General features: G+C 69.4%; 41 protein-coding genes. 18 read left to right on the forward strand and 23 right to left on the reverse strand.

Annotated features, from left to right (window positions below):
* Window positions 1-41: 41 nt before the first annotated feature.
* Both AC1DTW_RS01615 and AC1DTW_RS01620 read left to right on the forward strand, forming a co-directional pair.
* Complete coding sequence (locus AC1DTW_RS01615) at window positions 42-305, forward strand: hypothetical protein (protein ID WP_477978423.1); 264 nt, start codon at window positions 42-44, stop codon at window positions 303-305.
* A 269-nt stretch (window positions 306-574) separates the two neighbouring features.
* Window positions 575-805 (forward strand): hypothetical protein, encoded by a 231-nt coding sequence (locus tag AC1DTW_RS01620; protein ID WP_477978425.1) that lies wholly within the window; start codon window positions 575-577, stop codon window positions 803-805.
* 66 nt (window positions 806-871) lie between these two features.
* On the opposite strand, the gene AC1DTW_RS01625 is transcribed toward AC1DTW_RS01620, so the two are convergent.
* The 5 genes from AC1DTW_RS01625 to AC1DTW_RS01645 all read right to left on the reverse strand — a co-directional run bounded on the left by AC1DTW_RS01625 (window position 872) and on the right by AC1DTW_RS01645 (window position 11,597).
* Window positions 872-4,342, reverse strand: coding sequence for an ATP-binding protein (locus AC1DTW_RS01625; protein WP_477978427.1), 3,471 nt, complete (start codon window positions 4,340-4,342; stop codon window positions 872-874).
* Window positions 4,343-4,597: 255 nt separating this feature from the next.
* Window positions 4,598-5,866, reverse strand: a complete 1,269-nt coding sequence (locus AC1DTW_RS01630) for a serine hydrolase domain-containing protein (RefSeq protein ID WP_477978429.1) — start codon at window positions 5,864-5,866, stop codon at window positions 4,598-4,600.
* A gap of 102 nt (window positions 5,867-5,968) precedes the next feature.
* Complete coding sequence (locus AC1DTW_RS01635) at window positions 5,969-6,958, reverse strand: hypothetical protein (protein WP_477978431.1); 990 nt, start codon at window positions 6,956-6,958, stop codon at window positions 5,969-5,971.
* Between the two features lie 138 nt (window positions 6,959-7,096).
* Complete coding sequence (locus AC1DTW_RS01640) at window positions 7,097-10,813, reverse strand: LGFP repeat-containing protein (RefSeq protein WP_477978433.1); 3,717 nt, start codon at window positions 10,811-10,813, stop codon at window positions 7,097-7,099.
* A gap of 235 nt (window positions 10,814-11,048) precedes the next feature.
* Window positions 11,049-11,597 (reverse strand): GNAT family N-acetyltransferase, encoded by a 549-nt coding sequence (locus tag AC1DTW_RS01645; protein WP_477978435.1) that lies wholly within the window; start codon window positions 11,595-11,597, stop codon window positions 11,049-11,051.
* 243 nt (window positions 11,598-11,840) lie between these two features.
* Here AC1DTW_RS01645 and AC1DTW_RS01650 point away from each other — a divergent pair, with 243 nt between their 5' ends.
* Together AC1DTW_RS01650 and AC1DTW_RS01655 are read left to right on the forward strand one after the other, a co-directional pair.
* The gene (locus AC1DTW_RS01650; protein WP_477978437.1) at window positions 11,841-12,209 is read left to right on the forward strand and encodes a YciI family protein; all 369 of its coding nucleotides are present in this window, start codon (window positions 11,841-11,843) and stop codon (window positions 12,207-12,209) included.
* A gap of 107 nt (window positions 12,210-12,316) precedes the next feature.
* Window positions 12,317-13,549 (forward strand): MFS transporter, encoded by a 1,233-nt coding sequence (locus AC1DTW_RS01655; protein ID WP_477978439.1) that lies wholly within the window; start codon window positions 12,317-12,319, stop codon window positions 13,547-13,549.
* Window positions 13,550-13,578: 29 nt separating this feature from the next.
* On the opposite strand, the gene AC1DTW_RS01660 is transcribed toward AC1DTW_RS01655, so the two are convergent.
* Genes AC1DTW_RS01660 through AC1DTW_RS01675 form a run of 4 tightly spaced genes read right to left on the reverse strand, consistent with a single transcriptional unit; the run spans window position 13,579 to window position 16,608 of the window.
* Entirely contained in the window at window positions 13,579-14,358 is a 780-nt protein-coding gene (locus AC1DTW_RS01660; protein ID WP_477978441.1) for an ABC transporter ATP-binding protein, read from the reverse strand.
* A gap of 14 nt (window positions 14,359-14,372) precedes the next feature.
* Window positions 14,373-15,074: an ABC transporter permease gene (locus AC1DTW_RS01665; protein WP_477978443.1), complete on the reverse strand. Its 702-nt coding sequence runs from the start codon at window positions 15,072-15,074 to the stop codon at window positions 14,373-14,375.
* 55 nt (window positions 15,075-15,129) lie between these two features.
* On the reverse strand, window positions 15,130-15,816 hold the full coding sequence (locus AC1DTW_RS01670; RefSeq protein ID WP_477978445.1) for an ABC transporter permease: 687 nt from the start codon (window positions 15,814-15,816) through the stop codon (window positions 15,130-15,132).
* Between the two features lie 15 nt (window positions 15,817-15,831).
* Entirely contained in the window at window positions 15,832-16,608 is a 777-nt protein-coding gene (locus AC1DTW_RS01675) for an ABC transporter substrate-binding protein (RefSeq protein ID WP_477978447.1), read from the reverse strand.
* 139 nt (window positions 16,609-16,747) lie between these two features.
* On the opposite strand from AC1DTW_RS01675, the gene AC1DTW_RS01680 reads away from it, so the two are divergent.
* From AC1DTW_RS01680 to AC1DTW_RS01690, 3 genes are all read left to right on the forward strand, one after another.
* Window positions 16,748-18,571 (forward strand): OPT/YSL family transporter, encoded by a 1,824-nt coding sequence (locus AC1DTW_RS01680; protein WP_477978449.1) that lies wholly within the window; start codon window positions 16,748-16,750, stop codon window positions 18,569-18,571.
* 112 nt (window positions 18,572-18,683) lie between these two features.
* Complete coding sequence (locus tag AC1DTW_RS01685; RefSeq protein WP_477978511.1) at window positions 18,684-19,544, forward strand: HpcH/HpaI aldolase/citrate lyase family protein; 861 nt, start codon at window positions 18,684-18,686, stop codon at window positions 19,542-19,544.
* 23 nt (window positions 19,545-19,567) lie between these two features.
* On the forward strand, window positions 19,568-22,021 hold the full coding sequence (locus tag AC1DTW_RS01690; protein WP_477978451.1) for a sodium:solute symporter family protein: 2,454 nt from the start codon (window positions 19,568-19,570) through the stop codon (window positions 22,019-22,021).
* Here the strand turns inward: AC1DTW_RS01690 and AC1DTW_RS01695 are convergent.
* Complete coding sequence (locus AC1DTW_RS01695; protein WP_477978453.1) at window positions 21,958-22,749, reverse strand: phytanoyl-CoA dioxygenase family protein; 792 nt, start codon at window positions 22,747-22,749, stop codon at window positions 21,958-21,960. The genes AC1DTW_RS01690 and AC1DTW_RS01695 overlap by 64 nt on opposite strands.
* Before the next feature lie 113 nt (window positions 22,750-22,862).
* On the opposite strand from AC1DTW_RS01695, the gene AC1DTW_RS01700 reads away from it, so the two are divergent.
* The 8 genes from AC1DTW_RS01700 to AC1DTW_RS01735 all read left to right on the forward strand — a co-directional run bounded on the left by AC1DTW_RS01700 (window position 22,863) and on the right by AC1DTW_RS01735 (window position 34,339).
* Window positions 22,863-23,747, forward strand: a complete 885-nt coding sequence (locus tag AC1DTW_RS01700; RefSeq protein ID WP_477978455.1) for a LysR family transcriptional regulator — start codon at window positions 22,863-22,865, stop codon at window positions 23,745-23,747.
* Window positions 23,748-23,756: 9 nt separating this feature from the next.
* Window positions 23,757-24,404 (forward strand): hypothetical protein, encoded by a 648-nt coding sequence (locus AC1DTW_RS01705; RefSeq protein WP_477978457.1) that lies wholly within the window; start codon window positions 23,757-23,759, stop codon window positions 24,402-24,404.
* Between the two features lie 172 nt (window positions 24,405-24,576).
* The gene (locus tag AC1DTW_RS01710; protein ID WP_477978459.1) at window positions 24,577-26,718 is read left to right on the forward strand and encodes a TonB-dependent receptor; all 2,142 of its coding nucleotides are present in this window, start codon (window positions 24,577-24,579) and stop codon (window positions 26,716-26,718) included.
* 58 nt (window positions 26,719-26,776) lie between these two features.
* Window positions 26,777-28,066, forward strand: coding sequence for a serine hydrolase domain-containing protein (locus tag AC1DTW_RS01715; protein WP_477978461.1), 1,290 nt, complete (start codon window positions 26,777-26,779; stop codon window positions 28,064-28,066).
* A 28-nt stretch (window positions 28,067-28,094) separates the two neighbouring features.
* Window positions 28,095-28,988, forward strand: a complete 894-nt coding sequence (locus AC1DTW_RS01720) for a ribokinase (RefSeq protein ID WP_477978463.1) — start codon at window positions 28,095-28,097, stop codon at window positions 28,986-28,988.
* Complete coding sequence (locus AC1DTW_RS01725) at window positions 28,985-31,111, forward strand: SUMF1/EgtB/PvdO family nonheme iron enzyme (protein WP_477978465.1); 2,127 nt, start codon at window positions 28,985-28,987, stop codon at window positions 31,109-31,111. The genes AC1DTW_RS01720 and AC1DTW_RS01725 overlap by 4 nt, the downstream gene beginning before the upstream one ends.
* 79 nt (window positions 31,112-31,190) lie before the next feature.
* Window positions 31,191-33,038, forward strand: coding sequence for a glycoside hydrolase family 127 protein (locus tag AC1DTW_RS01730; RefSeq protein WP_477978467.1), 1,848 nt, complete (start codon window positions 31,191-31,193; stop codon window positions 33,036-33,038).
* A 92-nt stretch (window positions 33,039-33,130) separates the two neighbouring features.
* Window positions 33,131-34,339, forward strand: coding sequence for a CaiB/BaiF CoA transferase family protein (locus AC1DTW_RS01735; protein ID WP_477978469.1), 1,209 nt, complete (start codon window positions 33,131-33,133; stop codon window positions 34,337-34,339).
* Window positions 34,340-34,371: 32 nt separating this feature from the next.
* Here the strand turns inward: AC1DTW_RS01735 and rpoD are convergent, their stop codons facing one another.
* The 13 genes from rpoD to AC1DTW_RS01800 form a co-directional block, all read right to left on the reverse strand.
* On the reverse strand, window positions 34,372-36,393 hold the full coding sequence (rpoD, locus tag AC1DTW_RS01740) for an RNA polymerase sigma factor RpoD (RefSeq protein ID WP_477978471.1): 2,022 nt from the start codon (window positions 36,391-36,393) through the stop codon (window positions 34,372-34,374).
* A gap of 259 nt (window positions 36,394-36,652) precedes the next feature.
* A complete protein-coding gene (locus AC1DTW_RS01745) occupies window positions 36,653-37,309 on the reverse strand; it encodes a dienelactone hydrolase family protein (protein ID WP_477978513.1) in 657 nt (218 codons plus the stop codon).
* A 26-nt stretch (window positions 37,310-37,335) separates the two neighbouring features.
* Window positions 37,336-38,688 carry an erythromycin esterase family protein gene (locus AC1DTW_RS01750; protein WP_477978473.1) on the reverse strand — a complete coding sequence of 451 codons (1,353 nt, stop codon included), beginning with the start codon at window positions 38,686-38,688 and terminating at the stop codon, window positions 37,336-37,338.
* Window positions 38,685-39,386: a phosphoribosyltransferase gene (locus AC1DTW_RS01755; protein ID WP_477978475.1), complete on the reverse strand. Its 702-nt coding sequence runs from the start codon at window positions 39,384-39,386 to the stop codon at window positions 38,685-38,687. Before AC1DTW_RS01755 ends, AC1DTW_RS01750 begins: the two co-directional genes overlap by 4 nt.
* A gap of 343 nt (window positions 39,387-39,729) precedes the next feature.
* Entirely contained in the window at window positions 39,730-40,212 is a 483-nt protein-coding gene (locus AC1DTW_RS01760; RefSeq protein ID WP_477978477.1) for a MarR family winged helix-turn-helix transcriptional regulator, read from the reverse strand.
* A gap of 7 nt (window positions 40,213-40,219) precedes the next feature.
* Window positions 40,220-40,960, reverse strand: a complete 741-nt coding sequence (locus tag AC1DTW_RS01765) for an ABC transporter ATP-binding protein (protein ID WP_477978479.1) — start codon at window positions 40,958-40,960, stop codon at window positions 40,220-40,222.
* A 2-nt stretch (window positions 40,961-40,962) separates the two neighbouring features.
* Window positions 40,963-42,729: a branched-chain amino acid ABC transporter ATP-binding protein/permease gene (locus tag AC1DTW_RS01770; RefSeq protein ID WP_477978515.1), complete on the reverse strand. Its 1,767-nt coding sequence runs from the start codon at window positions 42,727-42,729 to the stop codon at window positions 40,963-40,965.
* Window positions 42,730-42,812: 83 nt separating this feature from the next.
* Entirely contained in the window at window positions 42,813-43,853 is a 1,041-nt protein-coding gene (locus AC1DTW_RS01775) for a branched-chain amino acid ABC transporter permease (protein WP_477978481.1), read from the reverse strand.
* Between the two features lie 125 nt (window positions 43,854-43,978).
* A complete protein-coding gene (locus tag AC1DTW_RS01780; RefSeq protein ID WP_477978483.1) occupies window positions 43,979-45,118 on the reverse strand; it encodes an ABC transporter substrate-binding protein in 1,140 nt (379 codons plus the stop codon).
* 46 nt (window positions 45,119-45,164) lie between these two features.
* Window positions 45,165-45,599, reverse strand: a complete 435-nt coding sequence (locus AC1DTW_RS01785) for an acyl-CoA thioesterase (protein ID WP_477978485.1) — start codon at window positions 45,597-45,599, stop codon at window positions 45,165-45,167.
* A 19-nt stretch (window positions 45,600-45,618) separates the two neighbouring features.
* Window positions 45,619-46,401, reverse strand: coding sequence for an SDR family NAD(P)-dependent oxidoreductase (locus AC1DTW_RS01790; protein ID WP_477978487.1), 783 nt, complete (start codon window positions 46,399-46,401; stop codon window positions 45,619-45,621).
* A 21-nt stretch (window positions 46,402-46,422) separates the two neighbouring features.
* Window positions 46,423-48,273: a feruloyl-CoA synthase gene (locus AC1DTW_RS01795; RefSeq protein WP_477978489.1), complete on the reverse strand. Its 1,851-nt coding sequence runs from the start codon at window positions 48,271-48,273 to the stop codon at window positions 46,423-46,425.
* The gene (locus tag AC1DTW_RS01800; RefSeq protein ID WP_477978491.1) at window positions 48,270-49,079 is read right to left on the reverse strand and encodes a crotonase/enoyl-CoA hydratase family protein; all 810 of its coding nucleotides are present in this window, start codon (window positions 49,077-49,079) and stop codon (window positions 48,270-48,272) included. Before AC1DTW_RS01800 ends, AC1DTW_RS01795 begins: the two co-directional genes overlap by 4 nt.
* Before the next feature lie 203 nt (window positions 49,080-49,282).
* Between AC1DTW_RS01800 and AC1DTW_RS01805 the strand changes: the two genes are divergently transcribed.
* From AC1DTW_RS01805 to AC1DTW_RS01815, 3 genes are all read left to right on the forward strand, one after another.
* Window positions 49,283-50,983 carry a tannase/feruloyl esterase family alpha/beta hydrolase gene (locus AC1DTW_RS01805; protein ID WP_477978493.1) on the forward strand — a complete coding sequence of 567 codons (1,701 nt, stop codon included), beginning with the start codon at window positions 49,283-49,285 and terminating at the stop codon, window positions 50,981-50,983.
* Window positions 50,984-51,005: 22 nt separating this feature from the next.
* Entirely contained in the window at window positions 51,006-51,869 is an 864-nt protein-coding gene (locus tag AC1DTW_RS01810; RefSeq protein WP_477978495.1) for an amidohydrolase family protein, read from the forward strand.
* A gap of 70 nt (window positions 51,870-51,939) precedes the next feature.
* The coding region (locus AC1DTW_RS01815; RefSeq protein WP_477978517.1) for a redoxin domain-containing protein at window positions 51,940-52,077 on the forward strand (138 nt) is incomplete at its 3' end.

Below are 52,077 nucleotides of genomic sequence, written 5' to 3' on the forward strand. Positions count from 1 at the left end.
GCACCGATCGGCCATCGCCGATCGATGAAGGAGATCGGGTCATGGGCAACTCAAGGCGCCTGAGGGCTTCTGCCGCCATCGCTGTGGCCGCCATGGCGGCGCTGACGGCCGTCTGGCTCACCGTGCGGTCGGCCCCGACGCCGCCGCTGGCCACGGTCCACGCGATCTCCCTCCATGCAGCGAGCGAGCTGCCGACACCGACCGGCGCCGTCACGGGCACCGACACCGGCACGAGCGTCCCGGATGCGAGCGCGGCCTTGCAAGGCCGCGAGGGCGCGCCGGTGCAGGCGTCCCCGACCTTCTGATCGCGTGTCTCGCACGCGAGTCGTTCCGCTCGCGCCTTTCAACACCGAGCCATGGACACCCACATGACAACCCTGTTCTGCGGCCGAGCACCCGGATGGCGTTGAGAGCGACGCAGCGACCTGTTCACTATTGAACCGGGTGCGCTCCGCAGCCGCTATCGACACGACCATGCGTGCAGCGCTCGGGCATGGCCAATCGTGCTGTCCCGCAGCGTCATCGTTTGAAGCCAAACCGACAGGTGCGACTCGCACCGTTCAAGGAGTTCATCATGATCACGAGCCCCATTCTCCCGACCGACGCGGCTGATGCGCCCGGCCTCTCCGCGCAGGGTGCTTTCCAGCGTGCCGTTGCAGAACTCGCACGGCGCTGCTCGACCGGCACGGCCGACGCAAGGGAACGCTATCTCTCGCAAGCGGTGGATCATGAAGATCTGGAAAATCGCATCCGGACATGGGACGCGCACGAAGCACGTCTGCGGAGCCTTCCACCGGTTCTATGAGGCCACGCCGGACATTGGCGGGGCGCTGGCAAGTGGTGTTCTTCCTCGCAGGCGACTGAATGCGGTCTAACCACCGCGGCCCGCCTCCCAGGCCTCGGTGATCTCGCGTCGCCCCGAGACATTGCGCAAGAAGGCCTCGGGCGGCACGACGTCGGCAAAGCGTCCGGCGAGTGTGTGGAGCAGCTTATGGGCCGCGGCCAGCAGGTCGTTCGCCCGGCTGTCGCCCAGGGGCGCCAGCACATGGTGCAGGTACATGGGGCCGTCGAGGCAATCACCCCACCCCCCCTGGGCGGCCACCTCGCCCAGAAGCGCCTCGGCTTCGCTCAGCGCTTGCGCCGCTTCCCCCATTTCGTAGCGGATGCGCACCGCCGCCGCCCACTCGGTCCACACGAGATCCTGCCGACGCGCGTCGCTGAACGCCGCGCTGGCGGCACGGGCCTGCGCCAGCGCCTCGGGCATCCGGCCCATCGCTCGCGCGCACAGTTGCGCGCCCCGGTGCGCGATGGCCTGCGCCATCCGGTCGCCGATGGGTTGCGCAATGCGCAGACCTTCCAGCGCGGCGTCGTAGCCCGCCTGGCTCTCGCCCAGCTCGAACAGCACGTTCGACAGATGTGCGTGGCCGATCGCTTCCATGGCAGGGTAACCGCCGACCAGTCGGCACTCCTCGATCACGCTGAGAAACTGGTCCCGCGCCTCAACCTGCAAGCCCGCATAGTGAAGAATCGTGGCCAGGTTGTTGCAGACCATGGCGACCCCCTGGCGGTTGCCGGCCGCCTGGTAGGCCTGCTGCGCCGCGCCGAGGTGTGCTCTTGCCGGCGCCAGCCGTTCGTCGAGCATGTACACGGTGCCGATGTTGTTGTGGATCACCGCCTCGATCAGCTTGTCACCGGCAGCGCGCGCCCGTTCCAGCCCACGCTGGCCGTGCACCAGGCCCAGTTCGAAGCGTGGCAGCCGCATGCAGGCGGCGATAACGTTGGCGTGCACGCGCGCAGCCTCCAGCGCAGACGTGTCGCCCACCTGCTCGAGAAGGCGTTCGCCGAGTTCGATGGCCTCTTCGTAGCGCGTGTGGAGGTACAAACTCCAGACCTGTTGGTTGCCGAGCCGCAGTCGCAGCGCGTCATCATCGATGTCGTCGGTGAGACGCTGCAGGATCTCCAGATCACGCAGGTGTCCCGGCGCATCCCCGCGCCGCATCGTGGCACTGGCGTGCAGGTGGTGCAGGCGCCACAGGCGCCGCGGTTCGGTGCCGTCTTCCAGCGCCAGGGCGCGCTCCAGATGGGCCAGCACGATGCTGTCGCTCTGGCGCCTGCTCGCACTCTCCGCGGCACGCAGCCAGTAGTCGATGGCTTGCCCGTTCTGCCCTGCACGTTCGAAGTGCTCGGCGATCTGGTGCGCGAGTTCGTTGTCGCGACCGGGGCTGCGTGCCTGCAACCACAGCGCCGTATGCCGGTGCCCTTCCCGCCTGTCGGGCCGCAGCACGGTGTCGTAGGTCACCTGGTGCAGCAGGTGGTGGCGAAAGTGGTACTCGCGAGTGGCCTCGAACGCACTCTGAGCTTGCGGCAAGGTCAGTTCGCGCAGGCTCAGCGCCAGCAGTTCGTCGGGCGCACGCGGGTCGATGGTGGCCAGCGCCTCGTCCCAGAATTGCGCGCCGACGATGCTGGCCTGCTGCATGCTGCGCCGCTCGTCGGCGCTCAGGGCGTCCAGCGTGGCCTGGAGCACACCCACCAGCGTGGGCGGAACCTTCAGGCTGTGCAACTGAGCTTCCTGCACCTGCCAATGTTCGCCGGCCGTCTGGACGACGCCGCTGTCCACCAGCATCTGCAGCAAGGCTTCCATGTAGTACGGGTTGCCCGCGGTCTGCTCGGCCAGCAGGCTTTGCAGTGCGGGCACCGGCTCGGCGAAGCGGGACTGCAGCGCGTGCGCCAGCGCATCGCGCGCTGAATCATCCAGCGGCTGGAGGTCCAGCCGCTGGTGTGCCGGCGCATCGCCACACCACTGCGGACGCCGCTGCAGCAGTTCGGGCCGCGCGGCACACAGCAGCAAGAGCGGCAGCGCCAGGCTGTCGCGTGCCAGCTGCTCGATCGCATCCAACGAAGCATCGTCGGCCCATTGCAGGTCGTCCAGCACCAGCACCAGGGGCTGCAGGGCAGACTGCAGGCGCAGGTATTGCTGCCAGGCGTGCAGGCCGCGGCTGCGCAGTTGCGCACCATCGCGCAGGATGCCGCCGACGAAGGGGCTGCCGCTGTAGTCCAGGCCGATCAGGTGGCCCAGCAGCGCCGTCTGCTCGTCGGCCGCGGCACCGAAGATCGGTGCCAGCGCGGCGGCGAAGGTCTGCTGCGCCTGCGCCTGGCTGTGGCTGTCGCGCACGCCGTGGTGCCAGAACAGCAGGTCACGCAGCAGGCCGTAGGGCTGGTGCCGGGCTTGCGGGTGGCTGCTGGCGCGCCACAGCGCGCCGGCCCGCACGTCCAGCGGCAATCCGGCCTCGAACTCGGCCAGCAGCCGGCTCTTGCCAAGCCCGGTCTCGCCGATCACGGTGGCAGCGTTCAGCGTGCCACCGGGTGCAAAGACTGCGGCCGTGACGCGCCGCAGGCACGCCAGTTCATGGTCACGCCCCAACAGCCGGCTGGCGACGCCGTCCGCCCCGTGCCGCAAGCCACGCAGGCGCCGGTCGCGCGGGGCCAGCACCTGGAAGCTGCGCATCGGTTCGGGCAGGCCCTTCACCTGCAGCGCCGGCTGCTCCAGCACGTCGAAGCTGCCCTGCACCTGGCGGTGGGTGTCGATGCTGATGCGTAGCGTGCCCGGCAGCGCGGCCTGCTCCAGGCGCGCGGCCACGTTCACGGCCAGTCCGCTCAGGCTCTTGTCGTTCTCGATGCCGCCGCCGCGCACCACCGCACCGGTGTGAATGCCCACGCGGGCGCCAAAGCCTTCGTGCCCGTGCGCCTGGCGCACGGCGTCACCGTGGCGCGCCGCTTCCTGCAGCAGCGCCAGGCCGCAGTTCACCGCGCGTTCGGCATCGTCGTCGCGCCGGCCGTTGGCACCGAAGGCGGCCTTCAGGTTGTCGCCAGCGTAGCGCAGCACCTCGCCGCCATGCAGCGCCACGATGCGGGCGAAGGCTGACAGCGCGCCATCGACCACCACCTGAACATCTTCGGGCTCGAGATGCCGGATGAGATCGGTCGAGCCCACGATGTCCAGAAACAGCACGCTCACCTGCCGCAGCCGGCGGACGGGCTCGGCCGGGACGGCCGCGATATGGTCAAGAAGAGGACGCAGCGCCGCATCGATCAGGTCGTTGCCCAGCACCGCGCGCCGGGCCTGCAGCATGGCGACTGTGTCTTGGAGAACTGCGTTCGCCGACGCGCCGGTGGACCCGTCTGCGACCTGCAGTGGGCCGGCCCAGACGTCTGGCTGCAAGGCGGCCAGGCGCGCCTGCAGCGATGCCACGGCGAGTTCGACGACCGCATCACCGAGCGTGGCGCGATGGTCTTGCAACGCCGCGATTGCGGAAATGATGTCGTCGAGGTTTTCGTTGTGCATGTGGTGCCGCCCCTGCCGCACGGTGTTGAGTCACGCAGTGCGGGCGGAAGTCTACGGGCCAGTCCGGAAGTGGGCCGAAAGCGCATAGCCGGCTCCGGCCAGGCGGCTGAAGCGGTCGTAGGCCCGCGAAGAGCGCGCCTCGCGGAACGAGACCACGCCGCCGCGAGTTGACGTCCGCGGCGCCGGCGCCTGGGAAGTCACCGGGCGAGTTCGCCCGGCTCCACTTCAGACAAACGTCGAAAAGGCTTTGACCAGCTATGCAAGGCTGCTGCTCACCGCGGACCACAGTGCCCAAGCTTGCGGAATGTCTTCCAGTGCGGTGTGGACCATCACGACCTTCGACTGCGGGTCGACGCAGATCCGCTGCCCGTTCTGCCCGACGAGCGCGAACTGCCGGCGACTGCCCGGAAGCAGCCAGATGAGATAGCCGTAGCCGAACCTCATGGATTGACCGGGCGCCAGATATCGCTCCGACGCCCTCACCGTCGTGGCGTCGCGCAACCAATCTGCGGGGATGAGCTGCCGGCCGTCCCAGGCGCCATCGCAGGCCAGAAGCCGGCCCAGCCGTGCATAGTCGCGAAGCGCGGCACTGAACCCGAAATGCCCCACTTCATCGCCCTCCGCATCGACGAGCCAGGTGGCATCGGATTCGGTGCCCAGGGGAGACCACAGCTTGTCTCGCAGGTAGTCCGACAGGGGGCGATCGAGTGCCTTGCGGAGCACGACGGCGAGCACGTCGGGCTCGATGCTGGCGTAGTGGTATCGGGTGCCTGGCGCAGCGATGCGGCGGTCGAACTGCCGGATGCTCGCGACCGTTCCCTTCTTTCCGGGCAGGCCCGCGCCAAGCACCATGTCGCGCCACAAGGTCGATAGATCGCGACCGTCGTCGCGCTCTTCGCCGAAGTCGACGCCGGACGACATGTGCAGCAGCGCCCGCAGCGGCGTGCGGCCGAATTCACTTCCTTTCAGGCCCGGGACGTAGGTCTGCGGCACGTCGTCGATGGACCCCAGCGCGCGGTCCGCGAGCGCCAGGCCGACGAGGAGTCCGGTGAGGGATTTGGTCATCGACTGGCCGAGCAGCCGATCGGTGTCGGTCCGGCCGTATTGATAGTGCTCGAAGAGAATCCGGTTGTCCTTCGCGATCAGAAGGCCGGTCACCGGATGACGTGAGAGATGGTCGCTCAGCGACTTGAGTTGGCCTTCGTGCTCGTACCGCAGAAGCGCGTCCGACCGGGCGAAGTTCCATGGCGCGCTGGCGCGTGCGACTCGCCGCGTCGCATAGATCTCGTCCAGATGACTGAACGCACCGACTCGCTCGCCCGGGAGCCACGGATTGCCTTGGGCAATGGCTCGCTGCCGTGGCGGAACGGGATAGTCACTGGCCTCGCCGTAGCGCACGGAGTCAGGCCCTCCGTGCGTGAAGACGGGGCCTGTCGAGCCCGCCGCCGACAATGCCGCGCGGCCCGAGACAGCCGCCGCAAGACCCAACAGCAGCGTGCGGCGTGAAGAACGGCAGCGATCCATCGACGACAGCCTGAGTCGAGTCCCATGTAGCGTCACATGATTGTCCGCCACCGCTGGAAGCCGCCGTTCACCCGGGGGCGCGTTCCCAAAGCGGACCGCGGTTCAGTTGCTCCCCGACAGCCGGCCTATTGCAATTTTCAGCCCGTAGATCAGGAATGGCGCGACGAAAGATGCCAGAACCTCTTTGACGATCTTCGGGTTGAACGGCCAGGTGGATGCCGCGAGAACTTGGCTCTCGTAGGCGCTGAGAACGACCAACGGGTCGTAGAGGGCGGCGATATCGCTTTGTCCGCCTTCGGCAAGCTTTCTCTTCAGCTCGCTGCGGGCCACCAACCAATGTTGGCGAACGACGGCCAATTCACGTTGCTGCGCGACGATCAAGGCCTTGTGGATGCTCCACACCGAAGTGAAGAACAGCGTCAGCGAAACGACGATCAAGATCGAATAGATGACGAGGGAGCGGACCGAGTGCAGGGTCTCGTAGGACTGGAAGATCAGGCTCAGGCAAATGCCGCCGACGAAAGTGAGCGCAATGGTCTGCCCCCAGCGCGCCATCGGCGCCAGCAGCTGGCGATCGAAAAGATCCAGTTGCAGGCCGGCGCGCATCATGCGGGCGAGTAGCCGCGTTCGCTCCAGGCCGTCGTAGATCGCGAGCGCCATCAGGCTGAACAGAACGGCGTTGGCAGCGATGAGGTAGAGCCACATCCATGTCCCTTCGATGCGCCAGGAACTCGTGACCCAAAGAGAAAAGACCGCGCCAAGCAGCAGCGCGATCAATTCGCCGCGCCTCTTGGCGGCATGGGCCTCGCTGACGATTTCGGGCTGATTGCAATGGGGTCGCAGCGTGTCGATGGCCAGCGCAAAGCGTCTTTGCAGCCACGGATAAATTCCCAGGATGTAGACGATCAATGTCGGCTCGAGTCCCAATTTCCAGAGACCACGTGGACCAACCGTTGCGAGGCCCGCCTGCGAGAAGACGGCCAATGCCAACAGCAGCGCCAGCAGGAGGACGACAACGACCGCGGAGACGTACCGCGATGGACCCGCGTAGGCGACAAACTGGTCGACGAGCGACGGAGGTTTCGTGTTCATCGAGGCGCCGGCAATCAAGTGTGATGCTCGCGATCATGGCGCAACCCATGGCCCGCCGCCGGTCCGATGTCGGCTTTTCCAGGCCGGTGCCTCCTTCAGCCCGCTTGGCTTTGGCGGTGCTCGCGGGGCAGCTCTTTTTCAGACGCTATTGACCAGCATGGTCTTCAGTGAGTCCCCGAACAGCCGGTCGATCTGCGCCACCTTCAGCGCCTTGTTGGTCAGGAAGGTGGACGGCAGCACCCGCAGGCCCTGCTCGGAAGCCAGCATGAACTTGCCGCTGTAGCGCACCCCCTTCTTGACCAGTTCCAGCGTGGCCTGCGCAGTGAGCTTGCCGCCGCTGACGACGTCCACACCGCCCAGCCCCGGCTTGATGTTGAGGCTCATCTCCTGGCCGGCGCTGATGGCCAGGCCGTCCAGCTGCAGGCGCAACTGGTCGCGGCCGACGCCGATGCGGCTGTGCACCACCAGGCTCAGCACCTTGTCCCGGCTGGAGAGCAGCTTCACGGTGTTGGTGTGTGTGCCCAGGTCGCGCACCTGTAGCGTGTGCAGGTCGCCGGCGTGGGCTTCGCCACTGATCATCACTTCCGTCAGCCCCTGCTTGAAGGCGTAGCGCAGCTCGCCGCGGCGCAGGCCGCGCAGCGTGTGGATGAAGTTGCTGGGCGACTGGAACACCGGGCCGAGGGCCGACAACGCGGCGGCCGAGACGCGGCCGCTAGCGACGTTGGACAGCATGGCGTGCGAGAGCGCCGCGTCCGTCGGCCCCGCGCCGGCTGGCTTCGCGGGCGCCTGCAGCAGATGAATCATCAGCCGCCCTTCGTTGGCGGCGACAAAGGCCGTGTTGGCCTCCACCGCGCGGCGTATCGGCGCCGGCGCCCACTGACACAGGTACTCGCGCAGCGTCAGGCGCGTCCAGTCGGTGCCGGTGCGGCGGTTGGGCGGTGTATAGCGCGACACCCGCCTGGGTTGTGAGCGCAGGTGCACTTCCGCCGGCACCATGCCGTGCGGACGGCGCGGTTTGTCGACCACTTCGGCGACGGGCCTGTCGCCCGTGCGTTCCACAGCGCACAGGTCTGTGTGGGCGTCAAAGCCCTTCACCGACACGAACTTGTTGGCCACCGATTGCCCGGCCTTCAGGCGCGCCACCGCGTCGGCGCCAAAGGCGTCCAGGTCGACGCCGTTTTCGTCGGTCAGGCTCAGGGTTTCGCCGTCGGAGCCGACGATGAGGATGGCGCCGCTGAGCAGCAGCATCAGAGCCTCGAAGATGGGCGTGCGCGGCTGCTCGCAGACCACCGAATAGGGCATGTAGTGCATGCGCCCGCCGGACCACTCGCCGCCCGCGTACATGCTGCCGCCGCTGTAGCTGAAGGTGTTGGCGTCCGGGTCCACAAGCACCGCACGCAGCGCGGGGACTTGCGGCGCCGGGAAGTTCGGGTCGTGCACCCACAGCTTCCAGGGCTTGCTGCTGTCGTCCCAGGCCACAGGCAGGATGCAGTGCGGCGCGCCGCTGAAGTCGTAGTTCTGCGCGATGCACAGCACCGGGTCCATGCCGTGCGCATGGGCGTCGCGCGTGGCGTGGAAGACGTCCACCGGGTCGTGCGTGTTGCCGGACAGGAACTGGCCCACGAACCACCAGATGGCCGGTGCGCCCACCTGGTACTGGTGCTTGATGTTGAACTCACCACGCACCGCTTCCCACTGGTTGCTGGCATCGGAAAAGCGGTCCAGCGGCAGGCGCAGGATGCTGCGGTGCTTGTAGCTGTAGATGGCCTCCAGCGACATGCCGAAGCAGTTGCCGCTCTTGGCCAGTCCCTTGACCGCGGCCTCGTAGAACAACGCCGCCAGCCAGTCGGTGGGGTCCCACCACTCGGTGTCACTGTCGACGTCCGTGAAGGCCGCGGCGTACTGCGGCCAGCTCAGTTCGTTGGTACCGCGGTTCTTCACGCCCCACCAGCGCTGGTTGTCGTCCAACAGTGCCTCGTTGACACGCGGCGACACCGACCAGGTGACGGTGTTGATATTGTCGAAGCCGCCGCTGTTGAACAGACCGCCGCGGTTGCCGCGCAGGCCCCAGGCGTTGGCCATGTCCAGCACATGCGAGAAGTAGCCCAGGTGGTCGTCGTCATCGGGCCAGTCGCTGTCCCAGATGTCCATGGTCAGCTTGATGACGCAGTCCACCCGGTTGGGCACGATGCCCGCCGGGCCCAGGTTCAGCGTGCGATTGATACCGTAGACGTTTTGGCCGTCGGAATCGCCGCTGCCGGGGATGCGCTCGGCGTGGATCACGTGGCCGTTGTCTTCCACGCCCAGGTGCAGATAGACGTCGTTCTGGCCGCGGCCCCAGCCTTCGGATTCCTTGCTGTCGATGCGACCGATGTTGATGTCGAATGCTTGGCACACGTAGGTCTCGCCCATGCTGCCGAACCAGACGATGCTGCCGTGCTGGAAGATGTTGAAGCGTGCGCCGCCTGCGCCGGGCACGTCGCCTTCATCGCTGGTGGGGAAGCCCAGTTTGCCCGAAGGGCCGCTCAGGCTGCGGTAGGTGGCGCGAATGTCGCCATGCACTTCAAAGGCACCGCTGCCGGCGCTCCAGTAGCAGGTGACACCTTCGAACTCGCTGGTGCGGCCTATGACCTGGGCGCCGTTGAGCAAGTCGCCCTCGTTGCTCACCGGGTAGCCCCAGGACGAGACCTCGCCCACGGCCCGGAAGCGGGCCAGGATGGCGCCGTGCACTTCAAAGGCCCGCGGCTGCCCCGCGCGGTGGTACATGTTGCCGCCCTGGAAGCGCTGGCGCAGGCCGCCCGGAATGCTCTCTGCCGCCGCCAGCGGCAGGCCCAGGAAGCCGGACTCGCCCAGGCTTTCGTAGTCCACCCACAGCTGCGCCGTCACCGGCCGCGCGCCCGTGGCGGGCGACCAGTACAGCCCGCCGCGGCTGAACAGGTTCTTGCGACCGCCGCGGCGCGCCGTGTCCATCTCGTCGCTGATGGGGTAGCCCAGCTCGGCGCGGTTGGGCAGGGCCCAGTAGGCCTCGCGGATCAGCCCATGCAGTTCAAAGGCGTGGCCCACCGCGTCGGCATACATCAGTGTGCCGGCGCCAAACGACTGGACCCAGGCGCCACTGGGCAGGTCGTACTGGTACACGGCCGTGGGCGAGCCGAAGTCCAGGTAGGGGCGCAGATCCTCTTCCTTGTAGGTGAGGAACCATTGCGGGTGCGAGCGCCGTTCGTCGACCTGCGCTTCCAGCTCGATGGGGATGTCGGCATGCAGCTGCAGCGCGGCCATGCTGCCCATGAAGTGTTCGTGGATGCCGTCGGCCGCCACGCCGGCGCGCAGCAGGTCGCCACTGCCCGCCGCCAGCGTGCCTGCCGGGTACGCGCGCACCGAGCGGATCACACCGTCGACAAAGAGGCCCAGCGTGTCGGTGTCGTAGACCAGATCGGCGGCGTACCAGGTGCCCAGCTTCAGGTCCATCAGCCACTGCGTGGACGCTTGCCCCGCGCCCGCCGCCGCCAGCGTGAGGCCGGCGACGAGGTGGAAATCGCTGCTGCCGCTGCCGGGCTCGACAGCCAAGCCCAGCGGCAGCGCGGCAGAGCACACCAAGGTCTGCCGCGCCACGGGCTTGATGTCGACCTTGAACACCGTGCGGACCGCGAACTTCACGCGGTTGAGCGCTGCCACGGGCAACTGCGTCGTCAGCGACGCGCCGGCGCCGAAATCCAGGGCCTGCGCATAGGTTCCCAACGTGGTGGCTCCCGGCCCCGCCCCAACGGTGCAACCCGTCACCGTGGCCGGCAGCGTGGCGTCCGGGTTGGCGGGCGTGGTGCTGCCCAAGTCGTAGTCGACGATCAACTGGTTCATGTTGCAGTCCCGCTGGCTTTGGTGGAGCGGTCGACGATATGAGCATGGGTGTGCTGGCCTATCCCGCAAAGTGATGCGAAGGCGGCTCACCCCCTAGGGTTAGGCTTGTCCGCGCTGCGACGGGTGCGCTGTTGGAGACCCAACAGTCCTGCACCCACTCGACGCCATGGCTCAGCCTGTCGTGACTGCTTGAAAAGGGCGGGCCCCGTTCTCTGCCGCCCAGGGTCCTAGCCGCTCAAGGCGCATTTGAGATCCACTGGTCGGCATGGATGCGGTACGTGAGCAGGTCCTTGCCATACCAGCGTTGAACGCCGGCCTCTTGCATACCCAGGCGCCTCATCACGTTCGCGGATGCGACGTTGGCCGGATCACAAACGGCGAAAAGTTCTCGCGCATTCAACTCTTTGAACACGAAATCACCCATGGCTCGCCCCGCCTCCGCGGCCAGGCCCTGACCCCATCGATCCCGCCGAAGCCGCCATCCGATCTCCAGCGGACAATCCAAGTCGGGTACCAAGGTCGCCTCTCGCCGCAGATTTTGAACGGCGCCTGCGCCAACGAGCTCTTCGGTTTCGCGCTCAAAGAGCGCCCACCACGAATAGCCAACCTCGCCCCAGCGCTTCACAACGCGCCCAATGATTGCGCGGGTCTCTTCGAGCGTTTCCGGTCGACCCGCCGAGAGATAGCGCATCACCTCCGGATCGGAGTTCAGCTTGTTCAAGCCGGCAAGATGGCCTTCGGCGAAGGGCTCCAATCGGAGTCGACTCGTGGTCAGCAGCGTCATGGGCAAAGGTCAGCGACCAGGAATGGGATCGAGCCATTCTGGTGAAGCGTGTTGTGGCGGTCAATGGCTGGAGCCGGCTTGTCTTCTTTGCGGTCTTGGCCGCGACCTTCACCGGTCCGCGCAAATCGGTTCAGTCCGCTGAGCCCCCGCAATGCCACGACTGTCGATTCGGCTGGTTTTCGTTCGTCGTGGGGGATGAGGTGGCGGAATCGTTCCGCCGCGCCACGACCAGGAGACGTGACCATGCGATTCCTTTCGATGATCCGAATCGACGAAACCGCCGGCCAAGTGCCCAGCGAGCAGCTGATGGCCGACATGGGCAAGCTGATCGATGAGCTCACCCGCACCGGGCAGCTCGTGAGCACTGCCGGGCTGCGGCCTACCTCCGAAGGCGTGCGCGTGAAGTTGCACCGCGGCGGCAGCCTCACGGTGGTGGATGGCCCGTTCACCGAGACCAAGGAGGTGATCGGGGGCTACGCGATCCTCGAGGCGCCGTCGTCGGCGGACGCCGTCGAGCTGACGCGGCGCTTTCTCAAGGTGCACGGCACCGATTGGGACGTCGAGTGCGAAGTGCGCCAGCTCGACGGGCCGGAGCTCGGCTGCAAGCCCTGACGTTTGCAAATCACGCCGGCAATCACGCCACGCTTGTTACTCACGCCGTCGGGCGGCCGCCGCTAGCCTGACCTTCAGATCACACCGAATCAACCAAGGACCGAACCATGCCTGCTTGGACGAACGCGCTGCGCGCGCACTACCGCTGGATCATCGTGGCCGCAGGCGGCGCGCTCGGCTGCGTGGCGATCGGCGGTCTGTTTTCGCTGCCGGTGTTCCTGCGCCCGATCGCGCAGGACACGGGGTGGTCCACCACGGGGATCTCCACCGCGATGACGCTCGCCTTCGTGGCGCTCGCGCTCGGCAGCATCGCCTGGGGCACCCTCTCCGACCGCGTGGGCCCACGCATCGTGGTCCTGGCGGGCTCCTTGCTGCTCGCCACCGGTCTCGCGCTGGCCAGCCTGGCGACTTCGCTCGTGGCGTTCCAGCTGTTGTTCGGCGCGCTGGTCGGCTTCAGCGCGGCGGCGATCTTTGCGCCGATGATGGCGTGCGTCACCGGGTGGTTCGACACGCGGCGCAGCCTGGCTGTGTCGCTGGTGTCGGCCGGCATGGGCATGGCGCCGATGACCATGTCGCCGCTGGCAGCGTGGCTGGTGCAGGGCCACGACTGGCGCACCTCGCTGCAGATCATCGCGGCCTTGGTGGCGATCATCATGGTGCCCATGGCGTTGCTGATACGCCGCCCGCCTGCACTGGCGCAAGCCGCGTCCGCAGCGGCAACGGGCTCGGCGCATGAGCCGGGGTTGTCCGTCGGGCAGGCCATGCGCTCTGCGCCGTTCCTGATCCTGGTGGCGACGAGCTTTCTGAGCTGCGCCACCCACTCGGGGCCGATCTTTCACACGGTGAGCTACGCCGTCACCTGCGGCATCCCGCTGATGGCCGCCGTGTCGATCTACAGCCTGGAAGGCCTCGCGGGCATGGGCGGCCGCCTCGTGTTCGGGCTGCTGGGCGACCGCTTCGGGGCCGCGCGCGTCCTGGTGCTGGCGCTGCTCGCCCAGGCGATCGTGGTGCTGGGCTATGTGTACGCGCGCGAGCTGGGGAGCTTCTACACCGTCGCTGCGTTGTTCGGCTTCACCTATGCCGGCGTGATGCCGCTGTTTGCCGTGATCGCGCGCGAGAATTTTCCGCTGCGCATGATGGGCACGGTGATCGGCGGCACCACGATGGCCAGCAGCCTCGGCATGGCGCTGGGGCCCGTGCTGGGCGGGTTGATCTACGACGCGTTTTCCAGCTATGCATGGCTCTTCATCGGCGCGTTCTCGCTGGGCATCGGGGCCTTCCTGTCCGCGCTTGCGTTCACGCGGCTGCCGCGACGGCAGCTGATGGCCGCGGTGGCCTGAGCGATCAGCCTGGAGAGCCGCGACTGGCGCTACTTCAAATTCCCGGCGAGGAACCCCCGCAGCCGCGCGCTCGTCGGTGCCGACAGCACCACACGCGGGTCACCCTGCTCCTCGATCAGGCCCTGGTGCAGGAACACGACATGGCTCGCGACCTCGCGCGCGAAGCCCATCTCGTGCGTCACGACGATCATCGTGCGGCCCTCGGCCGCGAGGTCGCGCATCACACGCAGCACCTCGCCGACGAGCTCGGGGTCGAGCGCCGAGGTCGGCTCGTCGAACAGCATCACCTCGGGCTCCATCGCCAGCGCCCGCGCGATCGCGACGCGCTGCTGCTCACCGCCCGACAGCTGCGACGGATACAGGCCCTGCCGGTGCGCGACGCCGACGCGCTGCAGCAGCGCCTGCGCGCGCGCGATCGCCGCAACGCGCGGCACGCCGAGCACGCGCATCGGGGCTTCGATGACGTTCTCGAGCGCCGTCATGTGCGACCACAGGTTGAAGTGCTGGAACACCATCGCGATGCGCGAGCGCAGGCGCTGCAACTGCGGCGCATCGGCGGCCCGCAGCTCGCCGTGCCGGCCGGCCTCGAGGCGCAGTTCCTCGCCCGCCAGCACGATGCGCCCGGCATGCGGCTGTTCGAGCAGGTTGATGCAGCGCAGCAGCGTGCTCTTGCCCGAACCGCTGGCGCCGATGATCGCGATCACGTCGCCGGCGTTCGCGGTCAGGTCGACGCCCTTCAGCACCTCGGTCGCACCGAAGCGCTTGTGAAGGTTCTCGACCTGCAGCGCCGGAATGGAAGATTCGGTCATCGGGAAGAAGGCGTTCAGTGCCGCGACCGCAGGTGCGCGAGCCAGCGCGCCTCGGCGCGCCGGAACAGAGCGACCAGCGCGAAGGTCAGCAGCAGATAGAACAGCGCGGCGGTGACGAAGGCCTCGAACGGCAGGTAGAAGCGCGAATTCATCTCGCGCGCCGCGCCGGTCAGGTCGAGCAAGGTCACGACACTGGCCAGCGAAGTCGCGTGCAGCATCATGATGACCTCGTTGCTGTAGGCCGGCAGGCAGCGGCGCAGCGCCGACGGCAGCACGATGCGCCGCATCAGCAGCGCCCACGACATGCCCAGGCTGCGCGCCGCCTCGACCTCGCCGTGCGGCGTCGCGCGGATCGCGCCGGCGATCATCTCGGTCGTGTAGGCGCAGGTGTTGAGCGCGAACGCGAGCACCGCGCAGAACCACGGGCTCGCGAACCACGGCCAGAGCGGGCTCGCGCGCAGCGCCTCGAACTGCGCGAGGCCGTAGTAGACGAGGAACAGCTGCACCAGCAGCGGCGTGCCGCGGATCACGTAGGTGTAGAGCCAGACCGGCGCACCGATCGGCACGCCGAGCCAGCGCCGGCTCGACGCGCGCATCACGCCGAGCGGCAGCGCGGCGACCAGGCCGAACGCGAGCGCCAGCGCGAGCAGTTCGAGCGTCGTCAGCAGCCCGGCCCCATAGGTCGGCAGGCTCTCGGCGATCGCGCTGAAATTCATAGGCAGCCTTCGTGCCGCGCACTTCGGTGTTCGCCCTTGGGGCGGCCCGGCGGGCTCACAGCGCCGCGACCTTCACGCCGCGCGACACGCGTTGCTCCAGCGCGCGCAGCGCGAGCACCGAGACGCTCGTGATCGCGAGGTACAGCACCGCGACCGCGAGAAAGAACGTGAACGGCTGGCGCGTTGCGCCGGCCGCCTGCTGGGCCTTCTGCAGCATGTCGTTCAGGCCGATCAGCGAGACCAGCGCGGTCGACTTCACCAGCACCAGCCAGTTGTTCGTGAACGACGGGATCGCGAAGCGCAGCATCTGCGGTGCGGTGATGCGGCGGAACAGCGTCCACGCCGACATGCCGAACGCGCGCCCGGCCTCGACCTGCCCCGGCGGGATCGCCAGGATCGCGCCGCGGAAGGTCTCGGTGAAGTAGGCGCCGAAGATGAAGCCGAGCGTCGCGACGCCGGCGACGAACGGGTCGATGTCGACATACTCGATGCCGAGCCGCTGTGCGAGCGCGTTCACCGCGATCTGGCCGCCGAAGAAGATCAGCAGCATCAGCACCAGGTCGGGCACGCCGCGGATCACGGTGGTGTACACGGTCGCGGCGCGGCGCCAGAAGGTCGAGCCCGAGAGCTTCAGCGCCGCGCCGGCCAGGCCGAGCACGAGCGCCAGCGCGAGCGACGCGAGCGCGACCGCCAGGGTCAGCGCGGCGCCTTCGAGCAGGCTCGGCAGGTAGCCCTGCAGCATCGCGGGCAGTTCGGCCTACTTGCCGTAGACGTCGAAATCGAAGTACCGGTCCTGCAGCTTCTTGTAGACGCCGTTCGCGCGGATCGCCTTGATCGCCGCATTGACCTTGTCGCGCAGCGCCGTCTCGCCCTTGCGCATCGCAACGCCGACCCCGGTACCGAAATACGCCGGGTCGTCGTAGACCGGCCCGGTGAACGCGTAGCCCTTGCCGGCCGGCGTCTTCAGGAAGCCGACGTCGCCGGCGACCGCGTCGACCAGCGTCGCGTCGATGCGGCCGGCCGCGAGGTCGAGAAAGACCTCGTCCTGCTTGGTGTAGCGCTGGATCGTCGCGCCGCTGAACTTGGCGGTCGCGTAGCGGTCGTTGATCGTGCTGCGCTGCACGCCGATCTTGTGGCCCTTGAAGCTGCCGGGCGAACCGTCGATCGTGACGCCGCGCTTCGCGATCAGCCGGTTCGGCGTGTTGTAGTACTTGTCGGAGAAGTCGACCGCCTTGAGCCGCTCGGGCGTGACCGACATCGACGCGACGATCAGGTCGAACTTGCGCGCCTGCAGCGCCGGGATCAGGCCGTCGAAATCCTGCTGCACCAGCGTGCACTGCGCCTTCATCTCGGTGCACAGCGCGTTCGCGATGTCGATGTCGAAGCCGATGATCTTGCCGTCGGCGCCGACCGAACTGAACGGCGGGTAGGCGCCCTCGACGCCGATGCGCAGCTTCGACGGCGCGTCGGCGGCGCGCGCGCCCGGTGCGAGGATCAGCAGCGCGAGCGACAGTCCGGCCAGCAGCTTCTTCATCGAGTTCTCCGTGGGGTGTGGGCGGGCGGATCGCCGCCGCCGAGGGTTCCCACTGTAATGGCGGCGCCGGCAGCGGCTGCCGGCGGTGTTCCAATTGACGCCCGACAGAATCGCGCAGCCTGCATGCGCCATGCGAAACATGAACACGAGTTCCGCCGCCCTCGCGGCCCCGCCCGCCCCGCGCTGGGCCTGGCTGCCGCCGATCGGCAGCAAGCGCTACTACCTGATGCTGGGGCTGCTCGGCGCGCTCGTGCTGGGGCCGCTGGGCGGCGTGACGGCGTCGTACATGAACTTCTCGATCGGCTTCTTCGTCGGCGGGCAGGTGCTGGCCGGCATCCTCGGCTCGACCGTGACGCTGGGCTATGGGCCCGAAGGCAAGCACGGCGCGAACTACATGCAGACCGCGGCGGCCTCGGTCGCCGGGATGGCCGGCATGGGCGTGCTGATCCAGGCGATGGTCTGGATGGGCCTGCCGCAGCCGCCGCTCTGGGAGCTGATGCTGTTCATGGGCGCGATCGGCATGTTCGGCGCCGGTGTCGGCATGCTGTACACGCCGATCCTGGTCGACCGGCTGCAGCTGACCTTCCCGTCGGGCCTGGCGGTCGCCAACATCCTGCGCGCGCTGACCGACCCGGTGCTGCTGCGCATGTCGGTCGGACGGCTCGGCACCGGCATGGGCCTGGGCGTCTTCGGCGGCCTGAGCGCGGCGAAGGTCGCGATGATCGGCGCGATCGATCTGTCGACCTCGACCGTGGGCGCCGGCATGCTGGTCGGCGCGCGCATCGGCATCGCCGCGCTCGTCGCCGGCGTGACCGGCACGCTGCTGATCCCGTACTTCGTCTCGATCGGCTGGCTGCATGCCGGCGAGCCGTTCCGCAAGATCACGTTCCTGATCGGCCTCGGGATGATCATGGGCGCCGCGATCCTCGACATCGGCCTGATCCTCGTCGAGGCCGCACGCCGCTGGCGCGCGCCCCCGGCAGCGCGAGCCGCGGTCGAAGATGACGAAGACTGGAAGCGCACCAGCACCGGCCGCCTCGTCGCGTGGGTCGCGTTCTGGGGCGCGGCGGTCGTGTGGATCGGCGCGAGCGTGATGCACCAGCCTGTGTTCTTCATGGCGATCGCGATCCTGCTGGTATTCGTGTTCGCGATGGTCAACGGCATCTCGCTCGGCATCAGCGACAGCAACCCGATCTCGTCGGCCTTCGTCACCGCCGTCGTGCTGATGGCCGCGCTCGGCCTGAAAGACCCGACGGTCGGGCTGATGGCCGGCGGCATCCTGCTGGTCGCGTGCAGCGTCGCCGGCGACATGCAGCAGGATCGCTCGACCGGCTGGCGCCTGGGCACGCCGCGCGCGATCCAGTTCCGCTTCCAGGTCATGGGGCTGGTCGTCGGCGCGATCCTCTCGGTCGGCTTCGCGAAACTCTTCATGAGCGCCTACCCGGTGCTCGGGCTCGACCAGACCGTGATGCAGGCCGGCGCGCAGCCCTCGCAATGGCTCTCGGCGATGACCTACAAGTTCGTCGGCGTGCTGCGCAGCCTGACCGACGACAAGCCCTACCAGCGCACCGCGATCGTGCTTGGCATCGGGCTCGGGCTGGCCACGCAGATCGCGCGCAAGCTGCTGTTCGCGTGGGCACCGTACGAGCGCTTCAAGCGCAGCGGCAAGGCCGGCGGCGCGGCCGACTTCGTGATCGACGCGGTGCTGCTGCCCTCGCCGTACGCGTACTCGTTCGGCACCTTCCTGAGCCTCGCGACCTCGGCCTGGTTCGCGGCCGGCGGCGTGATCACCAGCGCGTCGAACTGGCTTGCCGACCGCGGCGCGGCCACGCGCCGCAGCGACGACACGCTGGCCGACGACATGAGCACGACCTCGCTGATCGGCGGCGGCCTGATCGCCGGCGACGCACTCGCGGCGCTCGGCCTGGGGATCGTCGGGCTGCTGGCGACGGTGGCGGGCTGAACGCCGCGGCCCCGGGGCCGCAAGCAAATCTATCGTCTGAATATGCGGCAGACAGTTTTTCCTTGCGGTGTCTTCACCCACACTGCCGGGCATGGTCAGCAGCCTCCTCTTCATGCGCAGCAAGCTCTTCGTGCCCGGCGCGCGCGCGGAGCTGTTCGACAAGGCGCTCGCGAGTGCGGCCGACGCGGTCTCGTTCGATCTCGAGGATTCGGTCGCGCCGGCGCGCAAGGCCGAGGCGCGGGCGCGGGTCGCCGCGGCGCTGCGATCGCCCAGCGCGCGCGCGGCACGGGCACTGCGCATCGTGCGCATCAATGCGCTCGGCAGCGCCGAGTTTGAAGACGATCTGCACGCCGTCGTGCGGCCCGGCCTGGACCTGATCAACCTGCCCAAGACCGACTCGGCCGGCGATGTGCGCCAGGCCGTGACTGCAATCGAGCGCGCCGAGGCCGCGAACGGCGTGCGCGAGCCGATCGGGTTGCTTGTGAACATCGAGAGTGCCGCGGCGCTCGGGCGCGCCACCGAGATCGCGGCCGCGCACCCGCGCGTCGTCGGCCTGCAGCTCGGGCTGGCCGACCTGTTCGAGCCGCTGGGCATCGCGCGGCGCGACGCCGCCAACGTGCACGCCGCGATGTTCGCGCTGCGCATCGCGGCCGGGGCCGCCGGCGTGTTCGCCTGCGACGCCGCGTTCACCGATCTGCAGGACCTGCCGGGCTTTCGCGCCGAGGCGCAGATGGCGCGCCGCCTCGGCTTCGGCGGCAAGAGCTGCATTCACCCGAGCCAGATCGCCGCCGCGAACGAGGTCTTCGGTCCGGACGCCGCCGAGCTCGCTGCCGCGCGGCGCATCGTCGAGGCCGCGCGCGGGGCCGGCGAGCGTGCAGCGTTCGTCGTCGATGGCCGCATGATCGACCCGCCGTTCCTGAAACGTGCCGAGGCCATCGTGGCTGCCGCGCGCGCTTCGGCTTCTTCGACCTGAGCTTGCGCCCTGAGCTGCTGCCCATGACCCGTCTCCGTTCCTGCGCGGGCTTGCGCGCGCTGTTCGCCGCCCTGCTTGTCTCGCTGCTGTGGCCGCTGAACGGCCATGCCGACAACCTCGCCGCGGTGCGTACCGGCACGCTGCCCGCGCTGCCGAGCGCGGCCGCGCTGCAAGGGCTGGCGGTCATCGACGGCCGACCGGTCGCGATCGGCAGCGCGGGCAGCTGGGTGCTGGCCGACGACGCCACGGCCTGGGTGCCGACGCGATGGCACCCTGATGCGCCGCTGGTCGGCGTCGCCGGCAACGGCCGGCAGGCCTTCGTGCTGCTGGGCGCGAACGAGCTGGTCGAGCGCGTCGCGCGCTTGACGCTCGCCGGCGGCGTGCCGGCCACGCAGGCCTTGCCGGTGCTGCCGGTGCCGCTGCAGTCGGCGCGCGCTGCGGTCAGCGCCGACAGCCTCTACGTCGCCGGGCTCGACGCGGCCGGCGACGCGCGCGTGCTGCAGATCCAGCCCGGCACCGCGGCGCCGCAGTGGATGTCGCGCCGCGGCTGGCCGGGCCGCGCCGCGCCGACCTCGCTGCTCGCGCAGACCGGCGCGCTGTTCGTCACGACCCACGACGACAAGGATGGCGCGGCCGACCGGCTCTGGCGCTGGTCGGCCGATGCCGGCTGGCAGGCCAAGCCGCACGCCCCGGGCAGCGTGCTCGCCGGCGCGGCGCGCGCGGTTGGCCAGGCGCACGGCCTGTACCTGCTGGCCGCGCCCGACGCCGGCGCACCGAAGCTGATGACGATGCACACGATCACCGGCTCGTGGGCGACGCTGGCCAACGCCGACGCCGCCAGCGCGCGCTCGGTCGCCGCATGGCACGACGGCCTGCTGTGGGCACGGCCCACGGCCGACGGCCGGGCCGCAGCGTTCGGCAGCGCCGAGATCGAGTCCGGCAAGCTGCTGCTGCGCTGGCTCGACTGGATCGTGATCGCGGTCTACCTGGTCTCGATGCTCGGCATCGGCCTGTACTTCTACCTGCGCGAGAAGCGCAACTCCACGTCCGACTTCTTCGTCGGCGGCCGCACGATCCCGTTCTGGGCCGCGGGCGTGAGCCTGTACGCGGCGAACACGAGCTCGATCAGCTACATCGCGATTCCCGCGAAGGCCTTCGAGACCAACTGGCAGTACCTGACGAACAACCTGGTCGCGGTGCTCGCGCTGATGTTCGTCGCGGTCTGGATCGTGCCGCTGCTGCGCCGGCTCGACCTGATGAGCGTGTTCTCGTACCTCGAGACGCGCTTCCACCCCGCGATCCGCATGCTCGCGAGCGGCCTGTTCATCGTCACGCAGCTCGGCAGCCGGATGAGCGTGATCCTGTTCCTGCCGTCGCTGGCGATCGCGACGATCACCGGCATCGACGTGGTCTGGAGCATCCTGCTGATGGGCGGCTTCACGATCGTCTACACCGCGCTCGGCGGCATGAAGGCGGTCGTCTGGACCGACATCGTGCAGCTCGTCGTCAAGATGGGCGGCGCGCTGTTCGCGATCGGCTTCATCGTCTACGCGCTGCGCGGCGGCCTGCCCGAGCTCGTGTCGACGGCGCTGGCCGAGAACAAGACGAAGCTCTTCGACTTCAGCTTCGACCTGACCAAGGCGACCGTCTGGGGCTTCGTCTTCCTGGTGCTGTTCGACGTGGTGCTCACGTTCCCGAAAGACCAGGTGCTGATGCAGCGCACGCTGTCGACGAGCTCCGCGAAAGAGGCCGGCCGCTCGGTCTGGATGCTGGCCGCGATCATGATCCCCGGCGGCTTCGTCTTCTACTCGATCGGCACCGCGCTGTTCGTGTTCTACAAGGCGCACCCGGAGCGCATGAACCCGCTGCTGTCGATCGACGCGACCTTTCCGTTGTTCATCGCCGCGGAGCTGCCGATGGGCATCACCGGGCTGATCATCGCCGGCATCTTCGCCGCCGCGATGGCGACGCTCTCGAGCATCATGAACAGCGTGTCGACGCTCGCGTCGGTCGACTTCTACGAGAAGCTCGTGCGCCACCCCGACCCGGCCAAGAGCGTGCGCTTCGCCGAGTGGATGACGGTCGTCGCCGGGCTGCTCGGCATCGGCTGCGCGCTGCTGCTGTCGCGCTACGACATCCACTCGCTGTTCGACGTCTCGATCGAACTCGCCGGCCTGCTCGGCGGCGGCTTCGCGGGCGCGTACACGCTGGGCATGTTCACTCGGCGTGCGAACTCGGGCGGCGTGGCGATCGGCGTCGCCTCGAGCATCGTGCTGACGACGATCGCCTGGTCGATGAAGCTCGTGCACCCGTACTTCTACCTGGCGATTTCGATCATGCTGTGCATCGTGATCGGCTACGGCGCGAGCTTCCTGTTCCCGCAGACGACGCGCTCGCTGAAGGGGCTGACGATCTACGCCGACGATGTGGACGAGGTCGGCGATGTGCCCGGCGTCGCCCGTTCGCCGGTGCGCTGATTCACCTTGACCCGCCACGCATAGTGCCCACCCTCGCCGCCCGCGCCGACCGCCTGCAGATGGTTCGTCACCGCCTTGCGCCAGTCCGGGCCATTGTTCGCGGTGCTCATGTGCGGCGTCTTCGAATGGTGGAAGGCCACGTCGCCGCGCCGCATCGGGCACGCGACCCTCTTCGATTCATCGACCTCGCAGGTCAGCAGGTCGCTCTGCACGCCGGCCACGCCGTGGTGCGGCAGCACGCCGAGGCGATGCCCGCCATCGATGAAGTGCATGCAGCCGTTGACGGCATCGACATCGTGCAGCGGGATCCAGCCGGTGATGCCGCGATCGAACAGGTTGCGGCCCCAGTAGCCTTCGTCCTGGTGCCAGTACGTCGGCACGCTTTTCCCGGGCGGCTTGCCGAGGAACTGGTCGTACCAGAACTCGAGCGGCATCGCCATCAGCTGCGCGCCGAACGCGACCAGCCACCGGCGATAGGGCTGCACCGCGATGTCTTTCCAGACCTTGGCCGGCGACGACTGGACGATGCGGAACGAGCGCTCCTCGCGCTTCTCGTCGGCGCTCCAGGCCCAGTCGTTGGCGAGCGTTTCCTTCTGCGCGAGCAGCGTGTCGCAATGCGCTTCGAGGGCGTCGAGCTCGGTGTGCGCGATGGCGTCCCTGACGACCAGGAAGCCGTGTTCGGCGAAGGACTCGATCTGCTCGGGGCGAGCGACGGGATAGTTCATCATCGATCGGCTTCGTGGCGCACGCGTCGCGGTGCCCGAGAATTGTCGAATCGCCCGTCGCGCGCAACAAGCGAGCGCGCCTATCTTCTGACCCAAGTTCTGACCCAAGAGCGGCCGTGGACACCCAGTTCCTGAACACCTTCGTCGCTGTCGTCGATCACGGCTCGATGGCCGCGGCGGCGCGGCTGCTGAACATCACGCCGGCTGCGGTCGCGCAGCAGATCCGCACCTTGGAGCGCGAGATCGGCGCGCCGCTGATCGCGCGCGCCGGGCGCACCGTCAGCGTCACCGAGGCGGGCTCGCGCATCCTGCAGCGCTCGCGCGATCTGCTGCGCGACGTGGCCGATCTCGGCACCGTCGCGAACGACGATGCGACCGCCGGCGAGCTGCGCCTCGGCGCCGGCACGAACGCGCTGACCGGCATGCTGCCCGACATCCTCGCGCGCATGGTCGAGACCTTTCCGCGCATCAAGGTGTTCATCAAGCCGGGCTACTCGCCCGACCTGCACCGCGCGGTCGAGAGCGGCGAGCTCGACGCCGCGATCGTGCTGCAGGCGCCGTTCGCGCTGCCCAAGACCTGCAACTGGGAGCTGCTGCGCGAGGAGCCGCTGGTCGTGCTCGCGCCCGAGCGCATGACGGGCCGCGACCCGCACGAGCTGCTCGCGAACGAGCCGCTGATCCGCTACGACCGCCAGCAGTGGGGCGGCCGCCAGGCCGACCAGTACCTGCGCATGGCCGGCATCGTGCCGCACGAACGCTTCGAGCTGAACGCGCTGAACGCGATCGCGGTGATGGTCGATCGCGGCCTCGGCGTCTCGCTGGTGCCCGACTGGGCCCGGCCGTGGCCCGAAGGGCTGCGCCTCGTGCGCATCCCGCTGCCGCGCGCGTTCGAACCGCGCCGCATCGGCGTCGTGTGGTCGCGCGCGACGATCCGCATCCGGCTCGTCACGGTGTTCCTGCAGGAATGCCGCGCGACGATGGCCCGGCACGGCCCCTCATGACGCATCCCCGTGAGCGGCGACGCAGCGTGGCGAAGGCGCGGTGACAAGGGCGGCAGGACTGTCCTGCTGGTCGCGCTGCTGGCCGGTCACCTGGCTGCGTTCTGGCTTCTGAACGGCGGCGCCCGCATTCGCGCGGAGAAGCCGAGGCCGGGCGACCGGGTTTCGCTCCGCCTCATCCCGGCGTCCCCTGCCCGAGACCGCACCCAATCCGCCGACGTGTGGCACCCATCTCGGCCAGCTGCGCCGAGACCGAGAGAGGCGCCGGCGCGCGCAGGCGCCCGCTCAGGCCCGGAGAACGGCGTTTCGGCCACGCCCGGTTCAAGCCCTGGCGAGGACGCCGAGGCGCCAGCCGATCGCGCCGCCACACCACCCGCACCGCTCGACCTCAAACTCGCACCGCGGGATCGCGGTGGGGGTGCGGCGACTGCGCGCGATCGGGCCCTGACGGACCCGCGCGCCAACTCCATTCGGCTGACGTTCGGCGAGCGCATGGCGATCGCCGCCGGCAACCTCGAATGCGTGCTCGAAGAGCGCCAGCCCGACGGCTCGACATGGCGCGGGCCCGGGCGCATCGTCGACGTGCCCACGGCGACGTCCGCCCTGGGTGGCGCAGGCACGGTGAAGCAATGCGTCCGGGTTGCGGGCGCGGGCCGATGACGCGGCGAAGCGGCCTGTCGGCCCTGTCGCGGCCCACGCTGACAAAGCACAAAAACTAGAGCCTGAACATAGTCACGGATAGTTTCACTTCGGTTTCGATTCCACCAGACTCGCCGCATCGCGGGCTGCACAAGCCCGCGGCATGAATCCAAACCAAGAAATGAGACAAGCCATGAGACAACTCCCCGCCTCCCTGACGCTGCTCGTTCTCGCGGCGGCCATCAACAGCGCATGGGCACAGCAAGCCGCGCCGGCACCCGCATCGGCCGCCAGCGCGGCCGAGCTCGAACGCGTCACGATCACCACCGGCACGCGCAGCGCGAAGGCGGTCGACAAGATCCCCGGCGCGATCACGCTGGTCTCGAAGGAGGAGGTGCAGCACACGCTGGCCGTCACCGAGGACGCGACCGCGGTGCTGGCGCGCACGGTGCCGGGCTACTCCGAGTCGTCGCAGGCGATGAGCAACACCGGCGAGAACCTGCGCGGGCGCATCGCGCTGCGCCTGTTCGATGGCGTGCCACAGGGCTCGCCGCTGCGCGAAGGCACGCGCAACGGCACCTTCACCGACATGGGCGTGATCGGCCGCATCGAGGTCATCAACGGGCCGTCGGCTTCGGAAGGCATCGGCGCGGCGGGCGGGATCATCAACTACATCTCGACGGTGCCGACCCGGCCCGGCAACGAGTTCACGCTGACGACGCGCTACACGAGCCAGTTCCACGACGACAGCGGCGGCTGGAAGATCGGCGGCCTGTTCACGCACAAGGACGATGCCTGGGACCTGATCGCCGCCGTGTCGCACATCGAACGCGGCATGACCTACGACGGCCACGGCCGGCGCATCGGCCTGAACACCAGCGGCTCGGTCGCCGACTCGAAAGCCGACAACGGCTTCGTCAAGGTCGGTCTCAATTTCGGCGAAGGCAACGAGCAGCGCGTCCAGTTCTCGGCCAGCAAGTTCAAGATCAAGGGCAACGGCAACTACCACCTGGTCGACGGCAATCGCAACACCGGCGAGACCAACACCTCCGAGCCGGGCGGCATCCACGGCACGCTGGCCGAGTTCAACGACTTCTCGCAGGGTCAGGTCACCTACGCGCACAACAACCTGTTCGGCGGCGTGCTGACGCTCAGCGCCTACTACGCCGATCAGGCGATGCGCTATCCGGCCGAGAACGGCGACGACCGGCAAGACCCGCTGATCGCGCCGCTCGGGCAGCTCTGGGACCAGTCCGAGATCCGCTCGCACAAGAAGGGGCTGCGCAGTGCGTACGCGCACCAGGACTCGTTCGGCATCATCGGTCTCGAGCTGCGCGGCGGCCTCGACCTGACGCAGGACAAGGCCGACCAGCGCCTGGCCGTCACCGACCGGCTGTGGGTGCCGCCGATGACCTACAAGAGCGTCGCGCCCTGGTTGCAGGTGTCGTACGACATCGGCCCGGTCACGATCTCGGGCGGCTACCGGCGCGAGTCCGGCAAGCTCAGCGTCGATTCGTACACCACGACCTACTTCCGCAATCGCGTCTTCGTGCAGGGCGGCGACCTGAGCTACAAGGCCGATCTGCCGAACCTGGGCGTGATCTGGCGGCTGCCGGCGAACTGGTCGGTGTTCGCGTCGGCCGGCAAGGGCTTCACGCTGCCGAACGTCGGCATCCCGCTGCGCAACGTGAACTACCCCGGCCAGTCGGTCCAGGGCATCGTCGACCTGCAGGCCGTGACGGTCAAGAACAACGAGGTCGGCGTGAACTGGCGCAGCGCGATGGGCGCCTTCAGCGCGTCGTACTACGAATCGAAATCGAAGCTCGGCCAGTCGCTGTCGATCGATCCGGTCACCAACGACTTCGTGCTGAATCGCGTGCCGGTGAACATCAAAGGCATCGAGGTGTCGGGCGACCTGACGATCAACAAGGAATGGAAGGCCAGCGCGCTGTACTCGCACATCGTCGGCAAGACCTGGTTCACGAAGAACGGCCCGCTCGACAAGAACCTCGGCGTGCTCGACATCAACCCGGACAAGATCGGCCTGTCGGCGACCTGGAAGTTCCTCCCGAACGCCGACGTGACGCTGGGCTCGACGACCCTGCTCTCGCGCGATCTGAACGAAGGCACGTCGTCGGAAGAGCACACGAAGGGCTACACCCTCTTCGACCTGGGCGCGAACTACGACATGAACAAGTACGGCAAGCTGACGCTGGGCATCGAGAACCTGACCAACAAGTTCTACATCCTGAGCTGGTCGCAGGTCGCCGGTTTCCGCAACTACTGGTCGGGCCGCGGCCGCGTCTTCTCGCTGACGCACACGATCACGTTCTGACCCCCGAGCGCCCTTCCGTCCCACCGCGGCGCGGCGCGCGCCGCGATATCGTCGAACCATGAAGTCGCCCGTCGCGTCGCCCGCCGTTGTCCTGAGCTGCCTGCTCGCGCTGGCCGGTGCGGCCGTGGCCGCGACCGCGCCACCGTTGCCGACGGCCGACCCCGCGGCCGTCGGCTTCGACGCCGCCCGCCTCGGCCGGCTCGACACCTTCATGCACGGCGCGACCGATGCGCGCGGCTACCTCGGTGCGGTCACGCTGGTCGCGCGCCACGGCAAGCTGGTGCAATGGCAGGCGTATGGCTCGCGCGACCTGGCACGGCGCGAGCCGATCGCGAAGGATGCGATCTTCCGCATCTACTCGATGACCAAGGCGCTGAGCTCGGTCGCGGTGCTGATGCTGATGGAGGAAGGCCGGCTCACGCTCGACGATCCCGTCGCGCGGCACCTGCCCGGCTTCGCGACGCTGCGCGTGTTCGCCGGCGGCACGGCCGATGCGCCGGTGCTGCGCGCACCCGAGCGCACGCTGACGATCCGGCACCTGCTGACCCACACGGCCGGCCTGGCGACCGGCGGCGCCGGTCTCGAAGAACCGACCCGGCTGCTGACCCGCGCCGAGCTGCCGCGCTCGGCCGACCTGGCCGAGTTCGCCGACCGTGTCGGCCGCGTCCCGCTCGGCGCCGATCCGGGCACGCGCTTCAACTACGACGGCGTCAACACCGAGGTGCTGAGCCGCATCGTCGAGGTCGCGAGCGGCGAACGCTTCGAGGCCTTCCTGCGCCGGCGCATCTTCGAGCCGCTGCGCATGGTCGACACCGGCTTCGCGGTGCCGACCGCCCAGCGGGCGCGCCTCGTCGAGATCACGACGAGGGGCCCCGACGGCACGCTCGCGCTGCTGCCGGGCCGCGCCGGCACGCAGCCGGGCGAGATGCTGAACCCGTACCCCAGCGGCGCCGGCGGCCTGTACTCGACCGGCCCCGACTACCTGCGCTTCTGCCAGATGCTGCTCGGCGGCGGCACGCTCGACGGCGTGCGCCTGCTCGGGCGCAAGAGCGTCGAGCTGATGATGCAGAACCAGCTCACGCTGCTCGCGTCGCCGGTCACTTCGCTCGGCCCCGGTGAAGGCTTCGGTCTCGGCGGCTCGGTCATCGTCGACGTGGCGCGGCGCGGCCGGCTCGGCACGATCGGGGCCTTCGGCTGGTCGGGGGCCGCATCGACCTACTTCACGATCGACCCGAAAGAGGAAATGATCGCGATCCTGCTGATGCAGCATCTGCCGCGCGATGATGCGGCCGACCTGCCCAAGCTCGCGACCCCGTTCTACAACCTCGTCTATCAGGCGCTCCGATGACCCACCCACTCCCGGGCAGATCGACACCATGATCCTCGTCGCCGGCTCGGCCAACCTCGATTTCGTCGTGCGCGCGGAACGCATCCCCGCCCCCGGCGAAACCGTGCTCGGCCGCGGGTTCCAGACCTTTCCCGGCGGCAAGGGCGCGAACCAGGCGGTCGCCTGCGCGCGTGCCGGCGGCGCCGCGACGCAGATGCTGCTCGCGCTCGGCGACGATGCCTTCGCCGCGCCGATCGAAGCCTCGCTGCGCGATGCCGGCGTGCGCCTGCAGGTCGTGCGCGTGATCGGCGAGCCCACCGGCACGGCGTTCGTCTGCCTCTCCGACAACGCCGAGAACGCGATCACCGTGGCGCCGGGCGCAAACGCGCTGTTGCGGCCCGCCGACCTGCCGTCGCTGGCCGGTGTCAGCCACCTGCTGCTGCAGCTCGAGACGCCGATCGAGACCGTGACCGCCCATGCGCGCAGCGCACGCGCCGCCGGCGTCACGGTGGTGCTGAACGCGGCGCCGGCGCGCGCGTTGCCGCCGGCGCTGCTGGACGCGCTCGATGTGCTGATCGTCAACGAGGGCGAGCTCGCGGCGATCGTCGGCATGGCCGTGGACACGCATCGCGACCTCGACGCCGCGCTCGCGCGCATCGACGTGCCCTGCGTGATCGTGACGCTCGGTGCGCAGGGCTGCCGCGCGCGCAGCGCCGGCGCGGTCGTCGAGCAGCCCGCGTTCGCGGTGCAGGCCATCGACACCACGGCCGCCGGCGATACCTTCTGCGGCGCGCTCGTCGCGGCGCTGAGCCAGGGCGCGGCGCTGCCGCAGGCGCTGCGCCAGGCCAGCGCCGCCGCGGCGCTCGCCTGCACGCGCGTCGGCGCGCAGGCCAGCATCCCGACGCGCGACGAGGTCGGCGCGTTTCTCGCGTCGCAGGCATGACCGTGGAATACAAGTTCTCGCACGTCACGACGGGGCGCTACCTGCCGACACCCGGCAAGGCGCCGGGCTGGCCGTTCGCCGAGATCGGCCACTGGCAGATGGACGTGGCCGGCACCGCCGACGACTGGATCCGCGACCTGCTCGACTGGCGCCGCGAGCACCTGATCCGCATCGGCTACGACGACACGAACTACCGCCGGCCCGAGCTGCAATGGGCGCAGCGCAATTTCGTGCACGCGCAGATGATGGTCGAGGACCGCTTCTTCTTCGACCCCGAGACCGGCCAGTACACCGTCGACCGCTACCTCGACGACCTGATCGAGCGCTTCGGCGGCATCGACAGCGTGCTGATCTGGTACGTCTACCCGAACATCGGCATCGACGACCGCAACCAGACCGATCTGGCTCACGACCTGCCCGGCGGCCTCGAAGGCCTGCGCGGTGCGGTCGACGCGTTCCACCGCCGCGGCGTGCGCGTGTTCCTGCCGACCAAGCCCTGGGACAACGGCACGCGCGAGCATCCGCAGCGCGACTGGCACGCGATCGCCGAGATCGTCAGCACCGTCGGCGCCGACGGCATCAACGGCGACACCTACAACGGCGTGCCGCGCGCCTTCTTGGATGCCTGCGACGCGCTGAACCACCCGGTCGTGCTGCAGCCCGAATCGACGATCTCGGCCGAAGAGGCGCTGATCTGGAACGTGCAGAGCTGGGGCAAGAAGGTGCCGCCCGACGTGGTCCCGTCGGTCGCGAAGTTCAAGTGGCTGGAACCGCGCCACATGATCAACCTCGAGAACCGCTGGGGCCGCGACCGCACGAACGACCTGCAGTACATCTTCTTCAACGGGGTCGGCTACAACGCCTGGGAAAACATCTGGGGCATCTGGAACCCGCTGACGCCGCGCGACGCCGAAACGCTGCGCCGCATCGCAACGATCTCGCGTCAGTTCGCCGCGCTGCTGGTCAGCGCCGACTGGCGGCCGTATGCGCCGACCTTGCAGGCCGGCGTGTTCGCGAGCCGCTTTCCGCTCGGCAGCCGGACACTGTGGACGCTCGTCAACCGCCACGAACACACGGTCGGCGGCGAGCAGCTCGCGGTCGCGCATGCCGAGGGCATGCGCTATTTCGATGTGTGGAACGGCGTGGCCGTCGAGCCGCGCATCGCCGACGGGCTGGCCACGTTCGAGGCGACGCTCGAGGCGCGCGGCTACGGCGCGCTGCTCGCGCTCGCACCGGATGCGTCGATCGACGGGCTCGATGACTTCCTCGCCCGCATGCACGAGCTCGCGGACGTGCCGCTGCAGTCGCTGTCGGCGCAGTGGCGGTCGCTGCCGCAGCAACTGCTGCCGATCGCGCCGACGGCGCCTGTCGCCGTCGCGCCCGAAGGCATGGTCGAGATTCCCGATGGCGCGTTCGACTTCGTCGTCGGCGGCGTCGAGATCGAAGGCCAGACGGGGGCCGGCGTCGACGTTCAGTACCCGTGGGAGGACAGCGCGCGCCGCGGCCATCGCCGGCGCCTGCAGATGCAGCGCTTCTTCATCGACCGGCACCCGGTCACGAACGCGCAATTCGCGGCCTTCATGCACGCGACCCGCTACCGGCCGCTCGACGACCACCATTTCCTGCGCGACTGGCGCGGCGGCCGCCCGCAGGCGGGCTGGGAGAACAAGCCCGTCACCTGGGTCTCGATCGAGGACGCACGCGCCTACGCGCAATGGGCCGGCAAGCGCCTGCCGCGCGAGTGGGAGTGGCAGTACGCGGCGCAAGGCCATGACGGCCGGCGCTATCCCTGGGGCAACACGTGGGACGCCGCCGCCGTGCCCGCGCCCAACCAGGGCCGCACGCTGCAGCCGCCGGCCGATGTCGATGCGCACCCGCGCGGCGCGAGCCCGTTCGGCGTGCTCGACCTGGTCGGCAACGTCTGGCAATGGACCGACGAGTACGCCGACGCGCACACGCGCGCCGCGATCCTGCGCGGCGGCAGCGCCTACCAGCCGCAGACCTCGCACTGGTACTTCCCGCAGGCGTACCGGCTCGACCAGCACGGCAAGTATTTGCTGATGGCGCCGTGCAAGGATCGCTCGGGGATGCTCGGCTTCCGTTGTGTCGTCGATGCTGAGTGACAACCCCCGGCGCGGTGTACCGCGCACACCCCCCGCGGGGGTCTCGCCCGCCTTGGGGCGGCCCGGCGCCGGGCTCGCGATGGATCAGGTCACGCTGCGCGGCCCGCTCGGCGACGCGCTGGCCGCGAACCAGCGCGGCCGCCTGTTCCACTTCATCACCGACGAGACCAGCCCGGCGATCGCGCTGTTCGATCGCGCGCGGGTCGCGCAGAACCTCGAAGGCGACTGGTACGGCGAGCACGCCGGCAAGTGGTTGTACGCCGCCGCGAAGTCGGCCGCACGCACGCGCGACGCGGCGCTGATCGCGAACCTGGCGCGCGTCGCCGATCACCTCGCGAGCCGGCAGGAAGCCGACGGCTACCTCGGCACCTATGCGCCCGAGCGCCGTTTCATGGTCAGGCAGCCGCCCAAGCCGGTGTCGTGGGACGGGGCGCCCAGCGTGCGGACCTGGGACATCTGGACCCACGCCTACCTGATCCTCGGCCTGCTCGAAGCGCACAAGCACTTCCCCGAGCCGCGCTGGCTGCAGGCGGCCTGCCGGATCGGCGACCTGTGCTGGACCACGCTGAGCGAAGGCATCGACATCACCGAGCTCGGCAACCACCACGGCATGTCGGCGACGGTGCTGATGGACCCGGCCGTCGAGCTCCATGCCGCCACCGGCGAGCCGCGCTACCTCGAGCTCGCGAAGCTGATCCTGCGGCAGGCCGACGCCAACCCGATGCTGGCGCTGCAGACGCGCGCACGCGCCGGTGTCGACGCGTTCGAGATCGCGACCGGCAAGGCCTACCAGCTCGCGTGGAACCTCGTCGGCCTCGCGAAGCTGTACCGCGCGACCGGCGAGCCGGCCCATCGCGAGGCGGTGGACAAGCTCTGGCACAGCATCCGCGAACACCACCTGACGCTCGGCGGCGGGCCCTGGGGCGGCGTCGCGCTGCGCTCGCGCGAATGCTTCAACCCGCCCGGCGTGTTCAGCCCGCAGGGCTACGTCGAAACCTGCTCGACGCTGGCGTGGATCCAGCTGAACCGCGAGCTGCTCGCGATCAGCGCCGACACCAAGTACGCCGACGAGATCGAGCGCTCGGCCTGGAACGATCTGCTCGGCGCGCTCGCCCCGAACGGCGAGGACTGGTGCTACTACTCGTTCCCGAACGGCCGGCGCGTGCACACGACGTACTGGCGCTGCTGCAAATCCAGCGGCGCGATGGCGCTCGAGGAGCTGCCGGCGATCGCCTGCGCGGCCAGCGCCGACGACGAGATCAGCGTGAACCTGTTCGGACCGGGCAGCGCGAGCTTCACGCTGGCCAGCGCCGGCAACGTGCGGCTGACGCAGATCACCGACTACCCGTTCGACGGCGCGATCGCGCTGACGGTCGAGCCCGAGCGTGCGGCGCGCATCCGGCTGCGCCTGCGCATCCCCGCGTGGGCGCACGGCGCCACGCTTCGGGTGAACGGCGTGCCGCAGACGGCGGCGCCGGGGACCTACGCGGTCATCGACCGCACCTGGGCGAGCGGTGATCGGGTCGCGCTGTCGTTCCCGATGCCGCCGGTCATGCACCACCGCGTGAACCAGAACACACAGGAGTCGAAGGCGCCCGACGGCGCGGCGGTGAGCCAGCAGGTGCTGAATGTCGAATACCTCGCGATCACGCGCGGCCCGCTGGTCTATGCCACCGGCCTGATCGACGGCTTCAAGAGCGACGAGACGATCCGCCTGCCGCTCGCGCCGAGCGCCGAGTGGCTCAGCGTGCTGCCGGCGCAACCCGGCGACGAAGGCCCTGTCATCCGGATGACGCTGGCCGAGCGCGGGCCGCTGAACTTCGTGCCCTACTACCGCGCCGGCGGCCGCAGCGACGGGGCGTGGCGCGTGACCTGGCTGCAGCTCGCGCCGGCACCCGCACCGGCTCTCACAGACAAGATTCCGTGATGCCAAAGCATACGCAGGGACGCTGTTTCTTTGCCCGGCCGCACCGCAGACTGCGGCTGCGCGGCGCGGGCCGGCGCTGACCCGACATCCCCATGGCATCTACCCCATCGACCCCCCGACGCACCGGCCCGGCCGGCCCGCTGAGCGGCGTGCGCGTGCTCGACCTGAGCGCCTACATCGCCGGCCCGTATGGCTGCACGATGCTGGCCGACCAGGGCGCCGAGGTCATCAAGATCGAGCCGCCCGATGGCGACAACCTGCGCCAGTACCCGTCGACCCTGCAGGCCGAGAGCCGCGCGTTCATCGGCGTGAACCGCAGCAAGCGCGGCCTGGTGCTCGATCTGAAGCAGCCCGAGGGCCTGGCCGCGCTGCTGCGGCTGGTGCGCGAGGCCGATGTGCTGGTCCACAACTTTCGCCCGAGCGTGCCGAAGCGGCTGGGCATCGCGCACGAGCAGCTCGGCGCGATCAATGCGCGCCTGATCTACTGCGCGGTCACCGGCTACGGCGAGACCGGCCCGATGCGCGACAAGGCCGGCTACGACCAGGTGCTGCAGACGATGACCGGCATGTGCGCGCTGCAAGGCAAGCGCGGCGGCGCGCCCGAGATCATCTACGGCTCGTTCGTCGACTACTACGCCGCCGCGCTGGTCGCGGCCGGCGTGGCCTCGGCGCTGTACGAGCGCGAGCGCAGCGGCCTGGGCCAGCGCGTCGGCGTGTCGCTGCTGCGCAGCGCGCTGACGATGCAGTCGGCGCGCCTGATCTGGGCCGACGGCGAGCCGCTCGACATCGGCCGCGACATGCGCTCGGGCGGCGTCACCGGCATCCACCCGGCGCGCGAAGGCCATCTCTACATCTCGGCGAACACGCCGCGCTTCTGGGCCGCGCTGTGCGCGAAGACCGGCCTGACCGGGCTCGCCGCCGATGCGCGCTACGACAGCGTGCGCAAGCGCGCCCAGCGTGCCGCCGAGATCGTGCCGCAGTTGCACGCGGCGCTCGGTCGCCACACCGCGCTCGAATGGGAAGCGATCTTCGGCGACGAGGTGCCCTGCGCCGCGGCGCGCAAGGTCGAAGACATGTTCGACCATCCGCAGGTGCTGGCCGAAGAGATCATCGGCACGATCGAGCACCCGGTCATCGGCCCGTACCGCGGCGTCACGCGGCCGATCCAGTTCGGCCGCACGCCCGGGCCCCTGCCGTTCGCGGCGCCCGGCTTCGGGCAGGACTCCGATGCGGTGCTCGCGGCGAGCGGCTACACGCTCGAAGACGTGCAGCGCCTGCGCGCGAGCGGCGTCACGCGCTGAGAAGCTGAGCCCGGCGCATCACCCGGCGCGGATCACCGCGTCTCGGCGTAGCTGCGCAGCTTGTCCGCGCGGCTCGGGTGCTTCAGCTTGCGGATCGCCTTGGCCTCGATCTGGCGGATGCGCTCGCGCGTCACATCGAGCTGGCGACCGACCTCCTCGAGCGTGTGGTCGCTGCTCATGTCGATGCCGAAGCGCATCCGCATCACCTTGGCCTCGCGCGGCGACAGGCCGTCGAGCATCTTCGCGACGAGGCTGCGCAGGTCGGACTGCAGCGCGGCGTCCGCCGGCGCGACGTTCTGCGTGTCCTCGATGAAGTCGCCCAGCGTCGCATCGCCCTCGTCGCCGACCGGCAGCTCGAGCGAGACCGGCTCCTTCGCGACCTTCAGGATCTGGCGCACCTTGGCCTCGGGCATCTCGAGCATCTCCGCGAGCGACGCGGCGTCGGGCTCGAAACCGTACTGCTGCAGGTGCGCGCGGCTGACGCGGTTGATCTTGTTGATCGACTCGATCATGTGCACCGGCACACGGATCGTGCGGCCCTGGTCGGCGATCGCGCGCGTGATCGACTGGCGGATCCACCAGGTCGCGTAGGTCGAGAACTTGAAGCCGCGGCGGTACTCGAACTTGTCGACCGCCTTCATCAGGCCGACGTTGCCTTCCTGGATCAGGTCGAGGAACTGCATGCCGCGGTTCGCGTACTTCTTCGCGATCGAGATCACGAGACGCAGGTTGGCCTCGATCATCTCGCGCTTCGCATCGCGCGAGCTGCGCTCGCCGTCGTTCATCGCGCGGCTGATGCGCTTCAGCGCGTCGAGCGGGATCACGACGCGCGCCTGCAGCGCGAGCAGCTGGCGCTGCAGCTCCTGGATCGCCGGCACGTTGCGCGCGAGCGCCGGCGCATGGCGCGTGGCACGCGCGGCCTCGGCCGGGGCCCACGCCAGATCCAGCGCGTGCGGCGGAAAGTGTTCGATGAAGTGCTGCTGCGGCATGCCGCAGCGATCGACCGCGATGCGGCGAATCTCGCGCTCGCAGCGCCGCAGCGCGTCGGCATCGGCACGCAGGATGCCGCACAGCCGGTCGATCGTCTTGACCGTGAAGCGCAGCGTCATCAGATCGTCGCTGAGCGCCTGCTGCGCCTTGTCGAAGGCCGGCGTGCCGTGGCCGCCTTTCTGGAACGCCCGGCCGAGCCTGTCGAAGTGGCTGCGCAGCGCCGCGAAGCGCTCGAGCGCGGCGTTGCGCAGCTCCTCGAGCCGACGCGTGGTCGCGCGGCTGTCGGCGCCCTCGGCGCCTTCGTCATCCTCGGCGTCGTCGAAGGCATCGACCTCTTCCTCGGCGACGTAATCGTCGGCCTCGCCGGCGACGACCAGGCCGTCGACGACCTCGGAGATCGCCGTCTTGCCGGCGGCGACCTCGTCGGCGCAGCGCAGGATCTCGGCGACGACGGCCGGGGCGGCCGAGATCGCCCGCATCATCGCCTGCAGCCCGCCTTCGATGCGCTTCGCGATCTCGATCTCGCCCTCGCGCGTCAGCAGTTCGAACGAACCCATCTCGCGCATGTACATGCGCACCGGGTCGGTCGTGCGGCCGAACTCCGAATCGACGGTCGACAACGCCGCCTCGGCGGCTTCCTCGGCCTCCTCGTCGGTCGCCGCGCCCGCGGCGCCGCCGGCGACGAGCAGCGTCGCCGCGTCGGGTGCGTGCTCGTAGACCGCGACGCCGATCTCGCCGAGCATCTTGACGATCGCTTCGAGCACCTCGGGATCGACGAGCTTCTCCGGCAGGTGATCGTTGATCTCCTGCTGCGTCAGGAAGCCGCGCGTCTTGCCGAGCTTGACGAGCGCCTTCAGGTCATCGCGGCGCTTCTCGGCCTCGCCCTCGGTGAGCGTGGTCACGTCCAGCCCGAACTCGCGGATCAGCGCGCGTTCCTTGGATTTCGGGACCTTCACGCGCAGCGGCTTGGCCGACGCGCGGACCGGCGTCGGCGGCGCGGCCCGCCGGCCGGCAGCCGTCGCGGCGGAAGGAGCGGAGCGAAGAAGGGTCTTTCTCTCGGTCATGCAGTGTTCGATGTGTGTCGGCGGAGTGAAAACGCCCGGCTGCGCCGTGCGCAGCCCGCTGGAGGCGGGCGATGAACGCGGTCGTGCGCGTCATGCGTCCTATGTGGGCATCGACGCGCCGATTCAAAGAGCCGTACCGGCCCGGCGCAGGTAAGACTTTCACGCCGGCCTGCCGCAAGAATTACCGGCTCCGGCGCAGCGCGAAAGCGCCCGCGAAATGCCCCTGACGGCCGGCGGGGAACAGCCCGCCGGATGATGCTTACGCGCGGCCCGGCAGGTGCACCGCGAACCAGTCGCGCGCGAGGCTTGCGACCTGATCGAGCGCGCCCGGTTCCTCGAACAGATGGGTCGCGCCGGGCACGATCACGAGCTGGTTCGGGCCGCGCAGCTGCGCCTGCGCGCGCTGGTTCAACTCGATCACCGGGCCGTCGTTGGCGCCGACGATCAGCAGCGTCGGCGCGCGCACTTCCGTCAGCGAGTCGCCGGCCAGATCGGGTCGGCCGCCGCGCGACACGACCGCGCGGATCGCCTGCGGCCGGCGCGCCGCCGCGACCAGCGCCGCGCCGGCGCCGGTGCTGGCGCCGAAGTGGCCGATCGGCAGGCCTTCGATCGGCGCCTGCGCCGCGAGCCAGTCGGTCACCGCGACGAGGCGCTCGGCGAGCATCGCGATGTCGAAGCGCAGCGTGCGGGTGCGCTCGTCGACCGCCTCCTCGTCGGGCGTCAGCAGGTCGGCAAGCACGGTCGCGAGGCCGCCGTCGTTCAGGAAGCGCGCGACGTGCCGATTGCGCGGGCTGAAGCGGCTGCTGCCGCTGCCGTGCGCGAACAGCACCAGGCCGAACGCGGCCTCGGGCAGATTCAGGTCGGCCTCCAGCGGCGTCCCGGCGCCAGCCGGGATGCGCAGCGCCTGCTCCCGGATCGCGGTCTTCGAAGCGGCATTCATGGCTACACCCCCGATGGATAGGTTTCGGCCGCGTCGGCGCCGTGCCACTCGGCGTTGCGCTCCAGCGGTTCGACCGCACGCGTCTCGTCGAAGTGCAGCAGCGCGTCGAACTGTTCGGCCAGGCGGGCCTGGAGGTAGTGGCTCTGGCGCTCGCTCTCGGGCCGGTAGATCACGCCGATCGCACGCTCGAGCCGCGGCGGATGCAGCGCGCGCGTGTGCGGGCCGGCATCGCGCAGCGGCAGCATGAAGCGCTGCAGGCCGGTCGCCTGCAGCACGGCCTCGTAGCTGTCGGGCCGCGACGGCACGACGCGCTTGCGCTCGGCCGGGCCGCCCCAGTCGGACGCCGCGGTGACGCTGCCGCGCGCGGTCGTGAAGCCGACCAGCAGCGTGTCGCGGCCGTGCTGCTCGCGCACCAGCTGCCCGACGTTGAGCTCGCCGCGGCGCTGGCCCATCTCGGTGGCGCGCGCGTCGCCCAGGTGCGCGTTGTGCGCCCAGACGACGATCTTCGCGGGCCTGCCGCGCTGCCGACCGATGTGGCGCTCGAGCGCACCCAGCGTCTCGACCATGTGACGATCGCGCAGGTTCCACGACGACACATCGCTCAGGTACATCGTGCGGTAGTACTGCTCGGCGTTCTTCACGAGGCGCGCGTTCTGCTCGGCGCTGAATGCGTCGTCGTCGCGCTCGCCAGCGCTGCTGCCGCGCGCGGCCTCGGCGGCGCGGCGGTGCATCTCGACCAGCATCTCGATCACCTGCCGCTCGCACGATTCGGCGGTGCCCAGGCCGACCATCAGGCCGTAGACCTGCGTGCCTTCGTCGAAGCGGTCGAAGCAGGCGTAGCGCTCGCGCGCGCGCTGCGCCGCCGCCGGGTCGGCCTGGTCGAGGTGGCGCAGCACCGCCTGCATCGAACCGTTCAGGCTGTACAGGTCGAGGCCGTAGAAGCCGGTCCGTGCGGCCGGCGGGAGCGCCTCGTTGAAGCCGCGCTGCCAGTCGAGGAAATCGACGACATCCGTGTTGCGCCACATCCAGGTCGGGAAGCGCTGGAAGCCGGCCAGCGCGTCGGTCGCGAAGGCGTCGTCGCCGAGCTGGCGCACGAAGCGGTTGACGCGATAGGCGTCGGGCCAGTCGCCCTCGATCGCGACCGCGTCGAAGCCCTTCTCGGCGATCAGCCGCGCGGTGATGCGCGCGCGCTCGCGGTAGAACTCGTGCGTGCCGTGCGAGGCCTCACCGAGCAGCACGAAGCGGGCGTCGCCGACCAGCTCGAGCAAGGCATCGTGATCGCCGGGCTGGCCGGCCAGCGGGCGTGCGGCGGCGCGCACCGCCTCGATCGTCCGTGCATCGTTCGTCGGGTTCATCGTCGGGCCTTTCCTGGCACGGTTCCATGCGCGGCCGCCGGCGTGCCGTGCCCGGCGCGCGCGAGCAACTCGCGCACCTCGTCGTCGCTGGTCTGCGAGAAGTCCTCGTACCAGAGCCCGACGGCGTGGAACGGCTCCGGCGTCGTCGCGCAGACCACCTCGTCGGCCTCGCGGCGCAGGTCTTCGCAGGTCTCGGCCGCGGCGGTCGGCACCGCGACGACGATGCGCTGCGGCGGTGGCTGGCGCGCCCGCAGCGCCCGCACCGCCGCGAGCATCGTCGCGCCGGTCGCGAGGCCGTCGTCGACCAGGATCACGGTGCGCCCGCGCAGCTCCGGCGCGGACCGATCGCCGCGGTACAGGCGCTCGCGCCGCTCCAACTCCTCCAGCTCGGATCGGGTCACGGCCTCGACCGCAGCGTCGTCGATGTCGAGCTGGCGCAGCACGTTGTCGCTGAGCACGCGCACGCCGCCGCTTGCGAGCGCGCCCATCGCGTACTCCTCGTGGCCCGGCACGCCGAGCTTGCGCACGACGAACACGTCGAGCGGCGCCTGCAATGCGGTCGCGACTTCGTAGCCGACCGGCACGCCGCCGCGCGGCAGGGCGAGCACGAGAACCTCGGGCCGGTTCGCATAGGCGCCCAGCAGCCCAGCCAGCACACGACCGGCCTCGACCCGATCGCGGAAGACATCGCGGCTCATGGGCCACCCGCAAGCGATGTCACGCTGCACGCCATCACTTCCTGTGTCATGGCGGTACCTCCTTCGCAGGTCGATGTCGGCAAGCGACGTGCCATCGGCGGGCCGAGAACGCGCCGAAGCGCTCGCGGGCGATCATCGGCGCGCTGCAGCGCGAGGGTCGGGCGGCCGCCTCGGAGACGGCGCTCGCACGCCAGGCCAAGGCCGCGGCCCGCGAACGCAGCCCGAGCGAGCGGTCTGCGGCGGCGCGCAAGGCGGTGCAGACCAAAGGCCCGGCAGAGCGCTCGCTGGCGGCGCAGAAGGCGGCGCGCACGCGCGCCCGGCACAAGGCGGGCGGCTGAGCCGCTCAGCGCCGGGCGCCGCCCTTGCCGGTCGCCACCTTCATCAGCAGCTCGATCAGCAGCGCGCGTTCGGCGGCCGAGAGCGCGCGCAGCGCCGGGTTCTCCATCGTCGCGGCGATCTTCTCGGCCCGCTCGACGAGCTCGGTACCCTTCGCGGTCAGGTGGATCTCCATCGCGCGCCGGTCTTTCGTGCTGCGCACGCGCTCGACCCAGCCGCGCTCGACCAGGCGATCCAGCGTCACGGCCAGGTTCGGCGCGGAGACGTCGAGCGCCTCGCCGAGCTGCTTCTGGTTCACATGCGGGTTCGCCGCGACCAGCATCAGGATCGAGAATTCGACCACCTTCAGATCGAGCGGGCCGAGGTTGCGCGCGAACACGCGCCGCATCGCGATCGACGCGCGGCTCGCCGCGTAGCCGACGAGGTGCGTCAGGCGCGACTGGTCAAGTGCGCCGGCGCCGGCCTTGGGGGGGTCGCTCGAACCGGGCATGCGGCCCTCAGGCGCTGCGCTTGCGCGCGGCGCCGAGGTAGGTGTCGATCACGCGCGAATCCTTCGCGAGTTCGGCGGCCGGCCCTTCGAGCGCGATCTCGCCCATCTCGAGCACGTAGCCGTGGTCGGCGACCTCGAGCGCGGCGCGCGCGTTCTGCTCCACCAGCAGGATCGTCACGCCGGTCGCGCGCAGCGTTTCGATGATGCGGAAGATCTCCTTCACGACCAGCGGCGCGAGGCCGAGGCTGGGCTCGTCGAGCATCAGCAGCTGCGGCTTGCTCATCAGCGCCCGCCCGATCGCGAGCATCTGGCGCTCGCCGCCGGAGAGCGTGCCGGCGAGCTGCAGGCGCCGCTCCTTCAGGCGCGGAAACAGCGCGTAGACCTCGTCCATCGCCTGCGCGCTGTCGCGCTTGCCGAGGCGGAACTGCCGGTAGGCACCCAGCAGCAGGTTGTCTTCGACCGGCATCGTGCCGAACAGCGCCCGGGTCTCGGGCACCAGCGCGATGCCCTGCATCACACGCTCCTCGAGCGTGTTCAGCAGCACCGAGTGCCCTTGGTACGCGATGCTGCCGCGCGATGGCAGCACGCCCATCAGCGCGTTCAGCAAGGTCGATTTGCCGGCACCGTTCGGCCCGATCACCGTGACCACGCTGCCGGCCTTCGCCGTCAGGTTCAGGCCGTGCAAGACCTCGGCCCGGCCGTAGCCGGCGTGCAAGTCTTTGACGTTCAACAACAGGTCGACCGCCATGTTCAATGCTCCGTCCCGAGATACGCCGCGCGCACCGCCGGGCTGGCCTGCACCTCCTCGGGCGTGCCTTCGATCAGCTTGGTGCCGAACTCCATCACGACGATGCGGTCGACCAGGCCCATCACGAGATCCATGTCGTGCTCGACCAGCAGGATCGCGATGCCTTCGCCGCGCAGCTGGCGCAGCACATCGGCGAGCGCCTGCTTTTCCTTCAGGCGCAGGCCGGCGGCCGGCTCGTCGAGCAGCAGCAGCGTCGGGTCGGCGCACAGCGCGCGCGCGATCTCCATCAGCCGCTGCGGGCCGAGCGCCAGGTTGCCGGCGAGCTCGTGCATGTGCTCGGCCATGCCGATCCGGCGCAGCTGGCGCTCGGCCTCCTTCAGCAGCTGGCGTTCCTCGGCGCGATCGATGCGCAGCATCGCGGCCGCAACGCCGCGCGAACCGCGCAGGTGGCCGCCGAGCGCGACGTTCTCGAGCACCGTCATGCCGGCGATCATCTTGACGTGCTGGAAGGTGCGCGAGACGCCGCGCCGCGCGATCGCGCGCGAGGCCAGGCTGTCGATGCGCGCCCCGAGCAGCGTGACCGAGCCGCGCGTGGCCGGCAGCACGCCGGTCACGAGGTTGAAGGTCGTCGACTTGCCGGCACCGTTCGGCCCGATCAGGCCGAGGATCTCGCCGGCGCGGACCTGAAAGCTCACGTCGTTGACCGCGACCAGCCCGCCGAACTCCTTGCGCGCGTCTTTCACGTCGAGCACAACCTCGCCGTGCGGCGGCCGCGGCCGCTCGGGCAGCGCGGCGGCGTCAAGCCAGTCGACCTTGCGCTGGCGCCGCGGCAGGCGCGTCTCGATGAAGGCCCACAGGCCGTCGCGGGCGTACTGCAGCACGAGCACGAGCAGGATGCCGAACACGATGATCTCGTAGTTGCCGCTGCCGCCGAGCAGCTTCGGCAGCCAGACCTGCAGCTGGTCTTCGAGGATCTTCACGACGCCGGCGCCGATCAACGCGCCCCAGACGTGGCCGACGCCGCCGATCACCGCCATGAACAGGTATTCGATGCCCATCTTCAGGCCGAACGGCGACGGGTTCACGGTGCGCTGGAAGTGCGCGAACAGCCAGCCCGAGATGCTCGCGAGCAGCGCCGCGAGCACGAACGCGGTGACCTTGGTCTGGAACGTGTTGACGCCCATCGCCTCGGCCATCGTCGTGCCGCCCTTCACGGCCCGCAACGCGCGCCCGGCCCTCGAATCGAGCAGGTTCATCGTTGCCAGCGCGGCCAACACGACGATCAGCCAGAGCAGGTAGAAGAAGCTGCGCCCGGTGTTCAGCTCGATGCCGAAGAAGCGCAGCGCCGGCACGCCGAGCAGGCCGTCGTACTTGCCGAGCCAATCGATGTTGCCGAGCAGGTAGAACAGGCTCAGGCCCCACGCGATCGTCGCGAGCGGCAGGTAGTGGCCCGACATGCGCAGCGTGATCCAGCCCAGCAGCAATGCGGCGACGCAGGTGATCGCGAGACCGATCCACACGGTCAGCCACGGCGAGACGCCCTGGGTCAGCGTCAGGTACGCGGCGGTGTAGGCGCCCAGGCCGACGAACGCGGCCTGGCCGAACGAGGTCAGCCCGGCCACGCCGGTCAGCAGGATCAGCCCGATCACGACCAGCGCATACAGGCCGATGTAGTTGGCCTGCGTGATCCAGAACTCGGGCACCGGCAGCTGCGGCAGCAGCGCGAGACCGATGATGAAGGCCAGCAGGAACGAACGGCGCAAGGTCATCATCGGGCCTCCTGCCGGGCCGCCCCAAAGGACGGCCCGCGCCCCCTCGGGGGGCAGGAGCGAAGCGACGTGGGGGTTGTCATTTATTCCTCTTCGTCGCCGTGGCCGTGCTGGAACGAACGCCACAGCAGCACCGGGATGATCACCGTGAAGACGATCACCTCCTTGAACGCGCTCGCGTAGAACGAGCCGAAGCTCTCGAGCAGCCCGACGAACAGCGCGCCGACCGCGGCGGCCGGATAGCTCGCGAGGCCGCCGAAGATCGCCGCGACGAAGCCCTTCAGGCCGATCAGGAAACCCGAGTCGTAGAACAGCGTCGTCGTCGGCCCGATCAGCAGACCCGACAGCGCGCCCATGAAGGCCGCGAGGCCGAAGCTCAGGCGCCCGGCGCCGCTCGTCGAGATGCCCATCAGCCGCGCGCCGAGCCGGTTCACCGCGGTCGCGCGCAAGGCCTTGCCGCGCAGGCTGCGCTCGAAGAAGAGGAAGAGCGCGAGGATCAGCGCCAGCGAGGCCGCGAAGATGATCACCGCCTGCCCCGACAGGCTGAGCGCGCCGGCGCTGAAGCGCGCGTCCCAGAAGCTCGGGTTGCGAAAGCCCTCGGCACCGAAGAACACGAGGCCCAGGCCGGTCAGCGCGAAGTGCGTGCCGACCGAGACGATCAGCAGCACCAGCACGGTCGCGTCGGCAAGCTTTTCATACGCGAGCCGGTACACCAGCGGGCCGAGCGGCGTGACGATCGCCAGCGTCAGCACGCTCTGGATCGGCAGCGGCAGCTTCAGCGGCGCGACCCACCAGGTGACGGCCGCGACGACGATCGGGACCAGCAGGGTCGTGCCGGCGCCGCGCAGCGCACGCGCGATCGGCATGCCGCGCTTCAGCGCGCCGTACACGTCTTGCGCCGCGGCGATCGCCGCCAGCGCGACCAGCAGCCAGACCGTGCCCGGCACCTTGCCCATCTGCAGCAGCGCCAGCGTCAACGCGCCGAAGGTCACGAACTCGCCCTGCGGGATGAAGATCACGCGCGTGACCGCGAAGACCAGCACGGTCGCCAGCCCGAGCAGCGCGTAGATCGCACCGTTCGTCGCGCCGTCGAGCATCAGGATGCTGGCGATTGAAAAGTCCATGGGCGAGGCGCGCAGGGTGAGGTCGAAACTGGGCTCGACTAACTCGACCGACCGGTCGGTCGAGGAGGCACGGGATCATACAAGCGGGGCGTGCGCGGCCGGCCCGCGCACGCTCGGGAGATTCCCTACTTCGTCGGCACCAGCTTCCAGTCGCCCTTGTCGACCGTGAGCAGCACGCCGGTCTCGGGCGTGTAGCCGAAGTGATCCGTCGCGGTGTAGTTCAGCACGCCCTGCGAGACCGGCGTGCGGCCCATCGTCTCGAGTGCGTCTTTCAGCGCGGCGCGGAACTCCTTCGTGCCCGGCTGCGCCTTCTTCAGCGCCATCGGCACCGCCTTCTGCAGCACGACCACGACATCGAACGCATGCGCGGCGAACTGGTTCGCGCTGCCCTTGCCGTGGACCTTCTCGAACTCGGTCATGAAGCGCACGCCGAGTGCCTTGCTGGCGTTGCTGTCGGGCAGCTTGTCGGCCACGACCGCCGGGCCCGACGAGACGAACGAGCCCTCGACATCGGCGCCGCCGACGCGGATCAGGTCCATCGTCGCCGCGCCGTGCGTCTGGTACAGCTTGGTCTTCGGGTAGCCGCGCTCGACCAGCCCCTTGTGCGGCATCGCCGCGCCGCTGCCCGACGCAACGACGAGGATCGCATCGGGGTTCGCCGCGATCAGCTTCAGCGCCTGGCCGGTCACGCTGGTGTCGGTGCGGGCGAAGCGCTCGGTCGCGACCAGCTTGATGCCGGCCTTCTCGGCCGCCGGCGCGATGTCTTTCAGCCAGGCTTCGCCGTACGCGTCGGCGTAGCCGAGGAAGCCATAGGTCTTGACGCCGGTCTTCTTCCAGTGCTCGACGATCGGGATCGCCATCACCGCGGTCGACTGCGGCATCCGGAACGACCACGCGCCGCGGCCTTCCGGCAGGTTCACCGGCGAGAGCATCAGCTGCACGGTCTGGCCTTCGGCGGCGACGTCCGACATCGCCGCGGCGATCGGCGTCGCGGCCGAGCCGACGATCACGTCGACCTTGTCTTCGGTGACGAAGCGGCGCGCGTTCTTGACGCCGATGGTCGGGTCGGTCGCGTCGTCGAGGATGATGACGTTGAGCTTCTGCCCGGCGATCGAGGTCGGCCACAGCGCGATGCCGTTCTTGCTCGGGATGCCGAGCGCCGAGGTCGGGCCGGTCAGCGGGATGCTGACGCCGATCGTGAGGTCGGCCATCGCGTGCGTGGCGGCGCATGCGGCCGCCAGTGCGACCAGGATTCGAACGTTCATGCAGGTCTCCAATCGTTTGTGATGAGCAGGTCTGGAACAGCAGGGATCACGAGCAAAGCAGGCGGATGTCTTCCGGCACGGGAATCGCACGCAGCCGGTCGCGGTCGTTCTCGTCGCGCTTCACGAAGGCACGCACCTCGCGCCCTTCGCAGATCAGGTCGACGCCGCCGTCGGCGCGCGCACGCGTGATGCGGTGCATCTGCACGACGACCTTGGCGCGCCACTCCTCGACATGCGTCGCGATCGTCAGCGTCTCGCCGTAGGTCGCCGACTTGATGAACTTCGTGTTGATCTCGAGCAGCGGCGTGCCGACGATGCCGCGCGTCTTCTCGAGCTCGCGCCACGGCGGCACGCCGCACTGCATGAAGAACGACAGCGACGCGGTGTCCATCCAGTGCGAGAAGTTCGGGAAGAACACGATGCCGGCCGGATCGCAATCGCCGAAGGTGACGTAGACGGTGTGGGTCGTGGTGCGGGGCATGGCGGGTGGCAAGGAGGCTTCAGCGCGGCGCCATCCGCAACGCGCCGTCGAGGCGGATCACTTCGCCGTTCAGCGACAGGTTCTCGACGATAGCGGCGGCCAGCTGTGCGAACTCTTCGGGTTTGCCCAGCCGCTTCGGGAACGGGATGCTCGCGGCGAGCGACTGCTGCACCGGCTCGGGCAGCTCGGCCATCAGCGGCGTCAGGAACAGCCCCGGCGCGATCGTCACGACGCGCACGCCGAACTGCGCGAGGTCGCGCGCCAGCGGCAGGGTCAGCGCGACGATGCCGCCCTTCGATGCCGCATAGGCTTCCTGCCCGACCTGGCCGTCGAACGCCGCGACCGACGCGGTGTTGACGATCACGCCGCGCTCGCCCGAGTTCGCGTCGTCGGCGAGCGGGTCGAGCCGGACCATCTCGGCCGCCGCGAGCCGGATCATGTTGAAGGTGCCGACGAGGTTCACGTCGATCACGCGGCGGAAGTCTTCGAGCGGCATCGGCGTGCCGTCCTTGCCGATCAGGCGCTTCGCGGTGCCGATGCCGGCGATGTTCAGCAGCAGCCGCGCCGGGCCGTGCGCATCGCGCGCGGCCTGCAGCGCCGCGAGCACGCTGTCGGTCGAGGTGATGTCGCACTCGAGGCCGATCGCCGAGGCGCCGATCTCGGCCGCGACCGCGCGCGCGCCGGCGCCGTTGCGATCGAGCACCGCGACCTTCGCGCCGCGCTTGCCGAGCTCGCGCGCGGTCTGCGCGCCCAGCCCCGAGGCGCCGCCGGTGACGAGCGCCGCTTGTCCGTGGATGTTCATCGTGGGTCTCTCGAGGAGGGATCAGCGGCGCGGCAGGATCAGCCCCGGCGCGCTGCCGTCGTAGAGCGCATCGACCAGCGCGGCCCGATGCGCGAGCACCGCGCGCTGGTTGATCGAGCCCTTGTCGGTGACCTCGCCGCGGTCGATGCTCGGCGGCTCGGCGAGCACCAGCGCGCGCGCGACGCGCGTGGCGCTGCCGGTGCCGCTGGCGTTCAGATCGTCGACCAGCTGCTGGAAGAACTCGCGCAGCGGCGGCTCGAGCAGCAGCTGCTCGGGCGGCGTCAAAGGCGCCGCGCCGGCGAACGCGCGGCACGCATCGAGGCGCGGAAAGATCAGGATGCCGATCTCGTTGCGGTTCAGCCCGGCGACGACGACGTCCTGCACGCACGGGTCGCCGGCCGCGATGACCTTCGCGCGCAGCGGGCCGACCGAGACGAAGGTGCCGGTCGCCAGCTTGAAGTCTTCGGCGATGCGACCGTCGAACATGAGGCCGCGCTCGGGATGCGCGGCGTCCATCGGCTTGACCGCGTCGCCGCTGCAGTAGAAGCCTTCGTCGTCGAACGATTCGGCCGTCTGCTCGGGCGCGCGCCAGTAGCCGGGCGTGACGTTCGGGCCGCGGTAGCGCAGCTCGGCCTTGTCGCCGTCGGGCACGATCTTCAGTTCGATGCCGGGCGCCGGCAGGCCGATGTGGCCCGACTTCACGTCGTACGCGTTCGCACAGACCGCGAACGGCGCGGTCTCGGTCATGCCCAGGCCGGTCAGCATGCGCACGCGCTCGCCGGCGTGCGCTTCGGCGATGCGATCGAGCTTGTCCCAGACCGGCTGCGACAGGCCGGCGCCCGCGAAGAAGAACATCTTGACGCGGCTGAAGAAGGTCTCGCGCAGCTGCGCGTCGTGCTCCAGCGCGTTGGCGATCTCCTCGAAGCCCTTGGGCACGTTGAAGTACATCGTCGGCGCGATCTCGCGCAGGTTGCGCAAGGTCTCGCCGATCAGCGCCGGCGTCGGCTTGCCGTCGTCGATGTAGAGCGTGCCGCCGTTGTACAGCGTGATGCCGACGTTGTGGTTGCCGCCGAAGGTGTGGTTCCACGGCAGCCAGTCGACCAGCACCGGCGGCTCTTCGATCAGCTGCGGGAAGCACTGGCGGATCATCTGCTGGTTGCTGCACAGCATGCGCTGCGTGTTGATCACGCCTTTCGGCAGCTTGGTCGAGCCGGAGGTGAAGAGGAACTTCGCGATCGTGTCGGGGCCGACCTGCGCATGCGCCGCGTCGACCTGCGCGGTGGCGCGCGTCGCGATCAGGTCGTCGAACGCGACGGTCTTGCGGCCCTCGATGGCGCCGCGCGTCAGCACGACCGGCGTGTCGGCCGGCACCGTCGCGGCGATCGCCTTCGCGAAGGCCTTGCCGTCGGCCGCGAACACCATGCCGGGCGTGAGCATGCCCAGGATGTGACGCAGCTTGCCGTGGTCCTGCGAGAGCAGCGAGTACGCGGCCGAGATCGGCGCGTACGGCACGCCGGCGAGCATCGCGCCGAGGCCAAACAGCAGGTGCTCGATGTCGTTGTCGGACAGGATCGCGAGCGGCCGATCGGCGTTCAGCCCGTGGTCCAGCAGCACCTGGGCGATCCCGCGCGCGTGGGTCAGCGCCTGCGCGTAGCTGACGCGGCGCCAGTCGCCGCCGTTCTCGCGCTTCGCGACGAGCGTGCGGTCGGGCGCGGCCGCGGCCCAGTGCAGGAATCGATCGGTCAGGCGCTCGGCATACGGCTGCAGCGCTTCGGTCGACGTGACGATCTGGCTGCCGTCGGCGCGCCGCTCGAAGCGCGCGGCGAGCGAGCCGCCCAGCGGCACATCGCGGTAGCGCACGCCAGCGCTCATGTCTTCGCGACCTTGCCGGCCTTGCCGTCGAGGAACGCACGCATGCGCTCCTTGGCCGCGCTGTCGCCCTGCGCGATCGCGGCCATCAGCGACTCGGTGAACAGGCCCTCGTCGCGACCCATGTCGGCAATGCGCGGCAGCGCCTGCACGACCGCGAAGTTCGACAGCGGCGCGTTCGCGGCGACCTTCTCGGCCAGCGCCAGCGCGTGCGCCATGCCCTGGCCGGCTTCGACGACGTATTGCGAGAAGCCGATGCGCAGGCCCTCTGCGGCGTCGTAGACGCGGCCGGTCAGCATCATGTCGGCCATGCGTGCCACGCCGATCAGCCGCGGCACGCGCGCCGAGCCGCCGCCGCCGACGAACAGGCCGCGCTGGCCCTCGGGCAGCCCGTAGAACGCGCTGGCCTCGGCGACGCGGATGTGCGCGGCGCTCGCCAGCTCGAGCCCGCCGCCGACGACAGCGCCGTGCAGTACCGCGATCACCGGCACGCGCGCGAACTGGATCTGCTCGAACGCCGCATGCCAGGCGCGCGAATGTTCGACGCCCTCGGCGACGCTGCGCTCGCCGAGCTCCGACAGGTCGAGCCCGGCGCAGAAGTGCTCGCCGGCGCCGCTGAGCACGACGACCCGCACGCTCTCGGGCAGGTTGACGAAGGCGGTGTGCAGCTGCGCGACCAGCGCGTCGCTGATCGCGTTGCGCTTGGCCGGGCGATTCAGCCGCAGGTGCAGGACAGCGTCGCGCTGCTCGATGTGCAGCAGGTCGAGCTGGGCGAGCAGGCCGGTCGCGGCGCTGAACGTGGCGGGCATCGATGGTCCTCTCAGAATGATTAAAAGTATTAATCAAATCGTCTCGAAGAACTTCGGTATTTACCCGCAGTTCTCTTCCTCTCTCCACTCAAACATCGCACGTCGACCTAGGGGAAATCCTGAGCACGAATGCAGCAATCGTTATTAAATTTAACTAATCGCGTTCCCTCGCGATCCAAGAAAACACACCCAGGAGACCTCCGATGAATCGACGACTTCTCTGCGGCGCCGTCGGCGCGACCACCTTGCTTGCGATGCTGTCCGCCTGCGGCGGCAGCAATGACACCGTCGGGCTGCCGCAGCTCGCGGCGGCGAGCGGCGCCACGCTCGCGTCGTGCACCGACCTGGCCACGCGCATCTCGTTCTCGAACACCACCATCACGGCCGTCAACGCGATCGCCGCCGGCACCTTGACGGTCGCCGGCACGCCGGTGCCGGCGCACTGCCAAGTCGTCGGCAAGATGAACCAGCGCACCAGCACGGTCGATGGCAACGCCTACGCGATCGGCTTCGAGATGCGCCTGCCGAACGCCTGGAACGGGCGCTTTTTCTACCAGGCCAACGGCGGCATCGACGGCAGTGTCGTCACCGCGACCGGCGGCGTCAACGGCGGCAACGGCCTGACGAACGCGCTCGCGATGGGCTTCGCGGTGATCAGCTCCGACGCCGGCCACCTCGGCTCGCAGGGCCCCACCTTCGGCATCGACCCGCAGGCCCGGCTCGACTACGGCTACCAGGCCGCGGCGACGCTGACGCCGATGGCCAAGAGCGCGATCAAGACGGCCTACGGCAAGGCGCCGGACCGTTCGTACTTCGGCGGCTGCTCGAACGGCGGGCGGCACACGATGGTCGCGGCCGCGCGCGAGCCCGACCAGTACGACGGCTACCTCGTCGGCGACCCGGGCTTCCGGCTGCCGCTGGCAGCGATCGCCAACATGGCCGCGGCGCAGGGCTACGCGAGCGTCGCGTCGACGCCGGGCGACATCTCGACCGGCTTCACCGCCACCGAACAGAAGCTCGTCGCGAGCGCGGTGCTCGCGAAGTGCGACGCGCTCGACGGCTCGGCCGACGGCCTGATCCAGGACACTGGCGCGTGCAAGGCCGCGTTCAACCTCGACCGCGACGTGCCGACCTGCAGCGGCGCGCGCGACGGCACCTGCCTGTCGGCGGCGCAGAAGACGGTGATCGCGAAGCGCTTCGCCGGCGAGACCACGAGCACCGGCACCGTCTTCTATGCGAGCTGGCCGTTCGACGCCGGCATCGGCTACGGCAACACCGCGTTCTGGAACTACACCGCGCCGCTGGTGCTCGACTCCGGCGCCACCGCGATGATCTGGCAGGTGCCGCCGGAGAATCCGACGACCTTCGTCGGCCCGACCTTCGCGCTGAGCGGGAGCATCGACACGATGCTCGCGAAGATCAGCGCGACGAACGCGACCTACACCGAATCGGCGCTGTCGTTCATGACGCCGCCGAACCCGAGCGACCTCGGCACGCTGAAGAACCGCGGCGCGAAGATGATGGTCTACCACGGCACCAGCGACCCGATCTTCTCGAGCGACGACACCACTGCGTGGTACGAATCGCTGCGCGCGGCGAACGGCGGCGACGCGGGCAACTTCGCGCGCTTCTACCGCGTACCCGGCATGACGCACTGCTCCGCCGGCCCGGCGACCGACCAGTTCGACATGCTGACGCCGCTCGTCAACTGGGTCGAGAACGGCGTCGCGCCGGACAGCGTCGTCGCGTCGGTGCGCGGCGCGGGCAACGCGGCCGCCGTCAACGCCGAGCTGCCGGCGGGCTGGTCGGCCACGCGCACGCGTCCGCTTTGCCCGTACCCGAAAGTGGCGCGCTACAAGGGCAGCGGTAGCATCGAAACGGCCGACAGCTTCAGCTGCCAGTGACAGCCGACCCGGGAGGAGCACGATGAACCACGCCGACCTGATCGCGATCGACACCCACACCCACCTCGAGGTGTCGTGCTGGAACCCGTTCGACAACTACGGCGAGGAGTACGACCGCGCGGCCGACAAGTACTTCCGCTCCAGCCGGCGGCCGACGATGGCCGAGTCGCTCGCGTTCTACCGCGAGAAGAAGATCGGCTTCGTGATGTTCACCGTCGATGCCGAGACGCAGATGGGGCGGCGGCGCATCCCGAACGAAGAGATCGCCGAGGCCGCGCAGGCCAACTCGGACATCATGATCGCGTTCGGCAGCATCGACCCGCACAAGGGCAAGATGGGTGCGCGCGAGGCCCGCAAGCTGATCGAGGCGCACGGCGTCAAGGGCTTCAAGTTCCACCCCACCGTGCAGGGCTTCGAGCCCTACGACAAGATGGCCTGGCCGATCTACGAGGTCATCGCCGAGTACAAGCTGCCGGCGATCTTCCACAGCGGCCACTCGGGCATCGGCAGCGGCATGCGCTGCGGCGGCGGCCTGCGGCTGCAGAACAGCAACCCGATGCTGCTCGAAGACGTCGCGATCGACTTTCCCGACATCGAGATCGTCGTCGCGCACCCGAGCTGGCCCTGGCAGGACGAGGCGCTGTCGCTCGCGATGCACAAGCCGAACGTCTGGATCGATCTCTCGGGCTGGAGCCCGAAGTACTTTCCGCCGCAACTCGTGCAGTACGCGAACACGCAGCTGAAAGACCGCATCCTGTTCGGCAGCGACTACCCGCTGATCACGCCCGACCGCTGGCTGAAGGACTTCGCCGACGCCGGGTTCAAGCCCGAGGTCCAGCCGCTGATCCTGAAGGAGAACGCGAAGCGGTTGTTGAAGCTCGCATAGCCTGAAAGAAGTTTTCGAGCGCCGTAAACTTGGCTCCTCCGCGGCCACGCCGAGCAAACAGGAGCCTCTCATGTCACTGCGCATCAACGACACCGCCCCCGATTTCGAGGCCGAGACCACCCAGGGCAAGATCAAGTTCCACGACTGGATCGGCGACAGCTGGGCGGTTCTGTTCTCGCACCCGAAGGACTTCACGCCGGTGTGCACC

Source organism: Rhizobacter sp. P5_A1 (genome assembly GCF_056400745.1).

Bases quoted from the DNA above. Each gene is read 5' to 3' on its own strand.
- AC1DTW_RS01780 (WP_477978483.1), bottom strand. From the start codon at position 45,118: ATGAACGTTCGAATCCTGGTCGCACTGGCGGCCGCATGCGCCGCCACG.
- AC1DTW_RS01790 (WP_477978487.1), bottom strand. From the start codon at position 46,401: ATGAACATCCACGGACAAGCGGCGCTCGTCACCGGCGGCGCCTCGGGG.
- AC1DTW_RS01770 (WP_477978515.1), bottom strand. From the start codon at position 42,729: ATGACCTTGCGCCGTTCGTTCCTGCTGGCCTTCATCATCGGTCTCGCG.
- AC1DTW_RS01655 (WP_477978439.1), top strand. From the start codon at position 12,317: ATGCCTGCTTGGACGAACGCGCTGCGCGCGCACTACCGCTGGATCATC.
- AC1DTW_RS01755 (WP_477978475.1), bottom strand. From the start codon at position 39,386: ATGAGCCGCGATGTCTTCCGCGATCGGGTCGAGGCCGGTCGTGTGCTG.
- AC1DTW_RS01750 (WP_477978473.1), bottom strand. From the start codon at position 38,688: ATGAACCCGACGAACGATGCACGGACGATCGAGGCGGTGCGCGCCGCC.
- AC1DTW_RS01665 (WP_477978443.1), bottom strand. From the start codon at position 15,074: ATGAATTTCAGCGCGATCGCCGAGAGCCTGCCGACCTATGGGGCCGGG.
- AC1DTW_RS01775 (WP_477978481.1), bottom strand. From the start codon at position 43,853: ATGGACTTTTCAATCGCCAGCATCCTGATGCTCGACGGCGCGACGAAC.
- AC1DTW_RS01760 (WP_477978477.1), bottom strand. From the start codon at position 40,212: ATGCCCGGTTCGAGCGACCCCCCCAAGGCCGGCGCCGGCGCACTTGAC.
- AC1DTW_RS01710 (WP_477978459.1), top strand. From the start codon at position 24,577: ATGAGACAACTCCCCGCCTCCCTGACGCTGCTCGTTCTCGCGGCGGCC.
- AC1DTW_RS01680 (WP_477978449.1), top strand. From the start codon at position 16,748: ATGAACACGAGTTCCGCCGCCCTCGCGGCCCCGCCCGCCCCGCGCTGG.
- AC1DTW_RS01735 (WP_477978469.1), top strand. From the start codon at position 33,131: ATGGCATCTACCCCATCGACCCCCCGACGCACCGGCCCGGCCGGCCCG.
- AC1DTW_RS01685 (WP_477978511.1), top strand. From the start codon at position 18,684: ATGCGCAGCAAGCTCTTCGTGCCCGGCGCGCGCGCGGAGCTGTTCGAC.
- AC1DTW_RS01650 (WP_477978437.1), top strand. From the start codon at position 11,841: ATGCGATTCCTTTCGATGATCCGAATCGACGAAACCGCCGGCCAAGTG.
- AC1DTW_RS01785 (WP_477978485.1), bottom strand. From the start codon at position 45,599: ATGCCCCGCACCACGACCCACACCGTCTACGTCACCTTCGGCGATTGC.
- AC1DTW_RS01625 (WP_477978427.1), bottom strand. From the start codon at position 4,342: ATGCACAACGAAAACCTCGACGACATCATTTCCGCAATCGCGGCGTTG.
- AC1DTW_RS01720 (WP_477978463.1), top strand. From the start codon at position 28,095: ATGATCCTCGTCGCCGGCTCGGCCAACCTCGATTTCGTCGTGCGCGCG.
- AC1DTW_RS01715 (WP_477978461.1), top strand. From the start codon at position 26,777: ATGAAGTCGCCCGTCGCGTCGCCCGCCGTTGTCCTGAGCTGCCTGCTC.
- AC1DTW_RS01690 (WP_477978451.1), top strand. From the start codon at position 19,568: ATGACCCGTCTCCGTTCCTGCGCGGGCTTGCGCGCGCTGTTCGCCGCC.
- AC1DTW_RS01640 (WP_477978433.1), bottom strand. From the start codon at position 10,813: ATGAACCAGTTGATCGTCGACTACGACTTGGGCAGCACCACGCCCGCC.
- AC1DTW_RS01620 (WP_477978425.1), top strand. From the start codon at position 575: ATGATCACGAGCCCCATTCTCCCGACCGACGCGGCTGATGCGCCCGGC.
- AC1DTW_RS01660 (WP_477978441.1), bottom strand. From the start codon at position 14,358: ATGACCGAATCTTCCATTCCGGCGCTGCAGGTCGAGAACCTTCACAAG.
- AC1DTW_RS01795 (WP_477978489.1), bottom strand. From the start codon at position 48,273: ATGAGCGCTGGCGTGCGCTACCGCGATGTGCCGCTGGGCGGCTCGCTC.
- AC1DTW_RS01675 (WP_477978447.1), bottom strand. From the start codon at position 16,608: ATGAAGAAGCTGCTGGCCGGACTGTCGCTCGCGCTGCTGATCCTCGCA.
- AC1DTW_RS01635 (WP_477978431.1), bottom strand. From the start codon at position 6,958: ATGAACACGAAACCTCCGTCGCTCGTCGACCAGTTTGTCGCCTACGCG.
- AC1DTW_RS01670 (WP_477978445.1), bottom strand. From the start codon at position 15,816: ATGCTGCAGGGCTACCTGCCGAGCCTGCTCGAAGGCGCCGCGCTGACC.
- AC1DTW_RS01695 (WP_477978453.1), bottom strand. From the start codon at position 22,749: ATGATGAACTATCCCGTCGCTCGCCCCGAGCAGATCGAGTCCTTCGCC.
- AC1DTW_RS01615 (WP_477978423.1), top strand. From the start codon at position 42: ATGGGCAACTCAAGGCGCCTGAGGGCTTCTGCCGCCATCGCTGTGGCC.
- rpoD (WP_477978471.1), bottom strand. From the start codon at position 36,393: ATGACCGAGAGAAAGACCCTTCTTCGCTCCGCTCCTTCCGCCGCGACG.
- AC1DTW_RS01810 (WP_477978495.1), top strand. From the start codon at position 51,006: ATGAACCACGCCGACCTGATCGCGATCGACACCCACACCCACCTCGAG.
- AC1DTW_RS01725 (WP_477978465.1), top strand. From the start codon at position 28,985: ATGACCGTGGAATACAAGTTCTCGCACGTCACGACGGGGCGCTACCTG.
- AC1DTW_RS01765 (WP_477978479.1), bottom strand. From the start codon at position 40,960: ATGGCGGTCGACCTGTTGTTGAACGTCAAAGACTTGCACGCCGGCTAC.
- AC1DTW_RS01645 (WP_477978435.1), bottom strand. From the start codon at position 11,597: ATGACGCTGCTGACCACGAGTCGACTCCGATTGGAGCCCTTCGCCGAA.
- AC1DTW_RS01805 (WP_477978493.1), top strand. From the start codon at position 49,283: ATGAATCGACGACTTCTCTGCGGCGCCGTCGGCGCGACCACCTTGCTT.
- AC1DTW_RS01800 (WP_477978491.1), bottom strand. From the start codon at position 49,079: ATGCCCGCCACGTTCAGCGCCGCGACCGGCCTGCTCGCCCAGCTCGAC.
- AC1DTW_RS01730 (WP_477978467.1), top strand. From the start codon at position 31,191: ATGGATCAGGTCACGCTGCGCGGCCCGCTCGGCGACGCGCTGGCCGCG.
- AC1DTW_RS01630 (WP_477978429.1), bottom strand. From the start codon at position 5,866: ATGGATCGCTGCCGTTCTTCACGCCGCACGCTGCTGTTGGGTCTTGCG.